56 protein-coding genes and 1 tRNA gene (1 of these 57 running past the window's edge) are annotated in these 57,671 nt (G+C 53.4%); 12 read left to right on the top strand and 45 right to left on the bottom strand.

From position 1 onward, the window contains the following. The first annotated feature begins 177 nt into the window (after nt 1–177). Nucleotides 178–248 (top strand) — tRNA-Trp (locus ACESZP_RS06285). A 112-nt stretch (nt 249–360) separates the two neighbouring features. Here the strand turns inward: ACESZP_RS06285 and ACESZP_RS06290 are convergent. From ACESZP_RS06290 to ACESZP_RS06435, 30 genes are all read right to left on the bottom strand, one after another. Then, the gene (locus ACESZP_RS06290; RefSeq protein WP_499708396.1) at nt 361–975 is read right to left on the bottom strand and encodes a DUF4230 domain-containing protein; all 615 of its coding nucleotides are present in this window, start codon (nt 973–975) and stop codon (nt 361–363) included. Between the two features lie 3 nt (nt 976–978). Then, nucleotides 979–4,335 (bottom strand): ATP-binding protein, encoded by a 3,357-nt coding sequence (locus ACESZP_RS06295; RefSeq protein ID WP_499708397.1) that lies wholly within the window; start codon nt 4,333–4,335, stop codon nt 979–981. Next, complete coding sequence (locus tag ACESZP_RS06300; RefSeq protein WP_499708399.1) at nt 4,310–4,939, bottom strand: DUF4194 domain-containing protein; 630 nt, start codon at nt 4,937–4,939, stop codon at nt 4,310–4,312. The genes ACESZP_RS06295 and ACESZP_RS06300 overlap by 26 nt, the downstream gene beginning before the upstream one ends. 9 nt (nt 4,940–4,948) lie before the next feature. Further along, complete coding sequence (locus ACESZP_RS06305) at nt 4,949–6,307, bottom strand: Wadjet anti-phage system protein JetA family protein (RefSeq protein ID WP_499708400.1); 1,359 nt, start codon at nt 6,305–6,307, stop codon at nt 4,949–4,951. A 31-nt stretch (nt 6,308–6,338) separates the two neighbouring features. Beyond that, on the bottom strand, nt 6,339–6,878 hold the full coding sequence (locus tag ACESZP_RS06310) for a TetR/AcrR family transcriptional regulator (protein ID WP_499708402.1): 540 nt from the start codon (nt 6,876–6,878) through the stop codon (nt 6,339–6,341). Between the two features lie 113 nt (nt 6,879–6,991). Next, nucleotides 6,992–8,047, bottom strand: a complete 1,056-nt coding sequence (locus ACESZP_RS06315) for an NAD(P)H-dependent flavin oxidoreductase (protein ID WP_499708553.1) — start codon at nt 8,045–8,047, stop codon at nt 6,992–6,994. A gap of 31 nt (nt 8,048–8,078) precedes the next feature. Further along, nucleotides 8,079–9,776 (bottom strand): acetyl-CoA carboxylase, carboxyltransferase subunit beta, encoded by a 1,698-nt coding sequence (gene accD, locus ACESZP_RS06320; RefSeq protein WP_499708403.1) that lies wholly within the window; start codon nt 9,774–9,776, stop codon nt 8,079–8,081. 61 nt (nt 9,777–9,837) lie between these two features. After that, nucleotides 9,838–11,184, bottom strand: a complete 1,347-nt coding sequence (locus tag ACESZP_RS06325) for an acetyl-CoA carboxylase biotin carboxylase subunit (RefSeq protein ID WP_178039210.1) — start codon at nt 11,182–11,184, stop codon at nt 9,838–9,840. A 13-nt stretch (nt 11,185–11,197) separates the two neighbouring features. Further along, nucleotides 11,198–11,626: a 3-hydroxyacyl-ACP dehydratase FabZ gene (gene fabZ / locus ACESZP_RS06330; protein WP_499708404.1), complete on the bottom strand. Its 429-nt coding sequence runs from the start codon at nt 11,624–11,626 to the stop codon at nt 11,198–11,200. A 1-nt stretch (nt 11,627) separates the two neighbouring features. Next, nucleotides 11,628–12,131 (bottom strand): acetyl-CoA carboxylase biotin carboxyl carrier protein, encoded by a 504-nt coding sequence (accB, locus tag ACESZP_RS06335; protein ID WP_499708405.1) that lies wholly within the window; start codon nt 12,129–12,131, stop codon nt 11,628–11,630. Nucleotides 12,132–12,144: 13 nt separating this feature from the next. After that, nucleotides 12,145–13,383, bottom strand: a complete 1,239-nt coding sequence (gene fabF, locus ACESZP_RS06340; protein ID WP_499708407.1) for a beta-ketoacyl-ACP synthase II — start codon at nt 13,381–13,383, stop codon at nt 12,145–12,147. A 30-nt stretch (nt 13,384–13,413) separates the two neighbouring features. Continuing rightward, complete coding sequence (fabG, locus tag ACESZP_RS06345) at nt 13,414–14,157, bottom strand: 3-oxoacyl-[acyl-carrier-protein] reductase (protein WP_349165415.1); 744 nt, start codon at nt 14,155–14,157, stop codon at nt 13,414–13,416. A 73-nt stretch (nt 14,158–14,230) separates the two neighbouring features. After that, entirely contained in the window at nt 14,231–15,142 is a 912-nt protein-coding gene (gene fabD / locus ACESZP_RS06350) for an ACP S-malonyltransferase (RefSeq protein WP_499708408.1), read from the bottom strand. Continuing rightward, complete coding sequence (gene fabK / locus ACESZP_RS06355; RefSeq protein ID WP_499708409.1) at nt 15,135–16,073, bottom strand: enoyl-[acyl-carrier-protein] reductase FabK; 939 nt, start codon at nt 16,071–16,073, stop codon at nt 15,135–15,137. The genes fabD and fabK overlap by 8 nt, the downstream gene beginning before the upstream one ends. Nucleotides 16,074–16,145: 72 nt before the next feature. Continuing rightward, nucleotides 16,146–16,370 carry an acyl carrier protein gene (gene acpP / locus ACESZP_RS06360; RefSeq protein ID WP_349165413.1) on the bottom strand — a complete coding sequence of 75 codons (225 nt, stop codon included), beginning with the start codon at nt 16,368–16,370 and terminating at the stop codon, nt 16,146–16,148. Between the two features lie 35 nt (nt 16,371–16,405). Then, complete coding sequence (locus tag ACESZP_RS06365) at nt 16,406–17,395, bottom strand: beta-ketoacyl-ACP synthase III (protein WP_499708411.1); 990 nt, start codon at nt 17,393–17,395, stop codon at nt 16,406–16,408. A 219-nt stretch (nt 17,396–17,614) separates the two neighbouring features. Beyond that, a complete protein-coding gene (gene lepB, locus ACESZP_RS06370) occupies nt 17,615–18,139 on the bottom strand; it encodes a signal peptidase I (RefSeq protein ID WP_499708412.1) in 525 nt (174 codons plus the stop codon). Beyond that, complete coding sequence (locus tag ACESZP_RS06375; protein WP_178038836.1) at nt 18,136–18,666, bottom strand: signal peptidase I; 531 nt, start codon at nt 18,664–18,666, stop codon at nt 18,136–18,138. The genes lepB and ACESZP_RS06375 overlap by 4 nt, the downstream gene beginning before the upstream one ends. A gap of 143 nt (nt 18,667–18,809) precedes the next feature. After that, a complete protein-coding gene (locus tag ACESZP_RS06380) occupies nt 18,810–19,751 on the bottom strand; it encodes a MucBP domain-containing protein (protein WP_499708413.1) in 942 nt (313 codons plus the stop codon). Nucleotides 19,752–19,756: 5 nt separating this feature from the next. After that, nucleotides 19,757–20,521, bottom strand: a complete 765-nt coding sequence (locus tag ACESZP_RS06385; protein WP_499708415.1) for a hypothetical protein — start codon at nt 20,519–20,521, stop codon at nt 19,757–19,759. Between the two features lie 16 nt (nt 20,522–20,537). Beyond that, on the bottom strand, nt 20,538–21,293 hold the full coding sequence (locus tag ACESZP_RS06390) for a hypothetical protein (protein WP_499708416.1): 756 nt from the start codon (nt 21,291–21,293) through the stop codon (nt 20,538–20,540). Nucleotides 21,294–21,308: 15 nt separating this feature from the next. After that, on the bottom strand, nt 21,309–21,824 hold the full coding sequence (locus ACESZP_RS06395; protein WP_499708418.1) for a hypothetical protein: 516 nt from the start codon (nt 21,822–21,824) through the stop codon (nt 21,309–21,311). A gap of 2 nt (nt 21,825–21,826) precedes the next feature. Further along, the gene (locus tag ACESZP_RS06400; protein ID WP_499708419.1) at nt 21,827–22,906 is read right to left on the bottom strand and encodes a DUF5979 domain-containing protein; all 1,080 of its coding nucleotides are present in this window, start codon (nt 22,904–22,906) and stop codon (nt 21,827–21,829) included. Next, the gene (locus ACESZP_RS06405) at nt 22,896–23,780 is read right to left on the bottom strand and encodes a class C sortase (RefSeq protein WP_499708420.1); all 885 of its coding nucleotides are present in this window, start codon (nt 23,778–23,780) and stop codon (nt 22,896–22,898) included. Before ACESZP_RS06405 ends, ACESZP_RS06400 begins: the two co-directional genes overlap by 11 nt. A gap of 2 nt (nt 23,781–23,782) precedes the next feature. Then, nucleotides 23,783–24,664 (bottom strand): class C sortase, encoded by an 882-nt coding sequence (locus tag ACESZP_RS06410; RefSeq protein ID WP_499708422.1) that lies wholly within the window; start codon nt 24,662–24,664, stop codon nt 23,783–23,785. A gap of 135 nt (nt 24,665–24,799) precedes the next feature. After that, a complete protein-coding gene (locus tag ACESZP_RS06415; protein ID WP_499708424.1) occupies nt 24,800–26,233 on the bottom strand; it encodes a SpaH/EbpB family LPXTG-anchored major pilin in 1,434 nt (477 codons plus the stop codon). A gap of 52 nt (nt 26,234–26,285) precedes the next feature. Next, the gene (locus tag ACESZP_RS06420; protein WP_499708426.1) at nt 26,286–30,806 is read right to left on the bottom strand and encodes a DUF7604 domain-containing protein; all 4,521 of its coding nucleotides are present in this window, start codon (nt 30,804–30,806) and stop codon (nt 26,286–26,288) included. Further along, nucleotides 30,796–30,984, bottom strand: a complete 189-nt coding sequence (locus tag ACESZP_RS06425) for a hypothetical protein (protein ID WP_178038826.1) — start codon at nt 30,982–30,984, stop codon at nt 30,796–30,798. Before ACESZP_RS06425 ends, ACESZP_RS06420 begins: the two co-directional genes overlap by 11 nt. Before the next feature lie 102 nt (nt 30,985–31,086). After that, nucleotides 31,087–31,572: a hypothetical protein gene (locus tag ACESZP_RS06430; RefSeq protein WP_499708427.1), complete on the bottom strand. Its 486-nt coding sequence runs from the start codon at nt 31,570–31,572 to the stop codon at nt 31,087–31,089. Nucleotides 31,573–31,577: 5 nt separating this feature from the next. Beyond that, nucleotides 31,578–32,774, bottom strand: a complete 1,197-nt coding sequence (locus tag ACESZP_RS06435) for an AfsR/SARP family transcriptional regulator (RefSeq protein WP_499708429.1) — start codon at nt 32,772–32,774, stop codon at nt 31,578–31,580. A gap of 175 nt (nt 32,775–32,949) precedes the next feature. Here ACESZP_RS06435 and ACESZP_RS06440 point away from each other — a divergent pair, with 175 nt between their 5' ends. From ACESZP_RS06440 to ACESZP_RS06485, 10 genes are read left to right on the top strand one after another with little or no spacing between them, the layout of a single operon-like run. After that, complete coding sequence (locus tag ACESZP_RS06440; RefSeq protein WP_499708430.1) at nt 32,950–33,654, top strand: GGDEF domain-containing protein; 705 nt, start codon at nt 32,950–32,952, stop codon at nt 33,652–33,654. After that, nucleotides 33,647–34,153: an RNA polymerase sigma factor gene (locus ACESZP_RS06445; protein ID WP_349165188.1), complete on the top strand. Its 507-nt coding sequence runs from the start codon at nt 33,647–33,649 to the stop codon at nt 34,151–34,153. The genes ACESZP_RS06440 and ACESZP_RS06445 overlap by 8 nt, the downstream gene beginning before the upstream one ends. Before the next feature lie 14 nt (nt 34,154–34,167). Next, on the top strand, nt 34,168–34,884 hold the full coding sequence (locus ACESZP_RS06450; RefSeq protein WP_499708432.1) for a hypothetical protein: 717 nt from the start codon (nt 34,168–34,170) through the stop codon (nt 34,882–34,884). Nucleotides 34,885–34,900: 16 nt separating this feature from the next. Beyond that, the gene (locus ACESZP_RS06455; RefSeq protein WP_499708433.1) at nt 34,901–35,809 is read left to right on the top strand and encodes a transglutaminase-like domain-containing protein; all 909 of its coding nucleotides are present in this window, start codon (nt 34,901–34,903) and stop codon (nt 35,807–35,809) included. Between the two features lie 21 nt (nt 35,810–35,830). After that, complete coding sequence (locus ACESZP_RS06460; RefSeq protein ID WP_499708434.1) at nt 35,831–36,886, top strand: type II secretion system F family protein; 1,056 nt, start codon at nt 35,831–35,833, stop codon at nt 36,884–36,886. Nucleotides 36,887–36,898: 12 nt separating this feature from the next. Then, the gene (locus ACESZP_RS06465) at nt 36,899–37,222 is read left to right on the top strand and encodes a hypothetical protein (protein WP_349165182.1); all 324 of its coding nucleotides are present in this window, start codon (nt 36,899–36,901) and stop codon (nt 37,220–37,222) included. Continuing rightward, on the top strand, nt 37,219–37,725 hold the full coding sequence (locus tag ACESZP_RS06470; protein WP_349165180.1) for a DUF4860 domain-containing protein: 507 nt from the start codon (nt 37,219–37,221) through the stop codon (nt 37,723–37,725). The genes ACESZP_RS06465 and ACESZP_RS06470 overlap by 4 nt, the downstream gene beginning before the upstream one ends. Further along, nucleotides 37,722–38,207 carry a hypothetical protein gene (locus ACESZP_RS06475; RefSeq protein ID WP_499708436.1) on the top strand — a complete coding sequence of 162 codons (486 nt, stop codon included), beginning with the start codon at nt 37,722–37,724 and terminating at the stop codon, nt 38,205–38,207. Before ACESZP_RS06470 ends, ACESZP_RS06475 begins: the two co-directional genes overlap by 4 nt. Further along, a complete protein-coding gene (locus ACESZP_RS06480; protein ID WP_178038817.1) occupies nt 38,200–38,604 on the top strand; it encodes a hypothetical protein in 405 nt (134 codons plus the stop codon). Before ACESZP_RS06475 ends, ACESZP_RS06480 begins: the two co-directional genes overlap by 8 nt. Continuing rightward, nucleotides 38,594–39,682, top strand: coding sequence for a type IV pilus twitching motility protein PilT (locus ACESZP_RS06485; protein WP_499708438.1), 1,089 nt, complete (start codon nt 38,594–38,596; stop codon nt 39,680–39,682). Before ACESZP_RS06480 ends, ACESZP_RS06485 begins: the two co-directional genes overlap by 11 nt. On the opposite strand, the gene ACESZP_RS06490 is transcribed toward ACESZP_RS06485, so the two are convergent. Then, entirely contained in the window at nt 39,679–41,706 is a 2,028-nt protein-coding gene (locus tag ACESZP_RS06490; RefSeq protein ID WP_499708440.1) for a diguanylate cyclase, read from the bottom strand. The genes ACESZP_RS06485 and ACESZP_RS06490 overlap by 4 nt on opposite strands. Before the next feature lie 168 nt (nt 41,707–41,874). On the opposite strand from ACESZP_RS06490, the gene ACESZP_RS06495 reads away from it, so the two are divergent. Next, entirely contained in the window at nt 41,875–42,225 is a 351-nt protein-coding gene (locus ACESZP_RS06495; RefSeq protein ID WP_499708441.1) for an Hpt domain-containing protein, read from the top strand. 235 nt (nt 42,226–42,460) lie between these two features. Here ACESZP_RS06495 and ACESZP_RS06500 read toward each other — a convergent pair whose 3' ends face one another. From ACESZP_RS06500 to hypB, 14 genes are all read right to left on the bottom strand, one after another. After that, nucleotides 42,461–43,450 carry a RelA/SpoT-related domain-containing protein gene (locus ACESZP_RS06500; RefSeq protein WP_499708442.1) on the bottom strand — a complete coding sequence of 330 codons (990 nt, stop codon included), beginning with the start codon at nt 43,448–43,450 and terminating at the stop codon, nt 42,461–42,463. Nucleotides 43,451–43,615: 165 nt separating this feature from the next. Then, nucleotides 43,616–44,608: an ABC transporter permease gene (locus ACESZP_RS06505; protein WP_158363413.1), complete on the bottom strand. Its 993-nt coding sequence runs from the start codon at nt 44,606–44,608 to the stop codon at nt 43,616–43,618. Nucleotides 44,609–44,610: 2 nt separating this feature from the next. Further along, entirely contained in the window at nt 44,611–45,708 is a 1,098-nt protein-coding gene (locus ACESZP_RS06510) for an ABC transporter permease (protein WP_158363412.1), read from the bottom strand. Then, complete coding sequence (locus ACESZP_RS06515; RefSeq protein WP_499708443.1) at nt 45,701–47,206, bottom strand: ABC transporter ATP-binding protein; 1,506 nt, start codon at nt 47,204–47,206, stop codon at nt 45,701–45,703. The genes ACESZP_RS06510 and ACESZP_RS06515 overlap by 8 nt, the downstream gene beginning before the upstream one ends. Nucleotides 47,207–47,352: 146 nt before the next feature. Next, nucleotides 47,353–48,600, bottom strand: coding sequence for a BMP family ABC transporter substrate-binding protein (locus ACESZP_RS06520; protein ID WP_499708445.1), 1,248 nt, complete (start codon nt 48,598–48,600; stop codon nt 47,353–47,355). A gap of 198 nt (nt 48,601–48,798) precedes the next feature. Continuing rightward, nucleotides 48,799–49,149: a hydrogenase maturation nickel metallochaperone HypA gene (locus tag ACESZP_RS06525; protein WP_349165168.1), complete on the bottom strand. Its 351-nt coding sequence runs from the start codon at nt 49,147–49,149 to the stop codon at nt 48,799–48,801. 88 nt (nt 49,150–49,237) lie between these two features. After that, nucleotides 49,238–52,036: an FAD-dependent oxidoreductase gene (locus ACESZP_RS06530; protein ID WP_499708555.1), complete on the bottom strand. Its 2,799-nt coding sequence runs from the start codon at nt 52,034–52,036 to the stop codon at nt 49,238–49,240. 39 nt (nt 52,037–52,075) lie between these two features. Continuing rightward, entirely contained in the window at nt 52,076–52,789 is a 714-nt protein-coding gene (locus ACESZP_RS06535) for a carbon monoxide dehydrogenase (RefSeq protein WP_499708447.1), read from the bottom strand. After that, nucleotides 52,789–52,956 (bottom strand): hypothetical protein, encoded by a 168-nt coding sequence (locus tag ACESZP_RS06540; protein WP_499708448.1) that lies wholly within the window; start codon nt 52,954–52,956, stop codon nt 52,789–52,791. Before ACESZP_RS06540 ends, ACESZP_RS06535 begins: the two co-directional genes overlap by 1 nt. Before the next feature lie 3 nt (nt 52,957–52,959). Further along, nucleotides 52,960–53,760, bottom strand: a complete 801-nt coding sequence (locus tag ACESZP_RS06545) for an acyl-CoA dehydratase activase (RefSeq protein ID WP_499708556.1) — start codon at nt 53,758–53,760, stop codon at nt 52,960–52,962. Nucleotides 53,761–53,798: 38 nt separating this feature from the next. Further along, nucleotides 53,799–55,349, bottom strand: a complete 1,551-nt coding sequence (locus ACESZP_RS06550) for a 2-hydroxyacyl-CoA dehydratase family protein (protein WP_499708450.1) — start codon at nt 55,347–55,349, stop codon at nt 53,799–53,801. Then, entirely contained in the window at nt 55,349–56,536 is a 1,188-nt protein-coding gene (locus ACESZP_RS06555; RefSeq protein ID WP_499708451.1) for a 2-hydroxyacyl-CoA dehydratase family protein, read from the bottom strand. The genes ACESZP_RS06550 and ACESZP_RS06555 overlap by 1 nt, the downstream gene beginning before the upstream one ends. A gap of 39 nt (nt 56,537–56,575) precedes the next feature. Next, the gene (locus tag ACESZP_RS06560) at nt 56,576–57,367 is read right to left on the bottom strand and encodes an ATP-binding protein (protein WP_499708453.1); all 792 of its coding nucleotides are present in this window, start codon (nt 57,365–57,367) and stop codon (nt 56,576–56,578) included. A gap of 21 nt (nt 57,368–57,388) precedes the next feature. Continuing rightward, a protein-coding gene (gene hypB / locus ACESZP_RS06565; protein ID WP_178038805.1) for a hydrogenase nickel incorporation protein HypB crosses the window boundary here: on the bottom strand, nt 57,389–57,671 show its 3' end. The gene runs 389 nt beyond the window's last position; only the last 283 of its 672 coding nucleotides appear in the window; its start codon lies beyond the right edge, outside the window — the gene reads right to left on this strand; the stop codon is at nt 57,389–57,391.

Below are 57,671 nucleotides of genomic sequence, written 5' to 3' on the forward strand. Positions count from 1 at the left end.
ACTTCAATCCTAACACAGGATCCCGGTGCTTTCTTTCTTTTTTCTATTAACTTTTCCTACAAAAACTTTACCCTACGAGTTTTAAGAATAGTTTAAGATCGATTTTTCTACTTTTTTCTATTTTCTTCTTGACAACAGCCATCATTTCATGGTATAAATATTAAGCACGTTTGATACAGGGGATTGGTCAAATGGCATGACAGGGGTCTCCAAAACCCTTAGTGGGAGTTCGATTCTCTCATCCCCTGCTGAAAGAAGCCTGAAAGTTTGATGCTTTCGGGCTTTTCTTTTACAATAAAAGGGCTGGAATCTCTGATTTTTCTCAAAGATTCCAGCCCTTTTCCATGCATTTTCCAGCATCTACTCCGCGAACTTCACCACCAGCTCCCGCTCCCCGATGGCGCCTGCAAAGAGCCCTGTGAGGAGCTGCTTGGTCTGGGTCCTGGCTTCGGCTTTCAGGCTGTCGAAGTCGGCTTTTTCTTCTACGTCTTTCTGGGCGGCGGTCATGCCGTCCAGGACGTCTGTTTTCTTGCCCCAGTTCAGGAGGGCGGCTTTCTCATCGTAGAACTGGATGGAATCGGAATCCACCACGGTGTCCAGGATCCGGACTGCCGGAAGGGTCAGCTGCACCTCCTTGTCGGTGATCTTGATGTCCGCCTGAGACAGGTCCACGCCGGCCCGTACCTCGGCCCGGTAGGTCATGGTGAAGGACTTCTGGGTCAGTAGCGGGATGCTGCCGTCAGAGTAGTAGACCAGACCGTTATAGGTCAGCTTGGCCGTGGTCAGCTCGCTGACCATCTCCAGCTTGTCGCTGATGAAGCTGCTGGTGATCTGCGTCTCGCTCTTCGGCGCAAAGCGGTTCGCCACGAACACGGCGGCTGCCGCTATCACCACAATCTCGATAAAATGCAGAATTGTCTTAAAGCCTACCCGTCTCCTAGGCCGCTCTTCCCGTTCTCTCTTCTCTCTCCTCATACCTTACTCCTCCGTCACCAGCTCGCCAAAGTCCCTCTTTTCAAACTCCTGAATGGAAATATTCTTCTTATTCGGGTTCGCATACACAAAGGTCTTGTCCACGTTTTCAATGTAGTTTTGAATCTTATCGTTGGTGGCGCTGATGATGGCCTGGAAGCCAAGGCTTCTTATCAGGTCGATGCAGCTGGCCACCTTCTCCGCATCCATCTTGGAAAAGGCCTCGTCCAGCACCACCAGACGGATGGTAGGCCGTCTGGACGCCCGTGCGGACAGATTGATGCGGTAGGCCTGGGCAAAGCTGGCCAGAAGCGCGATGTAGAGCGGGTTCTGGCCCTCGCCGCCGGAATTCTTCTTAATCATTTTGCTGAGGCCGATGACCAGGCGCTGCTCGTCACCCTCCACGATCTGTTCCATCTCAAAAGACAGGTAGGTCCGGTAATCCGCATATTTCTCCATGTTTTTCCGGGCCTCCTCCAGCTCCGCCGCTGTGGCGTTCTCCGGCGGGATAAAGAGATCCAGAAGCTCGCTGATCATGTGGCCGTATTTATTTTCATGGCTCATGGAAAACAGGTTCATCTGGTGATCCACGGACACGGACAGGGTGGACGGATCGATGTCCAGATCCTCATCCATGAACATATCGTAAAACTCGCCGTCCCGGCCCTTGCTCCGACCGATACGGAACTGGTAACGGTCCTTGCCGAAATCCAGGTTCCGGATAATCCGGTTCAGCTCATCCCTGCGCACATAGGCCTCCCGGATGGCGCTTCGAATCTTGTAGATAAAGTCCTCTTTAAAATGCTCCACCGCAGACTTGGCCTGGGCGTTGGCTTTTTTCTTATAAGCCTCCAGCTCGCCGCACTGAAGCTTCGCCAAAAGCTTCTCGTAATCCCCATTGTCCCCGGCAGACGCGGAGAAATCCCGCTGGGGATGATTTTTCAGGTAGTCGGTCCGAACCTCCACCAGGACGCTCTTCTGCTTCTCGCAGTCCGCGATGCTTCGCTCCATGGCCGCAGCCGTCTCCTCCAGAAGCCGCGCATAACGGGGATTTTTATACTCCTGTATATAGCTCTCGAAGGCTTCCTCATCTTTTTCGGAACCGCGGAGCGCGCGTTCCGCCTCCACCAGCTCCACGTTTCGGCCGGTCAGACCCGCACTGCCGCTCTCCACGGAACGCTCCTTGTCCCAGATCTGATGCTTCACCCGTTCCAGTTCGACCTTCGCGGCAGCCTGCTTCTCCAGGATCTCCGTCCGCTTCGTCTTCAGCTCTTCCACGATACCGGAATTCAGCTCCTCCATCCGGTTCTTCAGCTCCTGAAGCTCCTTCTCCTTCTGCTGTTTTTCCTTCACATCATCCAGCAGGCTCCGGTATTCCTCCGTGGCGTCGGCCAGATATTCATGGGCCAGAATTTCAGATGCCAGATCTTCTGTCTTCTTAAACTGTCCGATTTTGTCAGTGAGCTTCTCAAGCTGAGCGGAAAGCTCCTTCTGCCGCTGCTGCTTACTCTTTTCGCCGATGTAGGCGAATTTCGTGTAATTATCGGGATTCAGGCGGCGCAGCTGATAGTTCTGATACAGGCGGCAGTCCGCGGTCACGCCGATGCGGCATCCGCGAAGCTCCTCGGTATTCTCGCATTTCTGCACATTTCCCAGAAGGAAGTCCACGTAGGCCTTCACATAAGCCTCGCCCGCCTTCACCTCCGAAGCCAGCGCCTCAGGCTTCACATGCTGCTCCTCCTTCATCAAACGCTCCGTATCCACCACGGATACCCGCCAGTATTTCTTCGGATCCAGGGTTTCATAGATGGCCATGGCTTCCTTCACGTACTTCGGCTCCACGATCAGGGCCAGCTTGTTCCAGGCCAGGAAGCCCTCGACGGCGTTGCGCCATTTCTCATCACGAATCTCCAAAAGATCCGCCAGAATCCGCACCTGCACCCGCCTGCCAAGGCTCTCGTACAGCCGACGCTCTATTTCCGCCCGGGCAAAGGTCAGCTCCTTCGGGTAGGACGTCTTGCCGGAACGCAGCTCCGCAAGCTCGCTCTCAATAAGCTTCGCTTCCTTCCGAAGCGTCCGCATCTCAGACGCCGCCTCACGCTGCTCTCCGTCCGCCTCCTCATGTACCTCGGCCAGGGATTTTTTCAGCCGCGTGATCTCCTCCGCCGTAATTCTGCCGGTCCGGAACTTCTCAATGTCGTTCAGGGCCTGATTGGAGACGCTTTCCACATCCTCCCAGGCCTCCAGCTTCACGGCCAGAGCCGTCCATTTCTCCTCGCTGCGGCCCAGACGTGCATAGGCTTCCTCCAGATTGCGCAGCTTCTCTTCCAGCAGCGCGTAGCCTGTATCGGTCAGCTGTATGTTGATCTCATGGTACTGCTGCTCCAGATCGGCTGCCAGCGCCTCATTTTCCTGTTCTTTTTCCTTCAGAAGCGCCAGATCTGACTGCCAGAGTCCCAGCTGCTCCTGGGTTTTGCGAATTTCTTCCCGAAGCTGCAGCACCTTAAGCTTCTCCTGCCGGTAATGAAGCCCTGCCAGCTCCTCCTGAGCGCCGGAAAAGGCCTGATACTGCTCCCCGATCCGGTTCAGCTCCTCAATCTCCCGCATGGCAGCCTCGATTTTCCGGCACATGCGGCCATAGAGCTGCACGCTCTCCTGCATATCTTCAATGTGGATGTCCTGCTCCATGCAGATATATTCTTTTACAAAATCTTCCAGCCTTATGTTCATACGGAAGGGAATGGCCCGCTTGAACAGCCGCGGAAATTTCTCCATATCCAAGCCGCCCAGATAGACGTCGTAGAGATTCCGGCGGAAACGCTCGTTGTTGGAGGTGTAAAAATATTCCTCTCGGGTGAAATACTTTTGCAGATATTCCCGCACCTCACCGGTGGTCATGGTCCGCTCCCGGGTCCGGTAGTCTCCCGAAATCATGCCGCCCTTATGCCAGAAAAACAGACGACCGATTTCGTTTGTAGAAGTGTCCACGTCGAATACCACGCCGATACACTCCTTCTCCTTTGTGGCGCTCTGCTCCATTTCCAGTACGATGGTGGATGAAAAGTTCTTATTTCTCCGATAGGAAATCTGGTTATTCTCCCCGATGTTGATCATACCCCGAAGGTACTCGATCAGGCTTCGGTCGGAATCGTCCGCCGCCGCCTTGTTGAAGAAGCCGCGGCCATCAGTGTTGGCATACAGAACGATCTGCATGGCGTCAATCACCGTGGACTTGCCGCTGCCGGAATGACCGGTGAAAAAGTTGATGCTCTCGTTGAGGCTTAAGACCTTCCGGTCAATATAATGCCAGTTATTGAGCCCTATCTTGGTAAATATTTTATAAGCCTGTGTCTGCTGCTCCATCTTCCGACTCCTCTTCCGTTTCCTCAAATGTCTTTACCAGCTCGCCCGCGTCCTCCCGAAGAAGCGCCAGATTGACGCTTGGGTAAATCAGGATTCTGCAGGCCTCGCCCATCTCCTCCAGGCCGTCCAGCAATTCCACCATCTGGTATTTTTTCAGTGCCGCAAAGGCCCGCTTCTGCTCGGTAATCGAAGGCAGACCCCGCACCAGACGGAATTCGCCGAGCTTTCCGTTCAGCTCGCCCACGGTCGTGAAGGCCTGGGTGCTGTTGGATACCGCCGCCATCTTTTCATCGTAAATCAGCTTCAGAAGCAAAAGATACAGGGTCGTCAGCTTCGTCAGACGCTCGCCCGCGCCCTCCGCGCCCCGGATATAAATGATGCCCAGCTCGTAATTCTGTCGGATGGTAATACCGGCCACGGCAAAGTATTCGGTCAGAAATTCCAGATGGTCGGCGCAGAATTCATATTCCCGATCCGAGGCCATCCGGCCGCTTTTTTTATCATATTTCCGTTCCAGCAGGAAGGTCTGGGATAAGAGTTTCCGAATCACTGCCTGCACGGTTTCCTGTTCTATAGTGTTCCATTCCTGGTATTGTTCTAACATATGGTTTTCCTAATCCTCTTTTTCTGTATCGGTTTTTTCCTGTCTCGGAAAAAAAGCCATTTTGGGATATCGATACGTCCCGTTTTCCAGCTGTTCCTCCTGCACGACTACCCGATAAGGGCTGCTGCGCCGCACAGAAAGGTCGTAGGCCAGAATCAGCTTCTCGAAATCCTCGTCGTTCTGAAGCGTAATCCGGTCGGTCTCCAGTACGCCATCCTCCATATGGGAGCCGATGAAATCCTCGATCTCCTTCCTCGTAAAGCGATGGCGAATCTGATTCATCCGCAGAATATCCTCCCGGGACATTTCCTTTGGCTTCTCCTCCCCGGTCAGTTCATCCTCAAAGCGTCTGCGCCGCCGCTGCCGGTACAGGGGCTGCTCGTTTAGCACGGAAAATCCGGTGAGCTGCATACGCTCTGCCACCTGCGCCAGCTTCTCCGCCTGCTCCTCCGGCTCCCGGTCGGCGCCCAGATGGTTCAGAAGCTGCACCAGCAGGCCGTGACGCTCAGTCTCATCGCTTAAAAGGTAATTCAGACGGCTGACTGTGGCCCGGATGTATTTGCTGTGCTCCCGGTCCATATTGGCGATGCGATGCTCGATATCGTCGAAGCCGCGCTCGATCTGATCCACCAGATCCAGCATTTCCGCCTCCTGCTCCGGGGCGATCTCCGGCTCCTCCCTCATACTTCGCAGGCATCTCTTGATATCCATCTTGTAAATGTAGAAATTGTCGCTGGTCTTTAAGATGTGGTATTTCTGCTGGACAGCGGTCTCTACGAAGCCGTCCAGATGCTCCTTCAACAGATTTTTATAATTCTTCTGCTCCAGCAGACGCTCGAAAAATTTGTCCATGTTGTGCAGCATATCCTGCAGAGCCTTGTTCAGCTTCTTCGTGTTGACCAGGGCCGTTTTCAGCATGGACAGATTTTTACGCCGGTCATTTTTAAAGGAAAAGAGCGTGGCGTACACATTCTGGATGTAAACCTGCGTCTCCTCCATCTGCTCATTGACCAGACGGTCGAAGGCGTCAATCATAATCGCCGCGTAATCGGGGATTACGATATTGACCGTCATCGCGGCGTAATCCTCCACCCGGCGCAGCCATTTGTGGCGCAGGAGCCAGCCAAGGATACGGCCCGGAAGGGCGCTGTGCTCCTCCTCGTCGGTCTCGTCCTCCTCCCGCTCAAAGCTCCAGGCGGATTCCCGGCACATGTCCGTCAGAATCTGCACACAGGCCTCCCTGCTCAGGAAATAATTGTTATACTGATATTCGTCATTGATGGCCAGCAGGGCCTCGATGTACACGTCCCGGTTACCCGAGCGGAACAGACTCCAGAATTCTGCCGGTATCTCATATAAAAACTGCACTTCGTTCTCCTTTTATGGTCGGTTTTAATTGTTATTGTGAACGCAGTGAACAATAACTCGTAATCTGATCCGCGATCATTTCCGCAGGCTCCCGCTTTCCGTTTTTCTCCCACTGAATAAACACATTCAGCAATGCCCCGCCATAGAAATAGAGTTCGTAGACCGGGATTTTGTAATGGGGCATGATACGCTTCATCATGTAATCGTTCATGGCATCCTGGATGATGTAGAGAAGCTTCGCGTCCACCAGCTTCAGGATGAATATCGAGTACCGGTCGAAATATTTGAGTGCGTGGATAATGCTGCTCCGGTCATGGAAGCGTCCCACCTGCTCCTCCCTGCATTCGCGGATATAGCCCGCCACGATCTCGTGAAAGAAATCCGTCAGCGCGTCCTCCTTCGTCTCATAATAATGATAAAAGGTCACCCGGGACACACCAGCCCGCTTTACGATGTCCGACACCTTGATTTTCTCATATTCCTTCTTGTCCATCAGGGCGAAAACCGCCTCGCCGATGCACATGCGGGTGAAACGGGTTCTTTTATTGTGATTTTGGGAAAATAAATTCAAAATAAGTTCTCCTTACGGATATTTTATAACGAAAATAACACCTGTACGGCAGAGTATTTCTGCACATACAGATGTTATTATAGCACAGTTTTCACTGTTCGAAAAGCCATCAGTTACACCAGGTCGTCTATGACCTCCTGCACCGTCTCCATTCGTTCCGCCTTCCAGGCGTCTGCCCCGCAGAACAAAAGCCCGTTCTCCACATCGCCCTTCACGGCCTGAATCAGCGCTTCGGTAATACAGTAGGGAATTTCCGCCGGCTTACAGCCCTTGATGCAACCACGGCAGCGCTTTGGCGGAAGCTTTTCCCCGCCCATAACACGCTCGGCAAAGGAATTGCGGATGGCCCGGCCCGGCATGCCTACCGGACTTTTTACAAGCATCACATCCTCTTTCCGTGCTTTGATATAAGCCTGCTTATAACGCTCATCCGCGTCACATTCCTCCGTGGTCACAAAACGGCTTGCCACCTGAATAGCGTCCACGCCCAGAGCAAACGCCTCGTCCGCTTTCTCCCGACTGCTGATGCCGCCGCCCAGCACCACCGGAATTTTTCCGGAAAATTTTTCCTCGTATTCCTGCACCTTCGCGATGATTCTTTTCACTTCTTCCCGGTAAGTCACTGCGTCAAAGAAAGAAAGCTGCTCCCCGGTAAACCCCAGGTGTCCTCCGGCCTTTGGCCCCTCGATGACCAGAAAATCCGGCACCCGGTTCCATTTTTTTGCCCAGTACTTCAGAATCACGGCAGCAGACTTCTCCGTGGAGACAATAGGCGCCAGCTTCACATCGCTTCCGGCTGCATAGCCGGGTAAATCCACGGGAAGCCCCGCGCCGGATACGATAAAATCCGCTCCTCCCTTCACAGCCTGCCTTACATAATCTGCGTAGTGCTGCATGGCCACCATAATATTAAAGCCTACCACGCCACCCTTTGCAATTCTCCGGGCTTTATTCAATTCCTTATCCATGGCCCGCAGATTGGCTTCCAACGTGCGGGTGTCAAAATCCGGTTCCCGAAAACCGATCTGGGCTGCCGAGATGGCTCCCGCGCCGCCTGCCGCCGCCACTGCGCCCGCCAGGCCGCCGAGACTCACCCCGACGCCCATGCCGCCCTGAAAAATGGGTCTTCGAAGCGTCAAATCTCCGATTTTTAATTCTTTCTGCTTCATATCCTCTCTCTGCAACGTTTCATCCACGTTTTTACTCTTTCTCAGTGGTTCCTATCTGACGGAATCGGTGATAGCGCTGTTCTGCCAGCTCCCGGCCACTCATTTCTCCATATTTATTCAGGAACTCTTCGACTGCTCTCTCAAGAGACGCAGTCACCTGGTACAGATTTTCCTCTGTAAAATGCTCCGGCTCCGGAAATACACGCTCCACCATGCCTGAAGCCTTTAGCTCCGCCGCCGTGAGGCGCATACATTCTGCCGCGTGCTTTGCCCTCTTGCTGTCCTTCCAGAGAATGCTGGCAAAGCCCTCCGGCGAAAGTATGGAATATACAGAATTTTCCAGCATCCACACTTCATTTCCCACTGCCAGGGCCAGCGCGCCGCCGCTGCCGCCCTCTCCGATGATGACGCTAAGAACCGGCACCTTCAGAGCGGACATTTCGTAGATATTGCGGGCGATGGCCTCTCCCTGGCCACGTTCCTCCGCCTCCACACCGCAGGCCGCGCCCGGGGTGTCCACGAAGCAGATCACGGGACGTCCGAATTTCTCCGCCTGATGCATCAGACGCAGAGCCTTGCGGTAGCCGTCCGGGGAACACATGCCAAAGTTCTGATCCTTTTCCTGAGAAATGACTGTGACCGGGCGGCCCAGGAAGGTGGCGATACCGCCAAGGACCGCGGGGTCGTCCGCAAAAAGGCGGTCGCCGTGAAGCTCATAGAAATCCTCAAACAGGGCTGCGATATAGGCGTGACCGCGGGGCCGCTTTTTATCTCGGGAGAGCTGGACGCGCTCCCAGGCTGTTTTATCTGAACCGGTCCTTTGCAGCTGTCTGCCAACTGCTTTCTGTGGCTGCTGCGCTTCTGCTATCGCCCTGCCCTTACCCGGCGTCCGATGCATCCGCAGAATATCGCTCAGGGTCTGTTTCAGCTCGCCCCGTTCTACGATCCGGTCGATAAAGCCATGCTCCAGCAGAAACTCTGCCCGTTGAAAGCCCTTCGGCAGCTTCTGCCCGGTAGTCTGCTCGATAACCCTGGGGCCTGCGAATCCGATCAGCGCGCCCGGCTCTGCCAGAATGATATCGCCCTCCATAGCGAAGCTGGCAGTGACGCCGCCGGTGGTCGGATCAGTCAGCACCGTGATATAGAGTAAGCCTGCGTCGGAATGGCGTTTGAGCGCTGCGCTGGTCTTGGCCATCTGCATCAGGGAAAAGATGCCCTCCTGCATTCTGGCCCCGCCGGAACAGGTAAAGAGAATCAGCGGCAGGCGTTCCCTTGTGGCCCGTTCAGCTGCCCGGGTGATTTTCTCTCCCACAGCCTCGCCCATGCTGGCCATAAGGAAGCGTCCGTCCATGACGCCAAGCACCGTCTCCTGTCCGCCGACGCGGCATTTCCCGGTAACAACAGCCTCCCGAAGACCTGTCTTCAGACGGGTGGCTGCCAGTTTTTCCTCATAACCCGGGTAATCCAGCGGATTTCCGCCTGTCAAATCCTGATCCCACTCCTCAAAGCTTCCCTCGTCGGCCACCCGGCGGACGCGCTCCCGGGCATGGACGCGGAAATATCCCTTACATCTGGGACATATATAATAATTTTTCTTCACATCCTCGGTCACGATAGCGCCGCCGCACATATTACATTTGGACAGAAGTCCTTCGGGGACCTCGGGACGGCGGGTGCTGCCTCCGAGGATTCTTTTATTCGTTTTCTTAAATACATGATCCAGATTCATATGTCTATCCTCTATCTTCATCCAATTCCGGCTGCAATATTTGATATCCGGTCCGACAATTTCAGATTACCTGCTGTCTGTCATTGATAAACTCAATATCCACATTACCCTTCCGAAAATCTTCATCCTCCAGAATTCCATACTGGTAATTCACATTTGTGTCTACGCCCTCGATAATCACCTCACCCAGAGCGCTCTCCATCTTCCGGATAGCTTCGCTTCTGGTTCTGGCCCAGACACTGATTTTCGCAATCATGGAATCGTAGTAAGGCGGTATCGTATACCCGCTGTAAATAGCGGAGTCAATACGAATGCCCTTGCCGCCCGGCAGATGAAGTCCTGTCACCGTACCCGGACAGGGCCGGAAATTCTCCTCCGGCTTCTCCGCGTTGATGCGGACCTCGATGGCGTGGCCACGGATCTGAACCTGTTCCTGGGTGATCCCAAGCTTCTTTCCGGATGCAATGCGGATCTGCTCCTTGATCAGGTCAATGCCCGTAATCCATTCCGTTACCGGATGCTCCACCTGAATTCTGGTATTCATTTCCATGAAATAGTAGTTTCCATTCTTTTCCAGCAGAAATTCAATGGTTCCGGCGTTCACATAGCCTGCCGCCTTTGCCGCGCGCACTGCCGTCTCACCCATTTCCCGGCGTTGTTCCTCTGAAAGAGCCGGGCTTGGCGCTTCCTCAATCATCTTCTGGTGGTTTCGCTGGATGGAGCAGTCCCGTTCTCCCAGGTGAATCACATTGCCGAAGCTGTCGGCCAGAATCTGAAATTCGATGTGTCTCGGATGGGTGATAAAATGCTCAATGTACATGGAATCGTCGCCGAAGGCCTGCTTTGCCTCAGCCTGCGCCAGGCGGAAATTCTGCTCAAATTCATCGGCGTTCTCCGCCACGCGCATACCCTTTCCGCCGCCTCCCAGAGCCGCCTTGATCATGACCGGATAACCGATGCGTCCCGCTTCCTCCGCGCCCTTTTTCGGATCGTAAACGGCCTCCTTGGTACCGGGAATTACCGGCACGCCTGCAGCCACCATGGTATTGCGGGCCTCCTGCTTATTGCCCAGCTTCGCAATAACGTCTGAACCGGGACCGATAAAAATGATGCCGCATTTCTCGCAAAGCTCCGCGAACTTACTGTTCTCCGACAGCAGCCCGAAGCCCGGATGAATGGCGTCTGCGCCGGAAATAATCGTGGCGCTGATTATTTTCTCCATGGAGAGATAGCTGTCGCCTAAGGCCGCCGGACCGATGCAGACTGCCTCGTCCGCCAGCTTGGCGTGCAGGGCTTCCCGGTCGGCCTCGGAATAGACCGCCACCGTCTCGATTCCCATTTCCCTGCAGGCCCGGATGATGCGCACCGCGATTTCGCCGCGGTTGGCTACCAGAACTTTTCTAATCATAAAAAACTCCTATTTACCCAATCATAAAGGTCAGCTCCGCGCGCACGACTACCCTTCCGTCCACACTGGCAATGGCCTCGCCCACGCCCACCGGCCCTTTCCGTTTGATAATTCTTGTCTCCAGCCGCAGCTTGTCGCCGGGCACTACCTTCCCTTTGAATTTACATTTATCAATGGCCCCAAAGTACGCGGTCTTTCCCCGGTTTTCCGGCAGGGACAAAATCGCCACCGCGCCCACCTGGGCCAGGGCCTCCACGGTCAGTACGCCCGGCATCACCGGCTCCTGGGGAAAATGTCCTGCAAAGAACTCCTCCCGGTAGCTGACGCATTTATAACCAACGGCAAACTCTCCGGGCTCGTAATCCTCGATGTAATCCACCAGCAGAAATGGGTGGCGGTGGGGAATGATTTCCTTTATCTGATTGATATCCAGATGCTTCATACTACACCTCCTCAATCACAAACAGCGGCTGGCCGTACTCCACGGCCTCTGCGTTTTCTACGCAGACCTCCCGGACGACACCGTCACAGTCGCTGGTAATCTCGTTCATCAGCTTCATGGCTTCCACGATGCCCACAACCTGACCCTTTTTTACCGAATCTCCCGCCTTTACGAAGGGCTCCGCGTCCTCGGACGGGGCGGTATAGAATACGCCCACCAGAGGGGAGGTAATCGTTTTGCCGGGCTTCTGTGTGTCGGGTACCCGGCTCACAGTATCTAGCTCTGCCGCTGTTCCTGCTGCGCGGACAGCTGAACCTTCCGTTGTCAGACCCACCTTTGCGCCTGTTAAAAGCTGCTCTGCGCTTAAGGCTGAGGACCCGTTGACCCGGATCTTCTGCTTCTTCTTTTCCAGCTTTATCTTCGTCCCGTTCTGCTCGTAGACAAAGCTGTCCAGACTGGAGGCGGAAACACTGTCAATTAGCTTTAAGATATTTTCAAATTCCATATTCCATATCCTCCTACGCTTCATACTTCTTCAGAAGCAGGCTGGCGTTGTGTCCGCCAAAGCCCAGGGAATTGGTAAGCGCGTAGCGTACCTCTTTTTCCACCGGCGCGCCGATGGCGTAATTCAGGTCGCACTCCTCATCCGTTTCCCGGGTTCCCACCGTCTGGTGAATATAATTTTCCTCCACCGCTTTTGCGCAGACTACAAACTCCACGCCGCCTGCCGCGCCCAGCAGATGACCAATCATGGACTTGGTGGAATTGATGACCACGTCCTTTGCCGCTTCACCGAAGGCTGCCTTGATGGCCCGGGTCTCGTAAAGGTCATTGTGATGAGTAGCCGTTCCGTGGGCGTTGATATAATCCACCTCTGACGGCCGGACGCCGCCCTCTTTTATGGCCAGCTCCATGGCTTTGGCCGCGCCGCTTCCGTCCTCACTGGGGGATGTGATGTGGAAGGCGTCTCCGGTGGCCCCATAGCCCACCAGCTCCGCATAGATCCGCGCGCCCCGCGCAAGTGCATGATGAAGCTCCTCCAGTACCACCACGCCTGCGCCCTCGCCCAGTACAAAACCGCTCCGGTCTTTGTCAAAGGGAATGGACGCCCGGGCCGGGTCTGTCTCTTCTGTCAGAGCCGTCAGCGCCTGGAAGCCTGCCACGCCGGTGGGGCAGATACAGCTCTCCGCACCGCCTGCCAGCATGATATCCGCGTCATCGTACTGGATAGCCCGGAACGCGTCGCCGATGCAGTGGGTTCCGGACGCGCAGGCTGTCACCACATTGGTGCATTTTCCGCGCAGTCCCAGCTGGATGGAGATATTGCCTGCTGCCATATTGGAAATCATTTTCGGCACCATCAGGGGCGCTACCCGCTTTACATTCCCCTTCAGGATTTTTGCGTACTCGCTCTCCACTGTCTCCAGGGAGCCGATGCCTGAGCCTACGATGACGCCTGCCCGGAAGGGATCCTCCTCTTCCAGATGCAGATCCGCGTCTGCAAAGGCCTCTTTGGCCGCTGCCACCGCATACTGGGAAAAACGTTCCATGCGCTTTGCTGCCTTGGGATCCATACGCTCCGCCGCATCGAAATTCCTGACCTCCGCCGCCAGCTTTACCTTAAAGCTTTCTGTATCAAAACGGGTAATCTCACCGATTCCTACTCGACCCTCCCGGATTCCCTGCCAGAATTCCGGTACGGTATTGCCGATGGGGGTCACTGCGCCCAGTCCCGTTACAACCACTCGTCTTTTCATTTATTTCTAAGCTCCTCTAATTCGCCTGTGTTACATTACCATGCCACCGTCTACGTTCAGTACCTGTCCGGTGATATATGCCGCGTCGTCGGAAGCCAGGAAGGCCGCCGCTTTCGCCACATGCTCCGGTTTTCCAAAATGTCCCAGCGGAATCTGGGCACTCATCTGCTCTCTGATTTTCTCACTGAGCTTGCCCGTCATGTCTGTCTCGATAAAGCCCGGCGCAATGGCGTTGACCGTAATGCCGCGGGCTGCCAGCTCCTTCGCCGCCGTCTTTGTCATGCCGATGACGCCTGCTTTGGAAGCCGCGTAGTTGGTCTGACCTGCATTTCCGACGATGCCGACTACCGAGGCCAGATTGATGATGCGGCCCGCCCGCTGCTTCAGCATCTGCCGGGACACAAAACGCATGGTATGAAAGGTTCCCTTCAGGTTCGTGTCCAGGACTGCGTCGAATTCCGCCTCGGACATTTTCATCAACAGATTATCCCGGGTAATGCCCGCGTTGTTGACCAGAATGTCGATCCGCTTGTATTGTTCCAGTACGCCGTTTACCATCTGTTCACAGGCTGCGTAATCAGCCACATTGCATTGCCAGGCTGCCGCTTTGCCGCCTGCCGCCTCGATGGCCTGCACCGTTTCGGCTGCCGCCGCTTCGGAGCCGTTGTAATTGACGATGACAAAGGCCCCCTTTGCCGCCAGCTCTATGGCGATAGCCCGGCCAATGCCCCGGGACGCGCCTGTTACCAGGGTGATTTTTCCGTCTAAACTCATTCTTTTATCTCTTTCCTATCCTAGCTTTCCTTTTTCGAAAACTGCCTTCTTTAAAATCTGCTTTTTCCTGTTTTTACTGTACCAGACTCTCCATATCTTCCCATGCTGCCACATGATAAACCTTCACGCCCGGGTTGATTTTCTTCAGAAATCCGGCAAGCGTCCGACCCGGCCCGATTTCCACAAAGGTATCCGCGCCGTCCGCGATCATGGCCTCCACGCTCTGCTGCCAGCGCACCGGAGAGGATACGCCCTTCGCCAGATGCGGAGCGATTTCCGCTTTATCCGTAACCTTTGCCGCCGTCACATTGGCGTAGTAAGGTACGTCTAACTCATGGAATTCTACTTTGGCAAGCTCCTCTGACAGCTTCTCTCCCGCGCTTTCCAGGAGTGGGGAATGGAACGGTCCGCTGACCTTCAAGGGAACCACACGTCTGGCCCCTGCAGCCTTCAGCTTTTCCGCTGCCGTCTCTACCGCCGCCGTTCTTCCGGTAATCACAAGCTGACCCGGACAGTTATAATTGGCAATGGTCACGCCATCGACGCCGGAAAGCACCGTCTCGATCACTGCCGTCTCCATTCCAAGCACCGCGCACATGGCTCCCTCACCTGCCGGGATCGTATTCTGCATGAGCAATCCCCGCTTCCGCACCAGACGGATGGCGTCCGGTGGACTCATGCCGCCTGCCGCCGCGATGGCCGCGTACTCGCCAAGGCTTAAGCCCGCCGTCATATCCGGTCTGAAGCCACGCTTTCGAAGCTCAGCAGCCATGGCCAGACAGGCCGTCACCAGACAGGGCTGGGTGTATTCCGTCAGGTGGATCTGCTCATTTTCCTCAAAGCAGGTATCCTTAAGGTTGAAATCCAATGCCGCGTCCGCCTCGTCAAAAAGCTGCCGCGCCAGGGTACTATTTTCGTAAAAATCCTTTGCCATGCCCACCTTCTGGGCTCCCTGTCCCGGGAACATCCACACGGTTTTACTCATACTTTGCCGCTCCCTTTAAGACCTTTTCCGTCTCTGCCATAACGTTTTCCACGACTTCCTTACAGGGAAGCTCATCCTTCACCAGTCCTGCTATCTGGCCTGACATAACACTGCCGTTTTTCACATCACCCTCCACGACAGCCTTTCGAAGACCGCCCAGGGTCAGATATTCCAATTCCTCTGCTGTGGCTCCCGCCGCTTCCATTTCCAGATACTTCTTTGTCATTTCATTGCGAAGCGCCCGGACCGGATGACCGGTGGTCCGGCCTGTAACGCGGGTGTCGATATCCCGGGCTTTCAGCACCTTCTCCTTATAATTCGGATGCACCTGGCACTCGGTGGTGGCCACAAATCGGGTGCCCATCTGCACGCCCTCCGCACCCAGCATCAGGACCGCCGCCACGCCTCTGCCGTCGGCGATGCCGCCTGCGGCGATAACCGGAATCTCTACCGCGTCCACCACCTGGGGCACCAGCGCCATGGTGGTACTCTCGCCCACATGCCCGCCGGACTCGCAGCCCTCGGCCACTACCGCGTCTGCGCCGCAGCGCTCCATGCGCTTTGCCAGGGCCACGGAGGCAACCACCGGAATTACCCTGATGCCTTTGGATTTCCACAGATCCATGTATTTTTCCGGGTTGCCCGCACCGGTGGTGACTACAGCCACGCCCTCCTCGGCAATGACCTGCGCCACCTGGTCCGCGTAGGGACTCATCAGCATCACATTGACGCCAAAGGGCTTATCCGTACACTTCTTTGTCTCCCGAATCTGCTCCCGCACCCATTCCGCCGGAGCGTTGGCCGCGCCGATAATGCCAAGGCCGCCGGCTTCCGATACGGCTGCCGCCAGATGATACTCGGCCACCCAGGCCATGCCGCCCTGGATAATCGGATACCGGATTCCCAGTAAATCTGTAATTCTTGTCTGCATATGTTCTGCCTTTCCTTTGTTTTCCGCCGCATGCCACATCCGTTTTTCCGGGCTGCTTCACGAAACGAACTTTTATTTATGATTCTCAATATAAGTGATGACGTCCTGTACTGTCTCCAGCTGTTCCAGATCCTCAGACGGGATTTCCATATCGAACTCTTCCTCCAGCGCCATAACCATCTCAAACAGGTCCAAGGAATCGGCCTTTAAATCCTCTTTGAAGGACGCTTCCAGCGTTACGCACTCTTCCTCTACATTCAGGTTCTCTGCTACAATTTTCTTAATCTGCTCAAACATTTTCATTTTCTCCTTTTGTTTTAAAAATTTGTTTTTTAATCCCGGTTCCACTCCGTCACCGCCGCTCCCCAGATCAGTCCGCCGCCGAACCCTGCCAGCACGATTTTCTGTCCCTTTTTCAGCTGTCCGCTCCGGTTCAGCTCATCCAGCAGGATGGGGATGGAAGCGGATGAGGTGTTGCCGTAATGCTGCAGGTTCATGGGGAACTTTTCACCCGGTTCCTCCAGGCGTCTTGCCACGGCCTCCACGATGCGGCGGTTGGCCTGGTGCAGTATATACCGGGAAATGGCTTCTTTGTGAATACCATTTTTTTCCAGCACTTCCTCGATAACCTGCGGAACCCTCCGGACCGCGAATTTGAACACGGCCTGCCCATCCATTTCCATAAAATAGCTGCCTGCCGGTCCGCTGTTTCTTTCGCCCGCCGAACGAAACGGGCTGCTGCCATACCTGCCTTGCAGTGTCAATGCTTCGCCTGACGCGCCGTCAGCGTAAGTCGCCGGAAGAAAAGGGGTTCCCGCCTCCGCGCTCACCGCCACGGCTCCCGCCCCGTCTCCAAAGAGGATGCAGGTGCTCCGATCCTGCCAGTCTGTCAGCTTGGACAGGCACTCGCTTCCGATGATCAGGGCCTTTTTTACAAAGCCCGCCGCCATGTAAGCATTTACAGTATTCCATGCCACCACAAAGCCGCTGCAGGCTGCGCTCAGGTCAAAGCACTGGGCTTTTTTTGCCCCGATGGCTGCCTGCACCTCGCAGGCCGTACAGGGCATGACGCGGGTCGGCGAGATGGTAGATACCAGAATCATATCCAGCTCCTCCGCATCCATTCCGGCGTTCTGAAGCGCCCGCCGGGCCGCCTCTGCTGCCAGGTCCACGCAGGTCTCCTCTGTTGCGATATGCCGTTCCTCAATTCCGGTCCGTTCCCGAATCCACCCGTCGCTGGTCTCCACCAGCCCGGCGATATCATCGTTGGTCACGACCTTCCCCGGCACACAGGAGCCGGTGCCTTTGATAACTCCAATCATGGCGTCTTTCGTTCCTTTTGCTTTCTGTTTTTAGTGTCTTGTAATTCAACAAAGGGGATTGTAGCAGATGGGATGGGGGTGTGGACTTTACAAAAATGGGGAAAGTGTAAGAATAAGGACGATAGACGGACGAAAACGACGTGGGGTCTGGGCGGGAAATTTTCCACGCTCGCCCAGACGCCACGCCGTTTTCTGTTCGTTGATATATTTTTATGTTTTTTAGTCCCTTCGGATAATCCTCAGATGCACCACCATCTTCCCCTTCAGCTCGCTCTTCAGTACCGGGCCGAAGATGCGGGAGTCCATGGACTGGATGCGGTTGTCGCCGAGGACGAAGTACCGGTCGGCGGTCAGGGTGCAGGGATAGGTCAGGTTATTACCCTCGGGGGCGCTTTCACCGTTGGCGTAGGGCTCGTCCTGGGGCTCGCCGTTTATGAGGAGCCGGCCATCCTTAAAGTCTACTTCGTCGCCGGGCAGGCCGACGATACGTTTTACGTATTGTTCACCGGAAGGCAGACGCACAGAGACGATGTCGCCGCGATGGTATTCCGGGACGATGCGGAGATAGAGAGCCAGCTCGCCATCGTCCAGGGTGGGATACATGGAGTCGCCCTTCACGAAAAAGACCCCCACAACCAGCTGAAAGAGGAGTACAATCAGCAAAAGCAGCGCCAGAAACTCTTTGAACTGCCGGAACCAGCTGCGCTTTTTACCGTCATATCTTCCTAAAATTCTCTTCTTCACGCCTCTTTCTCTCTCTTTCTGTTCAGGACTGCAGCCAACAGATGCAGAATTACACCCAGCCCCATCAGACTGGCTGCCGCAAGCTTCCCGGTGCTGCTGGTAAAGGTCTGCGCCATGGAGCCCACCCTCGGGATCGATTTTACGACCCGTCCAATGAAATAATAATAGGGAATCGGACTCATATCATTTTCCTCGTTGGCGTCGCCCTTGGTGATAAACTCGCCCATAACCGTGCTGTTGGTCACCACCCGATGGGTAATCACAGCACTTCCGCCCTGTACGCTGTAAAACGCGATGACGTCCCCCTCCTGCACCTCTGTGGGATCCATATTTTCCACATACACCAGACTGCCTGTAGGGATCGCCGGTTCCATGCTGCCGCTGACTACCGTATAGAGCTCATAACCCAGCATCCGGGGTATGGTCAGGGGCACGCAGGCCGCGATCAGCGCCACCAGAGCCAGGGTTCCCAGCGTACTGCAGATGACCGCCAGCGGATTTCTGCCTTTTTTCTTATTCTTACTCACGGCTTTTGCTTCCTTTCCGAATGCATACTTTATACCGGCAGGATCTGCCGGTGGCAGCTCCTTACGGATACTTCGTAACAGAAACGGGGATAGGGCCCGTCTCCGAATCCTATCCTCGTCTTCTTCTCATTCTTTCCTGCTTTTTATTCCTCAGATTTCATCCGCTTCCGAATCCATACTGCAAGTACCAGTAACGCCGCCAGAGCGCCCACGCCGATGACCACTGCCGCCGCAAACGGGAATGCCTTCGCGCCATTGCCGTCCAGGTCAATATTCGCTGCCGGCGCCTGATTTTCATCCAGGTCTACCAGGTTGTCGGGGGTGGTTACCTCCACGTTATCGTCGTTATCGTCGTTATCGTCGTTGTCGCCTTCGCCCGCAGCGCCGCCGTTCGCGTCCGCGCCTGCCGCTGCTCCGCCGCCTGCGCCGTTACCGCCTGCGTTCGCGCCTCCGCCATTGACCCTAGTCACGCCCGGCACAACCACCGTCACCACATTGGTGGTGTCAGAGCCCGGAATCGTAATGATTCCGGCCTCGCCCCGTGTATACACGAAGGTAAATACGTTCTCCGCCTCATTGGCGCTCAGAGTCTTGGTCAGAGCCAGCGCCTGCGGTACATAATTCTCAATATACCTGTAAGCCACGATGGGCTTGTCGCCCACATTTCCATAGAACGTGCTGTCCGCAGCCAACTGTCTGCCGGAAGCGTCCTGATACTTCACGGTATAGGCCACCAGATTGCCCTTGATACCGTATGCCACCACATAATCTGCGTCGCCTTCCACACGGAACGCTGTGGCATTGACCGTATTGTTGTCGCGGCCGCTCAGACGCACGCCCTTCACATAATAGCGATCATCCGTCACCTGAATCGTGCTCAGGTCAAAGGATACCTGCGCCCCATACTGCAAATCAGAAATGGTTACGCTGTCCTGACCGCCGATGGTTCCCTGATTGCCCGCATGGAGCGTCACCTGATAGGAATATCCCTTCGGAGCCTCCGCCGCGTCCGCAGTCAGAATCGACAGACTCAGTAAGAAGGTGATTGCCGCTGCCGCTGCTGCCAGTTTTTTGAATGCTTTCATTCGGCTCACTCTCCTTTCTGTCCGTTCTTACGTCTTTTGGATGATTTTACTCCGATAAACAGGAGCACCAGTCCACTGGTCAGTCCCAGCAGACAAAACAGCAGGATGTGGGCCGTATCGCCGGTCTGTACCCGGTTCGTAATCATCCTTGTCTCGGTATGTACCTTACCCGGCGTGTGCTTTACCACGCTTGCAGTGACCTTTTCCACCGCAAATGTCATCTGAAGCTTCGCCAGGGTCTTCTGGTAATCGTTATTCTGGGTTTCGCCCTCGACCGTTACCTTCAGAGTCACTGTGCCGGATTTACCGGACTCCAGTCTGTCCAGGTAAAAATAATCGTTCAGGGTGTCCGTGGCCTGATGGAGTCCCTCCAGCTTTCCTGTGGTGCTCTCGCCGCCCACATTTTCGCTGTTGTAAATCTCAATCTCCTGACCCTTCGGACCCTTGTAAGCCAGGCGGTAGGAGTAAGCGCCGCCCTGGGCCACATCCGCCGCGTCCTCCAGGGACTGGATGGCCTCGTTGGTCATATACCAGTCGGTAGAACCGGTATCGGAATTCTTAATCTCTACTTTCAGGGTAATGCTGTCGCCGGGCTGCACATTGCCGGCTTCGTCCGCCAGGGTGCCGGAATCAAAATTGCTGACAATCTTTTTCCCGTTAAATTCGGCCCGCCAGCCGTCCTGACCCTTCAGCTCTTCCGCATGGGCTGTAAGACTTCCGCCCGCCAGCATCACCAGTGCCATCGCAAGGCACAATACTTTTTTCTTCATCTTCTTGTACCCCCTCTTAATTTCCTGACACATTGGTAATCACATCGGAGATATCCACGCCCCAGGCACTCTTCACCGCGTCGGCTGCGTTATGAGTCTGCACCGCCTCAGCGGAAATGCCTACCCGGAAGGAATATCCGTCATAATCATAGGTATATGTATAGGTCGTCGCATTGCCGCTCTGTTCAACGGATTCGGTCATCATATCCCGAATCGCCGGGGCGATGCTCAGATAATCCGCGAAATCCACGGACTCACCAGCCTTCAGCGCTCCGTTCAGGTACCAGATGCTGCGCTCCGCCGTCCTGGCGGAGGTATCCTCTGCCCAGCCATTGGCTTCCGTAACATGCAGGTCTATCAGATTCGGATCCAACGTGGTCACCGGTACCTCATTGCCCTCTTTATCTGTCCAGCTTTTTGTGACAATCACACGCACATAGCTGTCAATGTTGCCGCTGTTGCGTACCTCCAGGTGCTCATCATAATGCTTTCCCGGTACCAGGAGCTCGCCGTCCTTCAGAAGATCCCCCAGCAGCTCTCCCCCGGTCACCATCCACTCGCCGTTCTTATCGTAATTCCGGGCGCCGACGGTCTTGCCATTTTCCAGAAGGGTGATGCCGATACTGGACATCTCCACGCCCGCCACGTAATTCTCGCTGTAGTAGGTCAGCGCTGCCCGCGTGCTTCCCACAGTGCTTCCCAGAAGCAGGAGCGCCGCAGCGCCCAGGAGCAGGGCGGTCTTTTTCGGAAATCTGTTCTTTTTCTTCTTCATCTTGCCCGTCCTCCTTTAATTTCCTGCCGTCTTCTGAAACCGTGCCGATCCGTTGGGGAGCAATGCCCCGTTCTCGTCGTAGCTTTCCGGAGCGCACTCCTGAACTACGATGACATTCAGCTCGGTGTCCTCTGTTACATCCCCCAGGAGTTCCTGCGGAATCTTAATATTCAAGGTTCCCGTCGTCTCGCCCGGCTGAACCAGGTCGCTGTAGTACCAGTAGCCGTCGCCGCCATTGCTCCATTTCCCGGAGCCGCCGTCCGCGAAGGTCAGGGTATAGCTGCTTCCCGCAAATGCGGTTGCCCGGACGTAGCAGGCGTAATCGCCGATATTCCGAATCGATACGATTTTCGTGCCATTTTCCACCCGCTCGTCAATCTCCGTCTTCGTCTGTCCCAGGTTAAAGACTGCTCCGCCGGAGACCTCTGTATAAGTTGTAAAATAAGCGTATGCGCTTCCCACGGATGCGCCGCCCGCCAGCACCAGACCAGCCGCTGCAAGGCAAAGGGCTTTTTTACTCAGTCTTTTCATCCTTAGTTCACCTCCACCTTATCGATGTCATTTCGCCAGTCTACGATTTCTCCGTTCTTATAGAAGGTATTGACTACGCCACTGCCGCCGTTCTGGCGCTTGTCATAAGTATTTGTAAAGCTTACGGAGCTCGGCGTGTAGGGCTCCAGCTCTGCCGGTTTATCGCCGCCCGTTACCTTCCAGTCGCTGTTGGGATTGGCGGTGATGGTCGTCTTCTGAGTGGCGTCTGTGGTCAGCGAGTAGCTGGCGCCGGTATAGACCTCGGTCACCGTCACCTCCGCCCCTGCCGGAAGATCCGTGATGGTCAGGGACCGGCTTCCGGTATCCGTAAAGGAAAGCTTGTATACATTGCTTGTTGTGGTTCCGTCCGGATTCGGTACGGACACCTCATATACGAAATACGCGCCGCCCAGGGATGCATTGTAGCCGATCAGATCCTTGACAATCTCCAGATCCCCAAGACGCTCCTGCCGCTCCGGCTTCAGGCCGACTGCATTGTCGCCGGTCAGATTATAAACCCAGGCGTCGCTGCCTGTGCTGTAGACATAATTATTCGGCACGGAAATCAGATACGGATTAAAGCTGTAGATATAGCTGTCTGTCACCACATCGTCCACCAGCACCAGGTAAAGTCCCAGCTCCATCGGCAACTCCAGCTTTACGCTGTCACTGTCTTTTGCTTTGACTGCCCGGTAATCTTCCGTCATCCCTGCTGCCAGCTCCGCCGCTGTGGCCGCCATTGCGGTCCATTCCTCTGTCTTTGTCTCGCTGTTTACCTTATCCACGCCCAGAGTGGTGTAAGCGTCCTTCGCCTTATACGCGCCGGTCTCGGTGATATCTGCCACCTGATACAGTTTTACGGTCATAGGCAGCTTATACAGCTCCTCGTTATAGTCCGCTCGTTCCTCATCCGGATTCGCAGGCTCCGGGTACACATTCTTCGCCAGCTTGAACTCGATGCTGCCTTTCTGGGACAGATCCACCGGCAACGCCGCGTACGCGCTCGGAAGCTTCAGGCCTGCCAGCGTCAGTGCCAGCGCCAGAATGCACGCTCCTCCCATCTTCACCCTCTTATTCATCATCGCGTTTTCCTCCTTGCTTTTTGTGTCTTCCAAACAGGAATTTCATGATTAATATCACCAGTATGGTCACAGACAGTCCCATTATCAGATAGAGCATGTAATAATTCTGCACTGCCTGAACCATGGTCTCTGCCACTGTATTCTGCACTTCTTCCTCTCCGGTATAAGGTACTCTCGTTCCCCTCACCAGAAGGCGGTGGGAATTGACTCCATAGGGCGTACAGGTAAATAATGTCACCTGATCCGCGTCCGGATCCACCTTCATGGCTTCTGTCAGCGTATCCATATCGTCTTTCTCTACCATGGGAAGAATCTGATCCACTTCATAGGCCAGCACTTCGTCCAGCATATGAATGTAAAATTTATCTCCCGGCTGCAGCTGATCGATGTCTGTAAAAAGCCGCGCGCTGGGCAATCCCCGGTGGGCTGCCAGTACGGAATGACTTCCTTCTCCGCCAATGGGAAGCTTCGTGCCGTTCAGATGGCCGACGCCGGTCTGCAGCACATCTTCACCGGTTCCGTGGTAAATAGCCAGCTTGATGTTGAGCTTCGGGATGGAGAGATACCCCATCACGCCGTCGCCTGCGATATTCAGCACCTTCCAGTATTCCGTATCCTCCAGCTTCGTATCTTCAGCGCCAAATACATCGCCGTAGAGATTATTGTCGGTAAAGGACGCGTTGAAGGCTCTGGCCTTCTCCCATTCCTCTGAGAAATCCTCCGGCGTCATGGGCTCCATGGCCGCCTCGTAGGTACTGATAAGCTTACTCTGCCGATAGGTGTTCCACTGATTGGATATGGTGGGATATGTCAGAACTCCCAGGCCAACCAGAAACAGCAGTCCCACCAGAAGATTCGTGATTTTTCGCTTCATGGTTACTCCTTCGGTGTCGCGGTGTTTTCCATTTTTTTCTTCTGCTTTCTATCCCACAGGAACAGACCTGCGATAAAGGCGGCTGTCACAGCCAGTCCCACGATGACCCAGAGCAGATAATTGGTATGCATGCTGACCTGACCCTTCGTCTCTTCCTTCGCTATGGTCGTCTCCGGATCGTAGGAAACCCGGTGTCCCTGTACCAGAAGCCGATGGGAATTCACGCCGTAGGGGGTACAGGTGAGCAGTGTCACCAGATCCTCGTCGGGCTCCACCGCCAGGCTCTCGGTATCCTCCGGCTCTACCACCTGAATGTCATCCACCTCATAGGCCAGTGTCTCATCCAGCACATGAATCAGAAAATGATCGCCCAGCTCCAGCTTATCCAGGTCTGTAAAGAGGCTGGCGCTTGGCAGTCCCCGGTGTGCGGAAATGACTGCGTGGCTGTTCTCGCCTCCGATGGGGAGGGAGCTGCCCTCCAGATGGCCTGCGGCCTTCTCCAACACCGTGGCCTCCGTGGTATGATAAATCGGAAGCTTCACCTGAATCTTCGGAATCTCGATGGTTCCCATCATGCCGTCCCCGGTCAGGTTCAGGCTGGCCATGTACTCCGAATCCGGTTCGTCGGACGCCTGGGCGATGGCGAAGGAATCGGGAAGGATGCTGGGAAGCAGGGAGGCATTGTAGGCTCTCGCCCGCTCCCATTCTGCTTCGTAATCAATGCCATCTCCATTTTCCAGGTCGGACACCTGACCTTCGTAGGTGCTGATAAGCCGGCTCTGTCGGTAGCTGTTCCACTGGTTTGCCACCAGCGGGTACAGCAATAAGGACAAACCGGCTAAAAATAATATGATTATTCCAATTACTTTTCCTTTATTCTTCATCCGGACTCTCCTTGTTGCTGTAAATGTTTTTATATGGGAGCCAGAGGACTAACGCCCTCTGACTCCTTAAATGCTATGATGTCTCGTCTGTGTTGCTTGTAACGCGTGTTACTTATGTAACTTCTGTTACTTTACTTATTTGTTGTCATTCTTCTTACGACTTGCGAAGAACAGGAATGCTGCTGCAATCATGATAGCGCAGCCGCCGATGGTGAAGATTGTGGTACCGATGCCACCGGTGGAGGGCAGAGCAGAAAGCTTGGTATCAGTAAGTGTATCGCTTACAGATACATTCTGTAACTTACCATTATCTGTTGCTGTAGGAAGCGTAATCGTAACCTGTTTTCCTGCTGCATTAATAGAATATCCAGACGGAGCCTTTGTCTCTTTGAACCAGTAGGTTCCCTCGTCGAGGCCTTTCACCCGAACTTTACCGCTTGTTGCAACTACTGTTGATGTTGCTCCTTCTTCTTCATTTGATAATGCTAACTTATATACACCATCTGTCTCTTTTACAAAATATAACTTATCAGTCTCATTTGCTGTAACTTTGCCATCTTTTTCTTCAAAGTTCTTGTATACCTCAAACTCTGCTCCATTCAGCTGTTTTCTATCTTTTTCATTCTCAGCGTCATCTGTCTTAGTCAGTGTGATATCGCCAGTCCAGCCTTCTTCGTTATCTCCACCTGTCTCTGTTCCGTTACGATACGCATTTGCTGTATTCTTATAAATGCCTCCATCTGCTGTTCCTTCTGCTGCTGTAACGATTGCTGTATAGGTAACTACTACTGTCTGGCCTGCATGTGCATTTTCTTTACCAATATACTTAGTTAAATCAATGGTAACTGCGCCTGTAGCCGAATCTTTTGTCATGGTGTAATCCGTGTCTTTTGTCAGTGCAGCATTGCCTACTGTAAGGCTTGTAATATCTGTAATATCCAGACCGGTCGGCGTATCTACAATAGTAAATACGTTATCTTTTGAATCAGCTTTTTCAAACGCCGGGAATGTTGTTGTAATCTCAAAGGTAAGCGTCTCGCCGCGTTTTACAAATTTATTGCCTGTTGCTTCAATCTTCTGCTTTTTTGTCAGTTCGTATCCGGTCGATTTTGCAGTTACTTCTGCGTTTTTAGCCTGCAGCGTTTCTGCTGTATTATCATAAGTCTCCGCTACCATCGGTGCATAGTTAATCTTGTTGCCTGATGCGGTAATAACATATGCGCCCACCGGAACATTGTTAAATGTAACGTTCGTCACTCCAACTGCATGCTGCTGCTGAATCGGAGTTCCAGCTGCGGCTGCGGAAAGTCCCGCCCAGTCAGTTACTATGTACTTATTATTTGCTGTATCCAGTGTTACATAAGGCTGTGCCCAATCTGCTACAACCCAGGCATTCTCTGCTTCATTTAAGGTAATTGCCGCATACAGATTTACGGTTTCCTCTTCCTGTGCAGACAGTCCCTTTACTTCGATTTTACTTGTCGGCGCTGCCGCCATTGTTGTCATGCTCATTCCAAGCACCATGGCCAGTGTTAATAACACTGCCCAAATCTTTCTGTACTTCTTCATAGCATTTCATCCTTTCTTTTTTGGGATTCTCCCATTTTATTTTGTATACTTTTTATTTTGTATACTTTTTCTTTCTATACAGAACCAGCGCTGCTGCCATCATCAGCATGCCGCCGATTGTATACCAATAGGTTCCGATTCCTCCGGTACTCGGAAGCTCGTACATCGGTGTGTTCTTGAAGTAATAGCTGTAAATTACTACACCGGTTTTGTTGCCATTAGCACCTGTTTCCTCTGTTGTAGCACATTCCACAGGATTACCAGATGCGTTTGTGACTGTCAGACTTCCGTCCTTGCCTACAGTAATTGTCCAGGTATCCTCGCTCAGTGCGTAGTTGCCGGGAGCTGTGGTTTCCTTGAGTGTATAGGTGCCTTCCGGAATCATGGATACATCGTTATTATCCGCGTCTTTCCAGGTTACGACTCCACCACTTTCGGAAGTACCCGTATAGGTAGTTGCGGGATTCTTAGTATCTGTCAGTGTAAACGCTGCGCCCTCCAGCTTCACATCGTTGCTGTTGGAACTTACTTTTACAATCTCCCACTTTGCTTTCGCAGTGTTGGTGATGGTGGTGAGTTTTCCATCCTCGCTTGTCACACAGGTTACATTATACTTATTGGACGGATTCACCTCTTCTACGGAATAAACAATCTCTGTTCTCGCCAGCTTTCCGTCTTTATCTGTATAATAGTAATACTTCGGAAGATTCTCCCACTTGTATGTCCAACCATTTGTTTCGTTCAAGGTCTGAGTTTCCCGCATCTCTGTTGTCAGAGACTGATAGGTACTCGGTACATCCGTAAGAGTGTCGTTGCCATCATTGTACTTGGCTGTCAGCTGTACCTGTACGGAATCCTCTTCACCGCCGACCCACTCCTTCTTTACGGAATGTTCTGTGGTCTTCTGCTCTACTTGAAGTACCGGATGAGCATATTCTGCATGATCCTCCTTACCATTTACCGTGTAAGTTACTTTTGCGGTAGCATTGGAATGGAAACCGGGCTTACCTGAACTGGTCGGATTTGCTGTATCCGTATCCGTATTCGTATCTCCCGTTACTCCTCCATAGCCATTTTGCTTTGCATAATCTGCGTAGGCTTTCATGGTCGGTTTGATGTTAAACTCAACGGTGTAAGTAACCTTTTCTTCCAAAGCTTCCTGATTCAGAAGTTTTACCGTAACTGTTTTGCCATCTTCGCCCCAAACCACTTCATACTTGGAAGCATCCAGTTCTGATTTTGCTTCGCCATCTTTCTGTCTGTAAACCTTTAAGTTTAATTGTCCTGCATCAGCAAAATCTGCGTACTCGCTTAATGTATCTGTGATGGATACCTTTGTGTATTCCGGCTTGGTAATATCTTTTGCAATTTTTTCGAAAGCTGTAGTAAGAGCTGTTTCACTTGTACCATTAAGATTTTCTGCACCAACTTTTGACGCGAAATCGCTACACTTGCTCTGCGTCTTATTGTTTGCATCAATGATATACTTTACAGCACTCTTCAGATGAGTTGTACTATTCCACTCTGTAACTGCCGCGTTCAAATACTTCTCGTCATAATCCTGTCCATCACCTGTTGTCATTCCGTCGCTATCATACATAAATGTCGGATTTCCATCTGTCAGGAAAATAACATACTTCTTTGCTCCTGATGTCCCGGATGCTAAAACTTCTTCTCCTTTACGAACACCTGCCTGCCAGTTTGTTCCACCATCTACTGTCAGCCCGAACGGCGAAGAACCTAATTCAGTGACTTTCGTCCATGGCATACGCGTTCTTGCATCATTGTCCGCTTCATCACCTTCATAATGTCCACTAAATAAACTATCCCAAACCCACGTACCTTTCGTTCCGGAAAATCCAACTATCGCAATTTTAATATTGTCTTTTATATCCGAGGCTTTAAGCTGTCCTACCAACTGTGCAACTGCTTTATCTACATTTCTTTTTCCGTCACCCTCCATACTGCCTGATTCATCCACAATCAGCAGTACATCAATCGGCGTGGCCTGTCCTACCTCTCCTTTCACATCCAGAGACAATCTGTAATCATTTTTTTTGTTCTTCAGGATAGTCTTTTTATGTTCCGGCTTGCCCAGATCCTGATCCGTTGTGGGCGGTGTTGGTGTGGTTCCATTTTTCTTATTAGTAATATACCATTTTCCCGTGTTGGTGCCTGATTTGAATGTATCTGCCGTTGCATTTTCGTCATTATTACTCGTCAGGACTATGTTGAATCCATCATTTGTAACAGTAACCGTCCATTCATTATCAGAGCCAAGATATCCGCTTCCTGCTACATTTTCTTTCAGAGTATAGGTCCCCGGTACCAATTTGTTTTCGTTGGTCTTTCCATCGGCACCACTTGTAAAGAAGTATGTAGCGCCATTCGCAGATGTCATTGTAAACTTAGCGCCCTGGATGCCCCGACTGGTATTATCTGCATCTACTTTATAGAAGCTTACCGGTGTTTTCTGCTTCTTCTGTGCTTTTATCTCAAGTCGGTACATTCCTCCGCCTGTAGCGTTATCATGCGTAATAACATCAATATAAAACCTTGTGTTACTCGGATTTTTCGCAAGTTCTCTCTGGATAATTCCACCCGCACCATCTTCTACAGGTTTTGCATACCAGCCATTTGTGATTTTGCAAAACGGATTGCTTGAATCGTCAACGCCATTTTCTCTCCATTGGCCACCTGCTGCAATATTATTATATGCACGGGTTCCTGCTTTTTCCTGATAATACTGAATATCATCTGAGCGATTGGAAGTTCCCGTCCAAAATGCTAAATAATCTTTGTAATTTTCGTTTGTAATGTCTGCTCCTTCCGGATATACAAATACAAACATATTGTCATTAATATAAATCCGACTATCATCCAACACTGATTTAATTGTATAATCATAATCAGCATAATCATAGTCGCTTTCTTTTTGCAAATTCTTCAGATCAAAGCTTCCTCTAAAACGAGTCAGCGCCTCATCCGTACTCTTACTGCTATTTATTTTCCATGTAGCGGAATCATACAGCTTGTCCTTATATGCGGTAATGGTATTTTCCGCCAAATAAGCGGCATTATTCAAATTATGCTGTGCCATGCGGGATCCATCCCATACCTGATTCTCGTTTGTTATGCTCAGATCGCTCAAATGATTTGTTACATCATACCATGTCCAATCCAAGCCAAGCGAAACTTCACTTCCACCCTTATTATAAACATATGTATCAGAGCGACTCCAGGTAATCGGCAGGTCTCCCTGTGATACTTTGCTAATCATCTCCTGATGCTTTGTTGTTGAAACTGCATTGCCTTCCAGATCAACTAAGCTATTACGATAGACAAAATAAATCGTATCACTGGTGTTTACCTTTTCCCAACCATTATTACCGCTTTCTTTTGTATTATAATACCACGTATAGGTCTTATAAATATAACCCTTCTCTTCACATTTCAGCCGTTTAATTGCTGTTCCATCAACGCTATTTAAAGTTGCCTTTAAAAAGGTGTATCCAGCTATTCTAAACTGAGTACCTGCAATTGCAGTCACCGTTTCTTCTTTACTGATATTTTCTGTTGTTCCTGGTTTTCCAATACTGATTCCCTCTGTATCTACAGCCTGAATCGTTAAAGCAGACGCAGATCTGCCTCTCCAAGTCAGCGTAAACACCGAAAAACTCTCCGTCACAAACTGCGCCGCTTCCACTTCCGTAGCCTCGGTGGTCTGCACGTTCGCTTCCTGGCTCTCATCGGCAACCATGTCTACCACGTCTTTGACCGCTCCGTCGGAGCTCTCCTCCAGATGCATCAGAGTAACGTCTGCGACCTCGGCGCCTGCTTCCCGGGCTGTTTTTACTTCCTCAGGGATGGCTGCTTCCTTGTAGTCCATGGATACAGATACGGATCCGTTCGGCTCCAGCTTGTCGCCGTTCTCATCTACGAAGGTGATGTCGTAGGCAAGGAAACCGAGGATGTCGTACTCTTCGCCCTGGGCCTTCTCCACCAGCTTCTCTGCGGTGGCGTCGTACTGGGCGTTCAGCTCCTCCGCCTCTGCTTTCGCGTCGGCGTCCATATCGTCATGGATTTCTTGTTTCTCAATCGGGGTAACGGAAAGGGATGCGCCCTGGGGAATATTGCCTTCCTCATCTGCGGTAACCCGGATGGATACCTGGCTGTCCTCGTAGGTCAGCTCCATGATGGGCTTCTCTTTCCGTTCTTCCTCCGGAATGTTCTCTTCACTTTCGCCTGTCTTCGTTTCTCCTGCGTCGGGATTCTGTGCTCCGGACTGTCCTTCTGCCGTCTTGGACTCGGACTGTCCTTCTTCCGCCTTGGACTCGGACTGTCCTTCTTCAGAAGGCGTCTCTTCGGTCTGCGCTTTCGGCTGTCCTTCCTCTGCGTCCGCTACGGGATTCTCATCTCCGTCGTCAGACAGGACGATTTCTTCCTCTGCCGTCTCCGTGGTTGTCTCTTCTGTCCCTTCCGAGCTTCCGGCGCGCATATGTTCCGCTCCGCCCATCACGATTACCATGCAAAGCATGATGGCAATGGCTCTCTTCAGCATTTTACTTTTCATGGTTTCCTCCTTCCGCCTCGATGTCTCCTTCATCAAGTGCTCCGCTTATCAGTTTCAGCAGTTCCAGCGCGCTTCGGAAATTCTGCACCTTCTTCTCTTCTGTCCAGGTGACGCTTCCCTGCCAGGTAGAGTTCTGCTGACTTACTATCTTTACTACGAAGGTATTGGTATTTTTCATAATCAGTCCATCCTATCTCTGTATCCCTTTGCAGTTCCCTGTTATTATTTCCTATTATAAGAGATATTCTGTTACAAAATGCATTACAAAACAAATTTTTCCTTATTTTTTTACTTCATTTACCTGAATTTTGCATTCCTGTAATGCCAGCTCCAGAAGCTGCAGAAGCTCCAGCTCATTCCGGAACTCTTTCTTTTCATTTTGCTCAAGCCATAACGCTTCGCCCTCCCAGGTGGAATTCTGCCGGTATCCCACCTGTATCAGCAGCGTGGCCAGCCGGCCTCTCTGCCCGGTCAGCTGTTCTTCGTCCGTCCGGCGCTCAGGCCGCTTTTCTATATTGTAAGGGACCTCCGCCGCCGACTGCTTCCGAAAGCTCCGGCTCCTGGTCGAGGCCTGGGGAAATGCTATTCCGTCAAACAGGGCCTCCATCTGCTTCAGAAGCTGCAGAATGCTTTCGAACCGGACCGGCTGCTCTCCATAATAATGATACATTCTGCCTCGTATCTCGCCGTTCTCCAGCGTATCGATACAGACGTTGACCAGGTTTGGAGAGGACAGGTTCATAGATGCTATATTTTTTCTGCTCATAGATGTCATCCTTCTTCGTCATACAGGGAAGTCACGCAGCAATGCAGCCGTTTCTCCCAGCTCTTGTGTTCCTTTGTAAATGAATCCGTAATCCGGCTGATTACGATCTGACAGTTCTCCCAGCTGATGCCGCCCAGCATCACCAGATACTGGCTGGCGCTGTAACGGGTGAACGCGTCCCCTCTCCGAAGAGAGCTATGTATTGCATCGCCCAGCTTTCCGGCCAGCTGCTCCAGCTTCTCCCCCTGTTCCATGGCCCGACCCTGGCTGTCTGTCAGAGAGCAGACCAGAAGATAAACGGACCGGCCGCTGCGCTCCATATTCCGACGTACCATGCGGTACACATCCCGGAAGCTGGGCGGCGTACAGTAAAACGCGCCCCAGTCTTTTTTATCCTCCTGCAGACCATGCTTGATGTCTTCCACCGTGCCGGGTCTGTTGCTGATATGGCTGCTCATATCCCGGAACTGTTCCATCATTCGCTCAGAGGGAGCCACGCCCAGCTCCTCCGCCAGCATCCGGGCTGTATTTTCATACTCCGCCATGGCCTCGTTATAACGATTCTGGGCGATATAGCAGTCGATTTTCACGGTCTGCCACTCCTCGAAGGGATACAGGCGGCAGGCTGTCTCCACCAGGCAGAGAATTTCGTCGTACTCCCTGCGCTTTTTCAGCCACTCGATGATCCATGTCAGGGCGTCGCAGTACATTTTCTTATAGGAAGCTGCCGCCAGCAGCGCCCATTCCTGACCGGAAAGCTTGGGCAGGAACTCGCCGCGGTACATCTGACAGGCTGCCTTCAGCAGTTCCGCCTTTCTGACTTCGTCTGTCTCCTTTTCCGCTCCTTCTATCAGCTCCCGGAACTTCCAGACGTCCACATCCATTTCTTCCCTGCTGCTCCAGCGATATACGCCCTCCCGGATCGTAATAAAGTCCTCCTCCGGCATTCCTGCGTCCAAAAGGAGCTTCCTGAGTCTGTGTGAGGTCACGCGAAGGCTGTTACCCGCGTCTGCCACCTCCTCCACCCCGTAAAGGGCGTCAGCCAGTCTGCTCCTTGCTATTCCCGTTTCTTTTCTGTGAAGCAGCAAAAGAAGCAGTTCCATGGATTTTGTAATTTTATTTTTTCCTGATAAAATGGGATGGTCCCCATAGGTAATTTCTTCCTGCCCGAGCATCCGAACCTTCAGCATGAGTCTCTTCACCCTTTTCCTGTTTTTTCATAAACACTTTTCATTTTCCATATAGTCTTATATTATCATCGCGGAGATCCACTGTCAACTATCCGAAAGGTTAGTTTTTCAGCGGTTTCGTTTTCCCCCTATGATTTTCGGCAAAATATGCTATAATGGATACAACTGCTTCAGGAGGTGGTTTCCCATGAAAAAACTGGATATAGCCAAAACAGTTCAGCTTATCATATTTCTGATTCTCACTCTGGTCAGCATCGATCTGGTGCTTCTGGATCCGGAGCTTTACCATATGGCCGGCTCGGACACCCGCGTACGCTTTCTCTGCGGCGTGCTCTGGCTGGTGCTTCTTTTATCCTTCGCCTTTCTTCTGACGGATTTTATCCTGTTATCTTCCTATAAAAAGGATTACCGGGAGCTCAACCATGTGGTCCATTCCGATCCGGTGGCCGGCATTGCCAACCGCTTCAGCTGCGACGCGCTGATTGACCGTTATCTGGATAAGCCTCTGCCCGACCACATGGGCTGCATCATGTTCGACCTGACGAATCTTCGGGATATCAACCGCCGATACGGCCATATGCAGGGGAATATCCTGATTCGGGATTTTTCCAACATTCTCCGCCTGACCTCCCTGGATCTCTGCTTCGTGGGGCGTAACGGCGGCAATAAATTTCTGGCGCTTTTCGAAGACTGTTCCCAGGAGAAACTTCAGCTTTTTCTTGACCGGGTACAGCAGAAGACGGATGCCCACAACGCCAGGGAGGGCGCTTATCCCATTGTCTATCAGTATGGCATCGCCTTTGAGGACGGGGAGGCCGCTCCCACTATCACCGAACTGATCGCTCTATCCAACCAGCGTATCTACAAGGAGGAGCAGCAGGACTATGAATAATCTGGATCAGCAATATATCGCCGGACTTGCTGACCTGGCTGTCCTGGGCGACAGCAATGCCTTCGCGGAGCTTTACGCAGCCACTTTTCAGCAGCAGTACCGCTTTTCCTACGACTATCTCCAGGATGAATACCTGGCCCGCGACGCCCTGCAGGAGACCTATATTCAGGTGCTCCGGAATCTGGATTCCCTGCAGGATTCCGGGCTTTTTCTTCCCTGGCTCTCTTATCTGAACTATCACGCCTGCCTGGAGCGCCGTCTTCTGCGGACCAGCCCTACCCGTTCTTCGGAAGACCTTACCTTCTCCATCGGCGATCACGAATATACGCTCCGACAGCTTCGGATTCTCCCCTTTACGGAGGCCCAGGCGCTGTCCATGCGCTATTTTGACCATATGCCCATCCGACGCATTGCCCGGCTTCTGTATCTGCGCCCTACCGCTGTCTCCCGCTATCTGCGCCGTGGGGAGAAGCGCCTGCGCGCGATTCTGAACCTGTAAAGGAGGCATTTCCCATGATGCTTTTCAAGAAAAAGACGGCTCCGGCGCTTTCCGAAGCTCTGGCAGACCGTATGCTGGAAAATATCTTCGACGCCTGTCAGACGGAGCCCAATACCATTCCGCTGAAGACCTTGATTTCCTATACCCGTTACCGCAGGGAGCGTTTTTCCTTCCAGAAGATTCTTCTGGTGGTGATTCTCCTGCTGTTCTGTCTGCTGCCCCTTCTGTTTCTCTATCCCGGGGTCAGCCTGCAGCTTCAACCCACGGACACCCCCTGGCTGCCCACCTACCGGATCGACGTGGATACGCTTCTGCCCGTCAGCAGCGTCTATGCAGAAGTGGACGGCGCCCGGCTTCTGGTAGCTGCCTCCGGGGAGAATACCTACAGCGTCGAGCCCCGCGCCAATGGCACGCTGTCCGTGACTGTGACGCTTATCAATAACCAGTATCAGACTGTGACGGTTCCTGTCTCCGGCGTCGACACCGAAGCGCCCGCCTGCTCTTCTCATTCCCAGAAGGACGGGAAGGTCTGGCTGACTCTGGAGGATTCCGGCTCCGGCGTGGATTACAGCAGTATCACGGCCCTTGATCAGGATGGCCGTCAGGCTGCGCCCCTTCAGGTGGACGAGGCCGGACAGACGGCTGTATTCTCCTGCCCGGAGCATTTTCTGGACGTCTGCGTCCCCGATCGGGCCGGCAATACGCTGCACCTTCGCATTACCATGAAATAGGAAAGGATTTTCCCTTATGAAGCTCTTTTTCATCTGTATACTGCTTCTTCTGTCCGGCTGCGGCAGCCCGGATTCCAACGGTTCATCCGCGCAGGATCCGTCGCTTCCGCCCCGAACCACTGTAACGGAATTTCTGCTGCCATCCGCCGATGGAACCGACGTCTATGGAAATGATTTCGTCTCCATCGATGCTTCCAATACCTCCGAGGGCTACGTGATGGTCCGCTACACCGGCCCGGCAGATAAATCCCGGCTTCAGATGACCGCGCCCGACGGCACGCTCTACTCTTATTTTCTGAAGCCCGGCGATTATCAGACCTTTCCCCTGTCCGGCGGCAGCGGCTCCTACCACCTGGAGATCTACGAGCACGCCTACGATAACAAGTACGCTCTTGCGTTTCCCCGGGACCTTGAGGTTTCGCTCCGGGATGAATTCAAGCCCTTCCTTTATCCGAACCAGTACTGCTGGTACACGGCGGACAGTGAAGCTGTAAAATACGGGATGGAGCTTTCCGACGCTTCCGCCTCGGATCTGAATTATGTGGAGCAGGTCTATGATTACGTCACCGGCACCATTTCCTATGATGAGGAACTGGCGAAGAATATTCCCACGGACTATATTCCGGATATCGACGCTGTGATGGCTTCGAAAAAGGGGATCTGCTTTGACTACGCTTCCCTGATGGCCGCCATGCTCCGATCCCAGGGAATTCCCACGAAGCTGGAGGTGGGCTATTCCGGGCAGGCTTACCACGCCTGGATCAGCGTCTATCTTCAGGAGACCGGCTGGGTGGACGGCATCATTTCCTTCGACGGGAAGGACTGGACGCTGATGGATCCCACGCTGGCGGCCGGTAACGACCGGGCTTCCGTAAAGAAGTATATCGGCGACGGCAGCCATTACACTGTAAAATACACGTATTAACCATACGGGACGGAGGTTATTATGGACGAAATTAAGATAAAACAGAAAGCATTTTCCAATCCGGAGCTGGCAGCCTTCTGCGGGCAGCTGAGTCTTATCCTGCACTCCGGCATTTCCTCTCTGGAAGGAATTTCCATTCTGTTGGAGGACAGTAAGGACCCGGAGGAGCAGGCGGTGCTTCAGAGGCTGCTGGAGCGCTTACAGGAGACCGGAAGCCTCGCCACGGCCTTTGCGGACGCCGGTCTTTTCCCCGCCTATCTTCTCTCCATGACGGAGCTCGGCGAACAGACCGGTACCCTGGACGAGGTCATGAAGGCTCTGTCGCTCCACTATGAACGTGAGGAAGCCATAAGCCGCAATGTTAAAAATGCCCTGACCTATCCGCTTATTATGTCAGCCATGATGGCAGCAGTCATCGTCATTTTACTTGTAAAGGTCATGCCCATCTTCCAGCAGGTGTTCCGGCAGCTGGGTACGGAGATGACCGGATTTTCCCGGGCGCTTATGGGACTCGGCACAGCGCTCAACCGGTATTCCATCCTGTTCATTGTACTTCTTCTGCTGGTAATCGCGGCGGCCTTTGCCGGAACACACACCGCGGGCGGACGGCGGTTTTTCCGGAAAATCGGACTTCGTTTTTCACGGATCCGGTCCATGCAGGAGCAGCTTTCTGTCTGCCGCTTTGCCAGCGGAATGGCTATCTCCCTGAAAAGCGGTCTCACCCAGGAACAGAGTCTGGAGCTGACAGAGCGGCTGATCGAAGACACTGATTTCTGTAAGAAGCTGGAAGCCTGCCGGAACGGGCTGTCTGAGGGACAGGATCTGGCGGCTCTCCTGCATCAGGAGCAGATTCTGACCGGCGTCTACGCGCGGATGGCTTCCATCGGCGCCCGGACCGGGGAACTGGATGCGGTACTGGAACGAATCGCCGATCTCTGCCAGGAGGATCTGGACGATCGGATGAACCGGACCCTGGCGGTTCTGGAGCCCACGCTGGTCATCACCCTGTCCCTCATTGTGGGCGTGATTCTGCTGTCTGCGATGCTGCCGCTGATGGGCATCCTGTCCAGTCTTTAGGAGGTGCTGCTCATGCGTTTTCAAACGGAGAAAAAATCCCGGCCACAGCTTCGGCTGCTTTTGTCCGTCTCTGTCTTCGCGGTCATCTTTCTCTGCTTTTATCTGGGGATACAGTCCCTTTCGGCGGATACGGACCGGCGGCAGCGGGACAGCCTTGAGGAAGCCCTGAACCGGAGTATTACTTACTGCTACGCAGTGGAGGGCGCTTACCCCGAAAGCCTGGAATATCTGACGAAGCATTACGGACTGACCTATGATCATGACCGCTTTTTCGTGGATTACCACGTCTCCGGAGCCAATCTGTATCCGGATGTGACGATTCTGGAGGTGAAATGAGTATGCAGATACGGCGTGACCCACATCATCTCATCGATGTTCTTTTTCCGGCGGCCCTGCTCTTCGTATTCGCCTTTTCGGCGGTATCGGTGATTCTGCTGGCTACCGGCGTTTACCGGGACACGGCGATCCATTCTTCCCGGAGCTATACGGCGGAGACGGCGCTGGCATACCTGACGGAGAAAGTACATCAGAATGACGCGGACGGACAGATCGATATCGGAACCTTCGACGGCTGCGAGGCTCTTCAGATCCGGCAGTCTTATGGGGATTCGGACTATACTACTTATATCTACGCCTATGAAGACGCCTTGCGGGAGCTGTTTGTAAAGGACGGCGCGCCCGCGTCTGCAGAGGACGGCAGGGCAATCCTGGCTGTCTCGTCGCTCAGCTTCACAAGGCCGGATGACGGCCTGCTCTCCTTCTCCTGCACCAATACGGACGGCACGACTGCCCGGGCTGTCGTTCAGGTACGAAGCACGAAAGGGGGCGCAGCTTCATGAAAATGACACATCGCCCCCGCACATCCAGCCTGTTTCTGCTGGAGCTGATTTTTTCCATTCTGTTTTTCTCGGTGGCAAGCGCAATCTGCATACAGATCTTTGTGCGGGCCCATACCTTAAGCCGGGACGCCCGGGCGCTGCATACGGCGGTGTCCGCCTGCTCGGACGCAGCGGAGATCGGAAGCAATGCCGGAACCGCGGCAGACGCCGCAGAAAAGCTGGCTGCCCTGTACGCGGACGCAGCAGCCGAGAATCCGGCTTCGGATAATGATTCCGTTTTCACAGTAGCTGTGGGATTTGACGCGGAGCTTCAGCCCTGCGCGGCAGACGCGGACGCAGCGGCATATCTGCTGACAGCGGACTTTTCCGAACGCGGAAAGCTGCTGCGCTGCAAAGCGATTATGACAAAAAAGAATTCTTCAGCGGAAATTTACCGGCTGGAGACCGTTCACTATTTATCGGGAGGAACCGCGGATGAATAAGGAGAAAAAAAGTGTTCCCTTTCTGAGCATCGGATCTTCTTCCCTTCTGGTGGTCTTTCTGGTGCTTTGCCTGGTGATATTCGCGATGCTGACTCTTACCGGCGCCCAGAGCGATTACCGTTTCAGCAGACAGCTGGCAGACCGGCGGACAGCCTACTATGCCGCCTGCAATCAGGCAGAGGAGCAGATCGCGTCGCTGGACGCAGCCGGGGAATTGAAACATATGACGGAAAGCCTCAGCTTTCAGGTGCAAATCAGCGATCGCCAGGCGCTTTTCGTGGAGCTTTCCCCGGACGGCACGGACGGATATGTAATCTCCGCCTGGCAGACCATCAGCACCGGGGACTGGAATTCCACTTCCGGTTCACCGGGAATCGGGATTTCCAATGAAGACTGAAAATTCAGGGAGGATCACTATGGATATTGTTACGATTTTAAAACAGGCAGTGGGGGAAAATGCGTCGGATGTGTTTATTGTGGCAGGTCTTCCCTGCTCTTTCCGCAAAAACGGTACGCTTTATCAGATAAATGAAGAACGGCTGCTGCCGCCGGATACAGAAGATCTGCTGAACAACATCTACAGGCTGGCAGGCAGCCGGGATATGACGGCCCTGCACGAACACGGCGACGACGACTTCGCCTTCGCGATTCAGGGCGTGTCCCGCTTCCGTGTCAGCGCCTACAAGCAGCGCGGAGCGCTCTCAGCCGTGATCCGTGTGATCACCTTCCAGCTGCCGGACTACACAGACCTGGGAATTCCGCCGTATATCATCAATTCCACCGCATCCGGAAGCGGCATGATTCTGATTACAGGCCCGGCAGGCAGCGGAAAATCCACAACCCTGGCCTGCATGATCGATCACATCAATCAGACACGGGATGCGCATATCATCACGCTGGAGGATCCGCTGGAATTTCTGCACCGCCATAACCGCTCCATCGTGAGCCAGCGGGAGATCCACGTGGACACGGAAAACTACGTGACAGCTCTCCGTGCGGCGCTCCGCCAGAGCCCCGACGTCATCCTTCTCGGGGAAATGCGTGATTACGAGACCATCAACGTGGCTATGACAGCCGCCGAAACCGGTCATCTGCTGCTGTCCACCCTTCACACGATCGGCGCCGCCAATACCATTGACCGCATCATCGACGTCTTCCCGCCCAGCCAGCAGCGGCAGATCGCGATTCAGCTTTCCACCGTTCTGAACGCTGTCGTATCGCAGCAGCTGCTGCCCACCGTGGATGGAGGGATGGTTCCCGCTTTTGAGATTATGACGGTAACTCCGGCGATTCGAAATATGATCCGTGATAATAAAGTGCCACAGATCGACGGACTGCTGTATTCGTCGAACCGGGAAGATATGGTATCGATGGACGCCAGCATTCTGGCACTCTGTCAGAAGGGCGTGATTTCAAAGGATACGGCGCTGATTTACGCGACGAATCCGGAGTTGCTAAGGAAGAAGCTGGTTTAGTCTGTCAGCTTCTTTATGGATTCCGTGGATATCTCAGAAACTTCCGCCATGTCTTCCCACCGCGCATAATCCTCCGTCATGCCACTCGCAAGCTCCCACTTAATCTTGTCCTTGATATCCATGAGGCACTGCAGAAGCAACGGATTGAACGCGCCGCATTCTCCGTTCAGGATCATCCGGAGCGCCTGCTCATGGGAGTAAGCTTTTTTGTATACACGCTCGCTGACCAGGGCGTCATACACATCCGCCAGCGCCACCACCTGGACGGATATGGGGATCTGATCGCCCTTCAGGCCGTCCGGATAGCCACGGCCATCATAGCGCTCGTGGTGCCAGCGACAGATATCACGGGCAATCTGAACCAGCGGCTCATCCTGGTAAAGCTCCATTTTCTCCAGTATGGAAGCTCCGATCAACGTATGGGTCTTCATGATTTCAAATTCTTCATCCGTCAATCTGCCCGGTTTGTTCAGAATGGATTCCGCGATACCGATTTTACCGATATCGTGCAGGGAGGAAGCCGTTACAATCATCTGCTGCTCCGACCAGGTCATATGGTAATCGTTGCTGCGCTTCATCAGCTGCTCCAGTAACAGCTCTGTCAGAATATTGATGTGCATCACGTGCGGGCCGCTCTCGCCGTTTCGGAACTCCACGATCTGGCTCAAAATCGTGATCATAATACGGTTGCTATGCTCTTTCTCGTAAATCTGGCGGGTAATCAGGCTCAGGAGATGGCGCTGCTTGGCATAGAGCTTGATGGTGTTGAACACGCGCTGGTATACAACCTTCGCGTCGAAGGGACGTCCGATATAGTCAGTAACTCCGAATTCGTAGGCCTTCTGAATGAACTTGGCGGAATCTTCACTGGAAATCATGATAACCGGAATATCCTCAATCCACTGCTTTTTATTCATAACGGCAAGAACTTCAAAGCCGTCCATCTTCGGCATCACCAAATCCAGGAGAATCAGGGAAATGGCAGTACCCTTCTGTTCCAGGATTTCGATACACTGCTCACCGTCTTCCGCATTCAGGATACGGTAGTCCTTCTGCAGAATCTCAGTCAAAATAGCGCGGTTCATCTCCGAGTCGTCAACGATCAGAATCTGCTGGCGCAGATCTTCGCTTTCTTCCTCCGGCGCTTTTTTTGGATTATCCTTGACATCCCACTCGGTAACAACCATATTTTTCCGCTTCTTGGCGCGGTACATGAGCTTGTCCGCCCGGGACACGGCTTCCTTGATATCGCCGCTATTGAACATGACGCCGCCGATGCTGACAGACATCTGTAAGCGGTTATAGCCTGCTATGGTGGCTTCGTAGATGCGCTCCTGAATTATTTTCAGCTTGGCCGCAAAAATATCGGACTGGATATCCGGCAGGATCAGCAGAAATTCATCTCCGCCATAGCGGATCAGCATGTCGGACTTTCGGACATAACGCCGGATGATATCAGCGGCAGTCTCCAGTGCCAGGTCACCCGCATGGTGACCGTAGGTGTCGTTGTAGATCTTGAAATCGTCCAAATCGATAACTGCCACACCTGCAGGGCCTTTCATGTCTTTGACTTCATCCTCATAGAAACGGCGGTTATAAGCGCCGGTCAGGGCGTCCTTGTACAGCTTCTCGTTGTAGACAGTCAGATGGCTCAGCAGCTTCTCGTAGCCCTCAGAATCCAGCAGGGTTCTCTCATCCAGATCCTTAATCATTTCCATGACATAGGGTTCTCCATCTATCTCCACGTACCGGGAGAATACCTGATACATCTGATCGTCGATAAACTCTATCTTACTTTCCTCGCCCTGGCTGTCCAGCACATCTCTGGATATACAATTTTCACAGGGCTTGTCTTTCTTCCAGAATTCGTAGCACTGACAGGCCCTGGGGAGTCCCTCCGCCGGCTCGCGCTCCCTGTCCTTCAGAACACTTCCCTTTACCAATCTCACAAACGGGAATACCTCCCGCAGGCAGCCCATCTTGGCTTCTGCCTGTTCCATCGTCATCTTATCCTGTTCCCGCATTTATCTGCCTCCTGTCTGTATCTTTTTTATTATACACCGGAACCCCGGAAAAAGATACTCTTAAGACGTATTTTGTAATTATTTTGTAATTGAATTTTTCCTGTATCCGGAGTATGATGGAAAAAGGGAATGTACTTTACATAAGAATATACACAGGAGATTTGAATTATGACACTTGAACAGTTCTATGCCGCTGTGGGCGGCGACTATGAGCAGACACTTTCGAGACTTCCCAGCGAAGCACTGGTGAAGAAGTTTGTTCTGAAATATGTGGATGACGGCACCTGCAAAGAGCTGGCTGAAGCCATTACGAACCGGGACTGGGCCACCGCGTTCCGCGCGGCGCACACGCTGAAGGGTATCGCGCTGAATCTGGGATTCGACGCCCTCTATACCGTCAGCTCCGAGCTGACAGAGGCCCTGCGCGGAGACAAGCCCCTGACCGATATGGGACTCTGGACTGCGGTGGATGAGAAGCACAAGCAGATCGTGGACGCTATCTCACAGATTGACGCGTAAATACATAGTGCGTAAGGACTCTCGTTTATGCGAGAGTCCTTTTTGTGTCTGTGAAACCAGACGAGAGGAAGGACCGCGGGAATTTCTTCTAAGCGTGTGTCCGGCTTTTCACGGATTGGTGTCTGACTGGAGCGGACTTTTAAGTCCGAGCCAGACAGATACCTGTCCGTGAAACGTCCGAACACTCCAGAAGAAAATCCCGCGGTCCTTCCTCTCGTCGTCCGTTTTCTCTATTCTAATCGATCTGATCATTCTGAAACCGTGACAAATGCTCATAAGGCAAAATCTGTCTGCCGCGGAACAGCCCGCATCCATCATTGATGAGGCTGTTATTGGCCGCGCCAAACATGTTCACATCCACCTTGGACAGATCCAGCTGCTGAAGCAGCATGCCCCGCTCATAAGCCTCGTCAAACCAGACGCACTCGCCCTCGGGGATCTCGTGCCGGCGGGCGCGCTCCCGCTCCTGTCGCTTCTCGTAGGCCACATGATTGGCAATGCCGATCTCCGCGATATCATCCATCTCTTTCGTACGGATCTGTACCTCCATATAGCAGTTGGCGCTACTGTCAAAGAAGGTGATATGCAGGGACTCATACTCCGACCGATTCTTATTGGAGATGTAATCCCGGTAATAATCCTTGTTATTCTCATCCAGAAGCGGCGAATTGCTCCTTTTTACGCCGCCGGTCACCTGAGCCGTGAAACCGCGCTCTGTGAGGAAGCCGGGCAGCACATTCGCGATCTCATAGAGGCATTTCAGCTCTTCCTCCGCCTTATCCTTTCCCTGCTCCACATGACACTTCGGCATGGATATGACGATGCGGTAGGCGATCAGGTCACGGAACTTGACCAGACGCTTCCGCAGCTCCTCCACCGGCGGGTATTCGCCGTTTGCCATATAGTACTTGTAGCTGTCCTTGACAATATAGCCGTTGAATTTTTCCTCAGCCCTGATCAGGGATTTGATGCGGCCCTTGAAGGTAAAGGCCAGCCAGGGGTACTGCTTGGCCATATACATATAAAACTCCCGGATTTTCTGGGACTGGGCGGTCAGGAATTCATTGTGCTCCAACAGATCGATAATGCTCTGCAGGAAATCACAGTGAATCATGTCGATCTCATTGCCGGTCAACGCAGCGTCACGCCCCAGATCCCGTTTGTATTTCTTCAGTATCCGCATCACCGTGTCGCCGGAATACAGATAATCGTTTAATGTAATCATGTGTTTCTCCACTTTTCTGAAATTGTGTTTTTACGCAATCCAATCTGATATTATACTGGATTTCAGCCGCAAAGGCAAGCAGAAGGCTCTGTATTCCCTATAAATTCAGCATTTTTGACACATTTTCCGTAGCTTTTTCGGCAGATACCACACATATTTTTACTTTTACCGTTCTTCCCGGAAATACGGAACTCCAAGGCTGGCAGGCGGCTGATTTTCCCGCTTGCTTCGGACGCTGGTGACCACCAGTACCACCAGGGTTACCACATAGGGAATCATCTTGTAAAGCTCCTGATATTCCATATGATCCATGCCTGTTGGGATGTACAGATACAGGATGTACAGGCCACCGAACAGGAAGGATGCCAGGATGCTTAAGTTCGGTCTCCAGATGGTAAAGATCACCAGGGCGATGGCAAGCCAGCCTCTGTCGCCAAAGGCGTCGTTGGACCAGACGCCGCAGGCGTAGTCCATGACGTAGTAGAGTCCGCCGAGACCCGCAATCATACAGCCCACGCAGGTGGCGACGTATTTATATTTGGATACGTTGATACCCACGGCGTCCGCGGTATTCGGGTTTTCTCCCACCGCCCGCAGATGCAGGCCTTTCCGGGTATGATTCAGGAAATAGGACGCTGCCAGCGCGATGATAACTGCCAGGTAAGCCAGGAAGCCGTAGGATAAGAACAGCTTGCCAAACCATCCCATTTTCGATGCAAAGGGCAGGGATTTGCTGAAGTAACTGCTGGTGGCGCTTAAGGCAATGGAAGGCACGTCGGCGTCTACCAGTTTGATTAAGGAACCGCCGAAGAAGTTGCCGAAGCCCACGCCAAAGGTGGTCATGGCCAGACCGGTTACGTTCTGATTGGCCCGCAGGGTTACGGTCAGGAAGCAGTACAGTAGCCCCATCAGAAGAGACCCTAAGAGACAGCACAGCATGGGAATCAGAATGGCAAGCGCCGGATTCAGATTCGCTGTGGAGCTCTCGTAAAGGAAGGAACCGATGACGCCGCTGATGGCGCCCACGTACATGACGCCTGGGATTCCCAGATTCAGGTTACCGGATTTCTGGGTAATGATTTCTCCGGTGCTTCCGTAGAGAAGGGGGACGCCCTGTACGACGGCTCTCGGAATAAACGCAAGTAAGAAATTCCACATGATTACTGTACCTCCTTTTCTGCTTTTTTACGGAACTGCAGTCTGTAGCTGATAAAGAATTCGCAGCCGATGATGAAGAACAGAATGATTCCGGTCAGGATATCGGCGTAGGAATGATTCAGGCCGAAGGCAGTGGAAATCTCGCCTGCGCCGCGGTCCATAAAGATAATCAGGAAGCTGGAGAATACCATGGTCAGCGGATTGAACTTGGACATCCATGACACCAGAACGCCCGTAAAGCCCTGGCCGCCCGCGATGGTGGTGGTGATGGTATGATTGATACCGCCCACCAGCAGAAGGCCCACCAGGCCACATACAGCGCCCGAGAGAAGCATCGTACGGACGATGACCTTCTCCACCTTGATGCCAACGTATTTCGCAGTGTTCTCACTCTCACCCACGACAGAGATCTCGTAGCCCTGCTTGCTGTAATTCAGGTAGATGTACATAAGTAAGGTCACAACGATGGCAACGACGATGCTTAAGAGGTACTTGGAGCCGAAAATCTGGGGAAGCCACCCTGCATTGCTGTTCTGGTTGATAATACCGATCTTACCGGATCCCTTCGGAACCTCCCAGACGATTGTGTAGAAGGCTACAAGCTGAGTGGCGATGTAGTTCATCATCAGGGTGGACAGGGTCTCGTTGGTGTTCCATTTCGCCTTGAAAAAGGCCGGAACGAAGCCCCAGAACGCGCCTGCCGCAATGCTGGCCAGCACCATGACCAGAATCAGCACGCCGTTCGGCAGCTTATCTCCCAGACAGATCATGCAGGCGCCTGCAGCCAGGCCGCCGATGAGCACCTGTCCCTCGCCGCCGATGTTCCAGAACTTCATCTTGAAGGCCGGAGTCAGGGCCAGGGCGATCAGAAGCAGAATGGAAAGATTCTGCAGGGTAATCCAGGTCTTCCGCTCGGTACCGAAAGCGCCCGTGAAGATGGACTTATATACCTCGATGGGATCAATACCCGTGGTAATGGTGGTCAGGATGCCGCAGAGCACCAGGGCCAGGACGATGGCCACTGCCCGGATTCCTACTGCCTGGTACCAGGGAAGGGCGTCCCTTTTTACGATATGAAAAAACGGCTCTTTCTTATTCATGGCTCTCGTCCCCTCCTACTCTGGTCATCATCAGGCCGACCTCATTTTTATCGGTTTTCCGGGCGTCCACGATGCCGCTGACCTCGCCGCCGCAGAGCACCATGATCTTGTCGCAGAGCTCTACCATCACGTCCAGATCCTCGCCGACGAAAATGACGGCTACGCCCTTCTTTTTCTGTTCATTGAGCAAATCGTAAATGGTATAAGAGGAGTTGATATCCAGTCCCCTTACCGCGTAAGCAGTCAGAAGCACGGTGGGGGCGGAAGCAATCTCACGGCCTACCAGCACCTTCTGCACGTTACCGCCGGACAGACGGCGGACCGGGGTGGCGATACCCGGGGTCACGACCTCCAGCTCCTTCACTACAGACTCCGCCAGCTTCCTGGAGGGTCTGCGGTTGGTGAAGGGGGTTCTGCCCTTTCGGAAGGAACGAAGCATCATATTATCCGCCAGGTCCATATTCGCCACCAGGCCCATGCCCAGACGATCCTCCGGCACGAAGGAGAGGGACACGCCCATTTCAGCGATTTTCAGGGGATCTTTGCCAAGCAGAGGCTCCTCGTGGCCGTCGTCCTCCACATACTCGATGGTTCCGGTCTCCACAGGCTGTAACCCTGCGATGGCCTCCAGAAGCTCCTTCTGCCCACAGCCGGAAATGCCTGCGATACCCAGAATCTCGCCGCTCTTTGCCGTAAAGGACACATTTTTTAACTTCTGAATACCATCCTCGCTGCGGACGGACAGATCCTTCACCACGATACGCGGCTTCGGATTCACCGGATCCGGGCGGGCAATATTCAGGGTCACCGCATGACCCACCATCATGTTGGTCATCTCGGTGACGGTCGTGTCTTTGGTCGCCATGCTGCCGATGTATCTGCCGTCCCGGAGGACTGCCACACGGTCAGACAGGGACTCTACTTCGTGCATCTTATGGGTGATGATGATAATGGCCTTGCCGTCGTCCCGCATTTTCCGGAGGACACGGAATAGCTTTTCGGTCTCCTGGGGCGTCAGCACAGCGGTGGGCTCGTCCAAAATCAGAATATCCGCGCCGCGGTACAATACCTTTACAATCTCCACGGTCTGCTTCTGGGATACCGACATATCATAAATCTTCTGCTTCGGGTCTACCTCGAAGCCATATTTCTCACAGATCGCCTCGATTTTCTTCGAAGCCTCTTTGATATTCAGCTTTCCCTCCAGACCCAGGATAATGTTCTCTGTGGCGGTAAGCACATCGATCAGCTTAAAATGCTGATGCACCATGCCGATACCAAGATTCAGGGCGTCCTTCGGGGTCTTGATGACCTCTTCCTTTCCATTGATAAAGATCTGGCCCTCATCCGGATAATAGATACCGGCCAGCATATTCATCAACGTGGTTTTTCCGCTTCCGTTTTCGCCCAGAAGCGCCAGGATTTCGCCCTTGTAGATATCCAGATCTACCTTTTCATTGGCAACTACAGAGCCAAAGGTCTTTGTAACATTTTTCATTGAAACTGCGGCTACTTTGGTTTCCATCTTTTGTTTCCTTCCCTCGTTTATGACGGATCCGCAAAACGGATCAAAAGGACGGCGCGGCATATTCGCTGCTGCGCCGCCCTGTGCTTTTTACTTAAGCGTAAGCGTCCAGGCCCGTATTAGAATGCGGTATCCAGAAGATCGATGCCGTCGATATTTACATTGAAGTACGGAGCAGAACGGTACTCAGACTCATGGAAGTATCCGTCGCTTACGACCTCATGATCCGGTGTGTACTCTGCATCGGTATCTACATCTGCCTCGTAGCTGGTCAGCTCCTGGCCCTCTACGGTGAAGGTAGAAGTATCAAATACATGCAGGTCGCCGGACTCGATCTTGGCCTTTGCCTCGTCGATGGCTTCCTGTGTTCCCTCTGCCACTGCGCTTCCCAGAGCACTCAGCTCTACAGAACCGGTTGCCAGGGTTCCTGTCCAGTCAGCGTCGATGGCCTCTCCGTTTGCTACGCAGTTGATAGCGTACTCAAAGTACGGCTCCCAGTTTACTCTGGAGGATACCAGGAAGGTGTTCGGGCATGCGCTCTCGGTGCTTCCATTGTAGGATACGTTCGGTACGCCTGCGGTCTCGCATGCGGTCGGAGCTCCCATGGAGTCTGCATGCTGGCTGATCAGAACGCAGCCGTCCTGGATCAGCTTGTTTGCTCCCTCTTTCTCTGCTGTCTCATCGTACCAGGAACCTGTGAAGGTTACTTCCATGGTAGCAGTCGGGCATACGGAACGCGCGCCCAGGAAGAAGGATGTGTAACCGGAGATAACCTCTGCGTAGGTAAATGCTCCGACGTAACCGATCTTAGCCTGCTCTGCGGTAATATCGCCATTGTCAATCATCTCATTCAGCTTCATGCCTGCGGCGATACCTGCCAGGTAACGTCCGTCATAGATGGAAGCGAATGCATTGTGGAAATTGTCCAGATTCTCTGTATGCGCCTTGGTTCCGGTTGCGTGGCTGAACTGTACCTCCGGATACTCCTTGGCTGCCTCAATCATGTAATCCTCATGTCCAAAGCTGTCTGCGAAGATGAAGTTGCAGCCTGCGTCCGCCAGCTCGCATGCTGCCTCGTAGCACTCCTGACCCTCCGGAATATTGGTCTTGGTCATGTACTCGACGCCCAGCTTCTCGCAAGCCTCTTTTGCGGCGTTCATGAAGTTCAGGTCATATGTGGAATTCTCATCGTGCAGGAAGATAAAACCTACCTTGACGTCTGCCAGGGAAGCCTCTCCCTCTGTTGTGGTGGACTCTGCGTCTGTCTTGGTGTCCGCAGAAGCCTTGTCAGAAGATCCGCCGCAGCCTGCCAGCATGCCGACGGTCATAGCCAGTACAGTAATGAGACTAAGTACTCTCTTTTTCATAACGTTCCTCCTATGTGTTTTCCCATTATTTGGATGTTGAGTCTGTCGTTGTCAGTCAATTCTCAACATGTTAAAGTATAAGCGTCTGACTCGTACTTTGTCAATATATTTATTAATTCTTGTTAAATATTTTATTCACTTATAAGTTTATCTTATATGTTTAATGATGACGTCTTATAACAGTAGAATCCTGTTTTGTCAACCGTCTGTAACTTCGATCTCTTTAATCAAAAACTCATTGCCCCGGCGGAGATAGGTGTGTTCACTGCCGCAGTGGGGACAGGTCCTGCCGTGGGCCACGGTAGGATATTCCTGCCCGCAGTCCTCGCAGAAGGTGACGGCGTCGATCTGCTCGATCTTAAGCTCTGCTTCCTCCGTCACAGGCTCCTTTTTCCGGGCCCAGTTCCAGCAGTCGATGAGGTAATCGTGGATGATGCCGGTGACCTCGCCGATTTCCAGGGTGACGGCGGAGACTTTTTTTACATTATTTTCCTCCGCCACTTTTTTTACGTCGCGCACGACGTAGAATATCACTCCCAATTCGTGCATAGTATTAAGTTCCTTATTTTTTATTCAAAATAGATTTTGTGTTGGAAACAGGTTCCTGTATTTCTATAGGAACCTGTTTCTATTCACTTTATTTTTCCTTATTTGTAACGATCTTCACCGCTCGCTTCAGCTGATAGGGCAGGATATGCTTGAACTTATCCTCCGCCTTCACCATCTTGGAGCACTCCGGATGATCCCGGTGCAGGGTAATGGCGTCAAATTCGCATTTGGTAGTGCAGACGCCGCAGCCAATACACTTATTTTCATCCACGATGGTGGCGCCGCAGCCAAGACATCTTGCCGTCTCCTTGCGTACCTGCTCCTCGGTCAGGGTCAGATGAGCGTCCTTAAAGGATTTGGACGGCACTGTCTCGTCCACGCCTTCGATCTGGCGGGAGGAATTATCGTAGCTCTCCACGGAGATGTTACTCTTATCCAGCTCATTGAACTCCCAGCGGTTCCGTCCGATGGTCATATGGCCGTTGTGGACGTAGCGATGCAGGGATTCTGCCGCGTAGTGGCCTGCCGCGATGGCGTCGATGGCGAATTTCGGACCTGTATACACGTCTCCGCCCACGAAAATATCCGGCTGTCCGGTCTGATAGGTCAGCTTATCCGCCACGATGGCCGGGCCATTGAAGGTCACGTTCTCGCCCTCCAGCAGATTCCCCCAGACGCTTCTCTGGCCTACTGCGAAAATGACGCGGTCACAATCAATCCGGATGGTCTCATTTTCGTCATAAGTCGGCGCGAAGCGACCCTCTGCGTTCTTGACAGAGGTACACTTCTTAAAGATGATACCGGTCACCCTGCCGTTCTCGGTCAGAACCTCCTTCGGTCCCCAGCCGTTCTGAATCTTTACGCCGTCTTCTTTTGCCTCGCGTACTTCGTCATCTGCTGCAGGCATCTCTGCCTCAGACTCCAGACAAAGCATATGAACCTCGCCGGCTCCGCTTCTGGCGCTGACTCTGGCCGCGTCGATGGCTACGTTTCCGCCGCCTACGACCACGACTCTTCCGGTGTAAGAGGTCTTGCCGGTGTTGGCCTCCCGCAGATAATCAATGGCTGTGGTGGTTCCTTCCGCGTCGTCTCCGGGCACGCCGGGTCTGCGGCCCGCGCTGCAGCCGATGGCGATATAGAAGGCCTTGTAGCCCTGCTCACGGAGCTCTTTCAGGGTCACATCTTTGCCGACCTCCACGCCGGTTCTGATCTCCACGCCCATCTCACGCATCACGTCGATTTCTGCCGCGATGACATCTTTTTCCAGCTTATAGGAGGGAATGCCGTAGCGGAGCATACCGCCGGGCTCCTCATTCTTCTCAAATACTGTGGGACGATAGCCCTTCTCCGCCAGATAGAAGGCCGCACTCATACCTGCCGGGCCGCCGCCGATGATGGCGATTTTCTCCGGGAAATGCTCCATATGGATGCTGGCCGGAATCACCACGGGCGGAATATAGCGGGTCTCTGCCTTCAGATCCTGCTCCGCGATGAACTTTTTCACTGCGTCGATGGCTACCGCCCGGTCAATGGTGCCTCTGGTGCAGGCGTCCTCACAGCGGCGGTTGCAGATGCGTCCGCAGACTGCCGGGAAGGGATTCTGCTTCTTGATTAAAGCCAGAGCCTCCTGATATTTGCCCTGGGAAGCCTTCTTCAAGTAGCCCTGTACGGCAATGTGTGCCGGACAGGCGGTCTTACAGGGTGCGGTACCGGACTTGTGGCTGTTGATACGGTTGTTATCGCGGTAATCGGGATCCCACTTGTCCTTGCCCCATTTTACTGCATCCGGAAGCTGCTGCTTCGGATACTTCACCTCGGTTCCGTCCTTCTGGCAGAGCTTCTGTCCCAGTCGGGTCGCACCTGCCGGGCAGTACTCCACGCAGCGTCCGCAGGCCACGCATTTATCCTTGTCCACGTGAGCCACGTAAGCGGAACGGGACATATTCGGGGTATTGAACAGCTGAGAGGTCCGCAGTGCGTTACAGATATTTACATTACAGTTGCAGATACCGAAAATCTTATTGTCGCCGTCGATGTTGGTGATCTGGTGTACGAAGCCGTTGTCCTCGGCGCGCTTTAAGATGGCCATGGCCTCCTCGTAGGTGATGTCGTGGCCCTTGCCGGTCTCGCGGCAGTAGTCCGCGAAGTCGCCCACGCCGATGCACCAGCCGAAATCATCGTCTGCCACGCCCTCGCCGATAACCTTACGGGAAGCACGGCAGGAGCAGCGGCCTACGCCAATGTGGCCCTCGTATTTTTTCAGCCAATAGGACAGGTGCTCGATATCCATGGACTGATTTTCCATGGAAATGGCTTTTTCCACCGGGATGACATGCATACCGATGCCTGCGCCTCCGGGCGGTACCATCTGGGTAATACCGGCCAGGGGAATGAACGTCATGCGCTCAAAGAACGCAGCCACGTCCGGATGATCCTTCAAACGGGGATTGCTTCCGTCCGGCAGCTCCTCCATGTTGAACAGCTCGGCGGAACCGGGCACGAACATGGGCAGAATATATCTGCGTTCCGTCTGTTCCCGGGTGCGGCCATTGTGGTCGTAATGATAGCCGTAATCGTACTCCAGAAGTCCGATATAGCTCATCTCATCCAGCAGCTTCTGGAATTTTTCTTCACCCTCCTTCGGGATTTTGTTCAGGTGGCACAGCTCGGAAAAGGTGTAGGGCACGCGCTTTTTCATGGATAAGCCGACCTCTGCCATCTCCTCGGTAATGATTTCCGCCAGGCCCCAGTATTCCGGGTCCTCCACCTTAACGCCGCCCATGATGTGTCCGGCTACGTCGGTGATTTTCCGTCCCAGCTTGATGATTTTCTCACTGGGGGCTTTATCGTTTTTGTGGTTCGCGGGCCACTGGTTGTATTGTTCCATGTCAAACATAGGGTCATCTCCTTTTTCTTTTTAATATATTTACTTAGGCGTGCGTGAAAAGTGCAGTTCCCGTAAACCTTCCACTTCGTCACACACCTGCTTCAGTCCGCAGACCCCGCAGTCCATGGTGAGGTTCTGCATCATATGGTCTAACGTCCCGGTAATTCTTTCACTTTCCCGGCCAAGCGCTTCCAGCTCCTGATACGGGAATCCATTCGCCGTCACATAATGGATTTCCACTGCCTCCACCTCCGGGTGGCTGTGAAAGGCCGCGATCATCCGGCTGCCGGTCTTCGCGAAATTCAGACCTTTTTTCAGGGCTTCTTTGCCAATACGGACGCTCTCCCGCCGTTTGGAGGAAGATACCCGCAGCATGAAGCCCTCCGGGTAAAAATGGTAGCGGGTATACTCAAGATTCCGGATAGCCCGGTAGAGCTTTTTCCCCTCGCCCAGGGTATCCTCGCCCACCCGCACCAGGGCGATCCTTGCAAATGGCGTATCAGCGTCGATTCCCGGCAAATCCGTCCCGGTTAAGAACACGCCGTCGCCGGGAACCAGGTCTTTCGAGGCCGTCACCAGGGTGACGCCCAGGGCCGGCAGGCTGCCGCCGCCCAGCTCGTAGGCCATGTCGCTTCGAAGAAGCATGCTCCGGTCGGAAACGGAGGGCCAGGCTGTGGCGTCGTGGGGCAGCTGCTGCTTTTCACTGCTCAGCAGTGCCCGGACTTTCCTTATGGTTTCATCATACAGCTTCATTATAAATGCTTATCCCTGTCGATTTTATCGTAATGCTTTTCAAAAAGCGGCGCCAGCGCGGCGGTCAGCTTCATATCCAGATTGAAGAAATAGACCACAAAGGACAGAACGAACAAAACTGCCGCAATAATCGCGATTATCACGATTGCATGTAAAATTCCTGTCATTCTTTATGCCTCCTTCGCCATGCCTTTCTGTCTTGCGAACTCCGCCGCTCCCAGGGCTCCCATGAGCTGCGGGTCGATGGGAAGCTCGGTAACCTTCAGCTTCAGTACCTTTTCAATGGCCGCCTTCAGGCCCTCGTTCTTTGCACAGCCGCCGGTCAGGGTCACACTGCCTACGGCTCCGGCCTTCTTGCTCATGACAAAGCAGCGCTTCGCCACGGAAAGCTCGATGCCCGCCGCGATCTCGTCCATGGGCTTGCCCTCACCCACCAGGGAAATCACCTCGGATTCGGCAAAAACCGTACACTGGGATGTAATCGGAATCACATTTTTCGCCTGTAAGGAAAGTCTGGAAAACTCGGTCAAATCCATTTCAAAGGCTCTGGCCATGGCCTCGAAGAACCGTCCCGTTCCCGCCGCGCATTTGTCGTTCATGGCAAAATTCAGCACCGTGCCATCCGTATCCACAGCGATACCTTTTACGTCCTGTCCGCCGATGTCGATAATAGCACGGACGCTCGGATCCGCCACATGGACGCCCATGGCGTGACAGCTGATCTCAGAGATATTTTCATCCGCAAAGGGCACCTTATTGCGGCCATAGCCGGTGCCCACCAGATAGGCCAGGTCCTCGGCGCTTCCAAGCTCCGGCACCTTCTCCACGGCCTGCTTTAAGGCGTCCTCGGCGCTTAAAACCGCGTTGATACGGCTTCGAAGCGTCACGTCGGACACCATTTTCCCATTCTCGTCGATAATGACGCATTTTGTATACGTACTTCCGGAATCACATCCGCCAAAATATTTCATGTCTCTCTCCCCCTTCTTACCATGCAGAGCCTGAATTCTTACCATGACTGCTCGTCCGTCAGAATCTCCAGGCTCGGATCCAGCGGTTCTTCCCGGAACACGGTCCGCATGTAACGGTTTACCTGATCGCGGATGGCCTGTCTGGAAATGACTCTCGGATCAAACAGGTCGTGGGTTACCCAGATCAGATGGATGCCCTTCTCCCGGGCCTTCTCCTCAAACTGGCCGTGCATACCGGTCAGGGCCTTGCAGCTCATGTGCTCCCACAGAATGACCGTGTCAGCCCGGAACTCCTCGCAGAACTCCCAGAGCTCGTCCAACAGAACCCTGTAGCCGCCGTGAGTCCGATTTCTCATGATCATATTCTCGGTCAGCCACGCCATATCATAGATGGCCTGCTCCTTGTCATCCTCGGACAGCACCCTGGTGGACACCATGGACAGCATATCCGTCAGCGGCAGGATGCCCCAGCAGTTCTGCAGCCAGATCAGGAAATCAAAGTAGAAATGGGACTGCACGCCCCAGACGATGGCCCGGTGGCGGTACTCCGGCAGGACCTTATGCTTCGCCTTGTAAGCCTTCTCCGCCAGTGCCGTAATCTTTCTGTCTGCCTCCAGGAAGTCCGGATCCTTGCCGCAGATGGCCATGTAATTGGTCTCTGTATACAACGCCAGGTTGGAGCCGAACACCTGCGGGTAATCGGTCTTATTCATTTCCAGCCACTCCAGACGGTGGCGGGTGGACTCATTCACGCGCCCGGCACAGGTGAAATAAGCGTCCCAGTCCCATTTCTCCCCGGTCTGCTCTTCAATGAACTTGATACAGTTCCGAATTTCCTGGGCTGCGTATTCCTGCACGTCCTCCTCCTGATGGCGGAGGGGCGCCGCCAGCTGGAAGCAGGGCACGCCGTCCTCCAGCTCCAGCCGCTTGGAAATGACGCTGTTGCCCATGAGCGACCCATCGCAGGTGGTGTTGCACTGTACCGCGCAGGCGCCCAGTATCGGAAAATCGTCGTCGATGGATACGCCCGCCTCGGCCTCCGGCATGGGACATACGTCGCCGGGCAGACCGTATTCCTGTGCCACGTCAATGTAATGGCAGGCCCCGTACTGATTCAGAAGCACCGATACATAGACCGCCGGCGTCTCACGGCTCAGTCCCTTCAGGGTCGGGAAGCCCATCATCACGGCCGTCATCTCATTTTCATCCATCAGGACCACCTTGTCGGACAGCTTCTTGTCGTTGCCGATGCGGCGATCCGCCTTGAACAAATTGTCCAGAAGCTTCGCCACGTCCGCCATAACCAGGTCGAACTCGGTATGGGCGATACGAAGCTGCGGACCGCGCAGCCCCTGCGTGTGCCGATCCACCATCATGGGCGCGGCCAGATAGTTGGCCATCCAGCGATAGCGGAAAAAGGCTTTGATGTTCCGGGGCTTCACGATGAATTTTGACAGAATCCACATAATATGTAACCAACGGGTGTAATCATAAAAGGTGTCCTTCAGTCCCCGCCATTCTCTGCGGTTCCGAACCTTGCCGATGGTGTAGAAGCTTCCCAGCGGCTCGCTTCCCCATTCTTTTCCCATTATTTCCCACCTCCCTGGATTTTCTTAATTTCGATGCTCTCCACGAAGGCCTGGACACGGGTGCGAAGCTGTCCGGAATGACCCACCGCATAGGGGCGGTCCACCGACAGCACCGGGTAATGGTACTCGTCCCGGAGTACCTGGGTTCCCACCGTCCGCTCGTATGCCCAGGGATCGCAGAATTTCATCTGCTCATAGATGATACCGTCTGCATGATATTCCTCCGCCAGCTTCGCCACATAAGCGCGCCGTCCCTGAATCTTCTCCTGATTCATATAGCGGGCGCACTGGGCCCGGTTCATATACTGACGGCAAATCTGCGTCAATGCATCCTCATCCTCCGTCAGAATGATTTCATCCCTGCCCGGAAATGATCCGTAACAGAAGCGGTCGGCGCACACGTAAGCGCCGCAGTCCTCAATGAGCTTCACCACATCCACATCATCCACCTCGGAGCCCACCAGCACCACCCGGGCACGGTATTTCTTTGTGTCCGGTTCTCTGGTTTTCAGCTCCTCCAGGGTCTCCTCCAGAACCGGAATCAGCATGTCCTTCGGCGCCACATAGGTAGCCATGGTCAGGATATGGAACTCGTAGCCGGTGATGCGCGGATGCTCCTCCTTCCGGTATTCGCCGATGGCGCGGATCAGCTGACAGACACGGTTGTGCTCCGCCACGGCCTGACGGATGGCACTGTCGGACACATCGATGCCGAAATGCTCTTTTAAGGGCGTCAGCACATGGTTCCGGCACTGCAAGGTATAGAGATTCAGGCCGTTTTCATCATTTTTCATGGGAATCTCCATGTATTCATAAAAGAAGTCCGGCTTCTCCATGGTGTGCAGAAGCTCCATATTCTCGATGCAGCGGTTCAGCATAGTGCAGCCGTCCGGCGTGATCAGACAGTCCGTGAAGTTGTAGCCGCCTTCCATGGCACGCTCCAACAGAGCTCTGGTGTACTCGCACAGGAAGCTGGTCATATAATAGGTGGCCATTTCCATGGAGCCGGTCCGGGGCGCCCGAAGACGCACCGAGAATGTCCCCGGAAGATTCAGAAGCGGTTCCGGAACATTTTCACAGACCGTGGCGATGCATTTGCGGCCCTCACCCTGGGCCTGACGCACCAGATCGTTGTTGGCGTCCTCTAAAAGCCGCTCCAGCTCATAGAGATGCTTTAAGTCTTTCATTCCCTCTCTCCCCTCAGTTTTTCTTATTATCAAATGCTTTTAATGTTCCCCGTCCAGCAGACCGATTTTCGTCAGGGCTTCCCGTGCGCCCCGGACGATGGCCGCATCCTTTGGCAGGAAAAATACATTTTCTCCCTTAAGATCAAATTCCGCCAGGGCCGCGTCCGACGGGATGTAGGCCAGCACCGGGATATCGCCCATATCCAGATACTGCTTCACATCCATAGAGGGCAGCCGGTTGGCGATGGCTCCCACCTGCTCGTACATGACCAACTCGTCCGCCACTTTTTTAATGGTCCGGATGACCTGCGTGCCCTTGCGGCTGGAATCGGTGATGAGAAGAAGGTGCGTCACCTTCTCCATGACACGGCGGTTGATCTGCTCAATGCCCGCTTCTCCGTCGATGACCACGTAGTCAAAATTGTCAGCCAGGATGCTGATGACCTCCTTCAGGTACAGGTTTACCTTGCAGTAGCAGCCTGCTGCCTCCGGTCGTCCCACGGCGATGAAGCTGAAGCCGCCAGCCTCAACCAGGGCATCGAAGATGCGGTAACGTGCCTCGCCCAGCAGCTCCACCGCGTCCCGGGTGTCGCCCTTCTCAGCTGCCGCTACGACGGCTTTCCGGATGTCGTCAATGGTGGTCTCCACCTCAATGCCCAGAGCCGTGGACAATCCCACCGCAGGATCCGCGTCAATGGCCAGGATGCGGCTGTCCGGGTGGTTTTCTGCCAGCAGGCGAACAATGTTGGCCGCAATGGAGGTCTTACCTACGCCGCCTTTTCCGGCAACGGCGAGGATTTTGGTATCATGCTTTTCTTTGTCTGATGGCATAAAATGTTCTCCTCTCTTCCTCTAGCTTCTCCAGCTTTTTGCCTCTCTCACAATCCAGTCAGCCAGCGCCTCTACGCCCTCGCCGGTCTTTGCGGAAATGTAGAGAATCGTGATATTCGGATTCCTGAGCTTCGCGTTCGCCTCTAATTTTTCTTTACTGAAATCAAAATACGGCATCACATCCGTCTTATTCACCACCAGCAGATCGCATTTCTCATACATCAGCGGATACTTCAGCGGCTTATCGTCGCCCTCAGGTACGGACAGGATTGTCATATTTTTCACAGCTCCTGTGTCGAACTCC

It is taken from the genome of Candidatus Dorea massiliensis AP6 (assembly GCF_964245105.1).
Classification (GTDB): domain Bacteria; phylum Bacillota; class Clostridia; order Lachnospirales; family Lachnospiraceae; genus Laedolimicola; species Laedolimicola intestinihominis.

Coding starts and splice junctions, on each gene's coding strand:
- ACESZP_RS06500 (WP_499708442.1), bottom strand. CDS start 43,450: ATGATTACATTAAACGATTATCTGTATTCCGGCGACACGGTGATGCGG.
- ACESZP_RS06295 (WP_499708397.1), bottom strand. CDS start 4,335: ATGGAGCAGCAGACACAGGCTTATAAAATATTTACCAAGATAGGGCTC.
- ACESZP_RS06290 (WP_499708396.1), bottom strand. CDS start 975: ATGAGGAGAGAGAAGAGAGAACGGGAAGAGCGGCCTAGGAGACGGGTA.
- ACESZP_RS06430 (WP_499708427.1), bottom strand. CDS start 31,572: ATGAGCAGAAAAAATATAGCATCTATGAACCTGTCCTCTCCAAACCTG.
- ACESZP_RS06390 (WP_499708416.1), bottom strand. CDS start 21,293: ATGAAGAAGAAAAAGAACAGATTTCCGAAAAAGACCGCCCTGCTCCTG.
- fabD (WP_499708408.1), bottom strand. CDS start 15,142: ATGAGTAAAACCGTGTGGATGTTCCCGGGACAGGGAGCCCAGAAGGTG.
- ACESZP_RS06465 (WP_349165182.1), top strand. CDS start 36,899: ATGCGTTTTCAAACGGAGAAAAAATCCCGGCCACAGCTTCGGCTGCTT.
- ACESZP_RS06445 (WP_349165188.1), top strand. CDS start 33,647: ATGAATAATCTGGATCAGCAATATATCGCCGGACTTGCTGACCTGGCT.
- ACESZP_RS06455 (WP_499708433.1), top strand. CDS start 34,901: ATGAAGCTCTTTTTCATCTGTATACTGCTTCTTCTGTCCGGCTGCGGC.
- ACESZP_RS06395 (WP_499708418.1), bottom strand. CDS start 21,824: ATGAAAAGACTGAGTAAAAAAGCCCTTTGCCTTGCAGCGGCTGGTCTG.
- ACESZP_RS06515 (WP_499708443.1), bottom strand. CDS start 47,206: ATGAAAAATGTTACAAAGACCTTTGGCTCTGTAGTTGCCAATGAAAAG.
- ACESZP_RS06505 (WP_158363413.1), bottom strand. CDS start 44,608: ATGTGGAATTTCTTACTTGCGTTTATTCCGAGAGCCGTCGTACAGGGC.
- ACESZP_RS06520 (WP_499708445.1), bottom strand. CDS start 48,600: ATGAAAAAGAGAGTACTTAGTCTCATTACTGTACTGGCTATGACCGTC.
- ACESZP_RS06510 (WP_158363412.1), bottom strand. CDS start 45,708: ATGAATAAGAAAGAGCCGTTTTTTCATATCGTAAAAAGGGACGCCCTT.
- fabG (WP_349165415.1), bottom strand. CDS start 14,157: ATGAGTTTAGACGGAAAAATCACCCTGGTAACAGGCGCGTCCCGGGGC.
- accD (WP_499708403.1), bottom strand. CDS start 9,776: ATGAATCTGGATCATGTATTTAAGAAAACGAATAAAAGAATCCTCGGA.
- fabF (WP_499708407.1), bottom strand. CDS start 13,383: ATGAAAAGACGAGTGGTTGTAACGGGACTGGGCGCAGTGACCCCCATC.
- ACESZP_RS06495 (WP_499708441.1), top strand. CDS start 41,875: ATGACACTTGAACAGTTCTATGCCGCTGTGGGCGGCGACTATGAGCAG.
- ACESZP_RS06560 (WP_499708453.1), bottom strand. CDS start 57,367: ATGCCATCAGACAAAGAAAAGCATGATACCAAAATCCTCGCCGTTGCC.
- fabK (WP_499708409.1), bottom strand. CDS start 16,073: ATGCAGACAAGAATTACAGATTTACTGGGAATCCGGTATCCGATTATC.
- ACESZP_RS06450 (WP_499708432.1), top strand. CDS start 34,168: ATGATGCTTTTCAAGAAAAAGACGGCTCCGGCGCTTTCCGAAGCTCTG.
- ACESZP_RS06365 (WP_499708411.1), bottom strand. CDS start 17,395: ATGATTGGAGTTATCAAAGGCACCGGCTCCTGTGTGCCGGGGAAGGTC.
- ACESZP_RS06545 (WP_499708556.1), bottom strand. CDS start 53,760: ATGAAATATTTTGGCGGATGTGATTCCGGAAGTACGTATACAAAATGC.
- ACESZP_RS06540 (WP_499708448.1), bottom strand. CDS start 52,956: ATGACAGGAATTTTACATGCAATCGTGATAATCGCGATTATTGCGGCA.
- ACESZP_RS06410 (WP_499708422.1), bottom strand. CDS start 24,664: ATGAAGAATAAAGGAAAAGTAATTGGAATAATCATATTATTTTTAGCC.
- ACESZP_RS06535 (WP_499708447.1), bottom strand. CDS start 52,789: ATGAAGCTGTATGATGAAACCATAAGGAAAGTCCGGGCACTGCTGAGC.
- fabZ (WP_499708404.1), bottom strand. CDS start 11,626: ATGAAGCATCTGGATATCAATCAGATAAAGGAAATCATTCCCCACCGC.
- ACESZP_RS06300 (WP_499708399.1), bottom strand. CDS start 4,939: ATGTTAGAACAATACCAGGAATGGAACACTATAGAACAGGAAACCGTG.
- ACESZP_RS06460 (WP_499708434.1), top strand. CDS start 35,831: ATGGACGAAATTAAGATAAAACAGAAAGCATTTTCCAATCCGGAGCTG.
- ACESZP_RS06315 (WP_499708553.1), bottom strand. CDS start 8,047: ATGAAGCAGAAAGAATTAAAAATCGGAGATTTGACGCTTCGAAGACCC.
- ACESZP_RS06525 (WP_349165168.1), bottom strand. CDS start 49,149: ATGCACGAATTGGGAGTGATATTCTACGTCGTGCGCGACGTAAAAAAA.
- acpP (WP_349165413.1), bottom strand. CDS start 16,370: ATGTTTGAGCAGATTAAGAAAATTGTAGCAGAGAACCTGAATGTAGAG.
- ACESZP_RS06415 (WP_499708424.1), bottom strand. CDS start 26,233: ATGAAGAAGTACAGAAAGATTTGGGCAGTGTTATTAACACTGGCCATG.
- ACESZP_RS06325 (WP_178039210.1), bottom strand. CDS start 11,184: ATGATTAGAAAAGTTCTGGTAGCCAACCGCGGCGAAATCGCGGTGCGC.
- ACESZP_RS06425 (WP_178038826.1), bottom strand. CDS start 30,984: ATGAAAAATACCAATACCTTCGTAGTAAAGATAGTAAGTCAGCAGAAC.
- ACESZP_RS06480 (WP_178038817.1), top strand. CDS start 38,200: ATGAATAAGGAGAAAAAAAGTGTTCCCTTTCTGAGCATCGGATCTTCT.
- ACESZP_RS06550 (WP_499708450.1), bottom strand. CDS start 55,349: ATGGGAAAAGAATGGGGAAGCGAGCCGCTGGGAAGCTTCTACACCATC.
- ACESZP_RS06380 (WP_499708413.1), bottom strand. CDS start 19,751: ATGAAAGCATTCAAAAAACTGGCAGCAGCGGCAGCGGCAATCACCTTC.
- ACESZP_RS06490 (WP_499708440.1), bottom strand. CDS start 41,706: ATGCGGGAACAGGATAAGATGACGATGGAACAGGCAGAAGCCAAGATG.
- ACESZP_RS06530 (WP_499708555.1), bottom strand. CDS start 52,036: ATGGAACAATACAACCAGTGGCCCGCGAACCACAAAAACGATAAAGCC.
- ACESZP_RS06405 (WP_499708420.1), bottom strand. CDS start 23,780: ATGAAGCGAAAAATCACGAATCTTCTGGTGGGACTGCTGTTTCTGGTT.
- ACESZP_RS06385 (WP_499708415.1), bottom strand. CDS start 20,521: ATGAAGAAAAAAGTATTGTGCCTTGCGATGGCACTGGTGATGCTGGCG.
- ACESZP_RS06400 (WP_499708419.1), bottom strand. CDS start 22,906: ATGATGAATAAGAGGGTGAAGATGGGAGGAGCGTGCATTCTGGCGCTG.
- ACESZP_RS06475 (WP_499708436.1), top strand. CDS start 37,722: ATGAAAATGACACATCGCCCCCGCACATCCAGCCTGTTTCTGCTGGAG.
- ACESZP_RS06555 (WP_499708451.1), bottom strand. CDS start 56,536: ATGAAAGACTTAAAGCATCTCTATGAGCTGGAGCGGCTTTTAGAGGAC.
- ACESZP_RS06485 (WP_499708438.1), top strand. CDS start 38,594: ATGAAGACTGAAAATTCAGGGAGGATCACTATGGATATTGTTACGATT.
- ACESZP_RS06440 (WP_499708430.1), top strand. CDS start 32,950: ATGAAAAAACTGGATATAGCCAAAACAGTTCAGCTTATCATATTTCTG.
- ACESZP_RS06420 (WP_499708426.1), bottom strand. CDS start 30,806: ATGAAAAGTAAAATGCTGAAGAGAGCCATTGCCATCATGCTTTGCATG.
- ACESZP_RS06470 (WP_349165180.1), top strand. CDS start 37,219: ATGAGTATGCAGATACGGCGTGACCCACATCATCTCATCGATGTTCTT.
- accB (WP_499708405.1), bottom strand. CDS start 12,131: ATGGAATTTGAAAATATCTTAAAGCTAATTGACAGTGTTTCCGCCTCC.